This window comes from Pseudomonas lurida (genome assembly GCF_013522705.1).
In the GTDB taxonomy this organism is placed as follows: domain Bacteria; phylum Pseudomonadota; class Gammaproteobacteria; order Pseudomonadales; family Pseudomonadaceae; genus Aquipseudomonas; species Aquipseudomonas quebecensis.
Genome location: NZ_JAAMRE010000005.1, coordinates 56,542 through 111,107 on the forward strand (window position 1 = coordinate 56,542; position 54,566 = coordinate 111,107).

General features: G+C 59.4%; 59 protein-coding genes and 1 pseudogene (2 of these 60 only partly in view). 34 read left to right on the forward strand and 26 right to left on the reverse strand.

The annotated features are described in order from the left end of the window. Positions 1 to 174 carry the beginning of an oligopeptidase A gene (gene prlC / locus G7025_RS06165; RefSeq protein ID WP_267165232.1) on the reverse strand. Its footprint begins 1,878 nt before the window's first position, so only the first 174 of its 2,052 coding nucleotides appear in the window; its start codon is at positions 172 to 174; its stop codon lies off the left edge, out of view. Positions 175 to 276: 102 nt separating this feature from the next. Here prlC and G7025_RS06170 point away from each other — a divergent pair, with 102 nt between their 5' ends. Both G7025_RS06170 and G7025_RS06175 read left to right on the forward strand, forming a co-directional pair. Continuing rightward, complete coding sequence (locus G7025_RS06170; protein WP_181077452.1) at positions 277 to 819, forward strand: gamma carbonic anhydrase family protein; 543 nt, start codon at positions 277 to 279, stop codon at positions 817 to 819. Next, positions 816 to 1,475 (forward strand): HAD family hydrolase, encoded by a 660-nt coding sequence (locus G7025_RS06175; protein ID WP_181077453.1) that lies wholly within the window; start codon positions 816 to 818, stop codon positions 1,473 to 1,475. The genes G7025_RS06170 and G7025_RS06175 overlap by 4 nt, the downstream gene beginning before the upstream one ends. Positions 1,476 to 1,541: 66 nt before the next feature. Here G7025_RS06175 and G7025_RS06180 read toward each other — a convergent pair whose 3' ends face one another. Continuing rightward, positions 1,542 to 2,585, reverse strand: a complete 1,044-nt coding sequence (locus G7025_RS06180) for an aminopeptidase (protein ID WP_181077454.1) — start codon at positions 2,583 to 2,585, stop codon at positions 1,542 to 1,544. Between the two features lie 109 nt (positions 2,586 to 2,694). On the opposite strand from G7025_RS06180, the gene G7025_RS06185 reads away from it, so the two are divergent. Further along, positions 2,695 to 3,117, forward strand: coding sequence for a PA0061/PA0062 family lipoprotein (locus tag G7025_RS06185; protein WP_181077455.1), 423 nt, complete (start codon positions 2,695 to 2,697; stop codon positions 3,115 to 3,117). Here the strand turns inward: G7025_RS06185 and G7025_RS06190 are convergent, their stop codons facing one another. Both G7025_RS06190 and G7025_RS06195 read right to left on the reverse strand, forming a co-directional pair. Beyond that, the gene (locus tag G7025_RS06190) at positions 3,118 to 3,357 is read right to left on the reverse strand and encodes a DUF1161 domain-containing protein (protein WP_003233678.1); all 240 of its coding nucleotides are present in this window, start codon (positions 3,355 to 3,357) and stop codon (positions 3,118 to 3,120) included. Positions 3,358 to 3,502: 145 nt separating this feature from the next. Beyond that, positions 3,503 to 3,934, reverse strand: a complete 432-nt coding sequence (locus G7025_RS06195; RefSeq protein WP_181077456.1) for an OsmC family protein — start codon at positions 3,932 to 3,934, stop codon at positions 3,503 to 3,505. A 217-nt stretch (positions 3,935 to 4,151) separates the two neighbouring features. Here G7025_RS06195 and G7025_RS06200 point away from each other — a divergent pair, with 217 nt between their 5' ends. Further along, positions 4,152 to 5,153 (forward strand): LLM class flavin-dependent oxidoreductase, encoded by a 1,002-nt coding sequence (locus tag G7025_RS06200; protein WP_181077457.1) that lies wholly within the window; start codon positions 4,152 to 4,154, stop codon positions 5,151 to 5,153. A gap of 63 nt (positions 5,154 to 5,216) precedes the next feature. Here G7025_RS06200 and G7025_RS06205 read toward each other — a convergent pair whose 3' ends face one another. Together G7025_RS06205 and G7025_RS06210 are read right to left on the reverse strand one after the other, a co-directional pair. Next, complete coding sequence (locus tag G7025_RS06205) at positions 5,217 to 5,441, reverse strand: DUF1161 domain-containing protein (RefSeq protein WP_181077459.1); 225 nt, start codon at positions 5,439 to 5,441, stop codon at positions 5,217 to 5,219. A 113-nt stretch (positions 5,442 to 5,554) separates the two neighbouring features. Continuing rightward, positions 5,555 to 5,770 (reverse strand): dodecin, encoded by a 216-nt coding sequence (locus G7025_RS06210; RefSeq protein WP_076952195.1) that lies wholly within the window; start codon positions 5,768 to 5,770, stop codon positions 5,555 to 5,557. A 156-nt stretch (positions 5,771 to 5,926) separates the two neighbouring features. On the opposite strand from G7025_RS06210, the gene G7025_RS06215 reads away from it, so the two are divergent. Further along, on the forward strand, positions 5,927 to 6,253 hold the full coding sequence (locus G7025_RS06215; RefSeq protein WP_034101663.1) for a DUF883 family protein: 327 nt from the start codon (positions 5,927 to 5,929) through the stop codon (positions 6,251 to 6,253). Here the strand turns inward: G7025_RS06215 and G7025_RS06220 are convergent. After that, positions 6,226 to 7,146 carry a LysR family transcriptional regulator gene (locus G7025_RS06220; RefSeq protein ID WP_181077461.1) on the reverse strand — a complete coding sequence of 307 codons (921 nt, stop codon included), beginning with the start codon at positions 7,144 to 7,146 and terminating at the stop codon, positions 6,226 to 6,228. The two genes, G7025_RS06215 and G7025_RS06220, sit on opposite strands and share 28 nt — an antisense overlap. A 110-nt stretch (positions 7,147 to 7,256) precedes the next feature. Between G7025_RS06220 and trpB the strand changes: the two genes are divergently transcribed. The 3 genes from trpB to G7025_RS06235 all read left to right on the forward strand — a co-directional run bounded on the left by trpB (position 7,257) and on the right by G7025_RS06235 (position 11,127). Continuing rightward, the gene (gene trpB, locus G7025_RS06225; protein WP_181077462.1) at positions 7,257 to 8,483 is read left to right on the forward strand and encodes a tryptophan synthase subunit beta; all 1,227 of its coding nucleotides are present in this window, start codon (positions 7,257 to 7,259) and stop codon (positions 8,481 to 8,483) included. Then, complete coding sequence (gene trpA, locus G7025_RS06230; protein ID WP_181077464.1) at positions 8,484 to 9,293, forward strand: tryptophan synthase subunit alpha; 810 nt, start codon at positions 8,484 to 8,486, stop codon at positions 9,291 to 9,293. Positions 9,294 to 9,468: 175 nt separating this feature from the next. Further along, on the forward strand, positions 9,469 to 11,127 hold the full coding sequence (locus G7025_RS06235) for an FAD-dependent oxidoreductase (protein ID WP_181077465.1): 1,659 nt from the start codon (positions 9,469 to 9,471) through the stop codon (positions 11,125 to 11,127). A gap of 67 nt (positions 11,128 to 11,194) precedes the next feature. Here the strand turns inward: G7025_RS06235 and G7025_RS06240 are convergent, their stop codons facing one another. From G7025_RS06240 to G7025_RS06265, 6 genes are all read right to left on the reverse strand, one after another. Further along, positions 11,195 to 12,505, reverse strand: coding sequence for an MFS transporter (locus G7025_RS06240; protein WP_181077467.1), 1,311 nt, complete (start codon positions 12,503 to 12,505; stop codon positions 11,195 to 11,197). 113 nt (positions 12,506 to 12,618) lie between these two features. Beyond that, positions 12,619 to 13,767 carry a galactonate dehydratase gene (dgoD, locus tag G7025_RS06245; RefSeq protein ID WP_181077468.1) on the reverse strand — a complete coding sequence of 383 codons (1,149 nt, stop codon included), beginning with the start codon at positions 13,765 to 13,767 and terminating at the stop codon, positions 12,619 to 12,621. A gap of 47 nt (positions 13,768 to 13,814) precedes the next feature. Beyond that, positions 13,815 to 14,435, reverse strand: coding sequence for a 2-dehydro-3-deoxy-6-phosphogalactonate aldolase (locus G7025_RS06250; RefSeq protein WP_181077470.1), 621 nt, complete (start codon positions 14,433 to 14,435; stop codon positions 13,815 to 13,817). A 1-nt stretch (position 14,436) separates the two neighbouring features. Further along, positions 14,437 to 15,402: a 2-dehydro-3-deoxygalactonokinase gene (locus G7025_RS06255; protein ID WP_181077472.1), complete on the reverse strand. Its 966-nt coding sequence runs from the start codon at positions 15,400 to 15,402 to the stop codon at positions 14,437 to 14,439. 167 nt (positions 15,403 to 15,569) lie between these two features. Then, positions 15,570 to 15,896 (reverse strand): DOPA 4,5-dioxygenase family protein, encoded by a 327-nt coding sequence (locus G7025_RS06260; RefSeq protein ID WP_181077474.1) that lies wholly within the window; start codon positions 15,894 to 15,896, stop codon positions 15,570 to 15,572. 31 nt (positions 15,897 to 15,927) lie between these two features. Beyond that, positions 15,928 to 16,878 carry a choline sulfate utilization transcriptional regulator gene (locus G7025_RS06265; protein WP_181077475.1) on the reverse strand — a complete coding sequence of 317 codons (951 nt, stop codon included), beginning with the start codon at positions 16,876 to 16,878 and terminating at the stop codon, positions 15,928 to 15,930. Between the two features lie 103 nt (positions 16,879 to 16,981). On the opposite strand from G7025_RS06265, the gene betC reads away from it, so the two are divergent. The 3 genes from betC to G7025_RS06280 all read left to right on the forward strand — a co-directional run bounded on the left by betC (position 16,982) and on the right by G7025_RS06280 (position 21,080). Continuing rightward, positions 16,982 to 18,496 carry a choline-sulfatase gene (gene betC / locus G7025_RS06270; protein ID WP_181077477.1) on the forward strand — a complete coding sequence of 505 codons (1,515 nt, stop codon included), beginning with the start codon at positions 16,982 to 16,984 and terminating at the stop codon, positions 18,494 to 18,496. 16 nt (positions 18,497 to 18,512) lie between these two features. Continuing rightward, complete coding sequence (gene choX, locus G7025_RS06275; RefSeq protein WP_181077479.1) at positions 18,513 to 19,427, forward strand: choline ABC transporter substrate-binding protein; 915 nt, start codon at positions 18,513 to 18,515, stop codon at positions 19,425 to 19,427. 84 nt (positions 19,428 to 19,511) lie between these two features. Beyond that, on the forward strand, positions 19,512 to 21,080 hold the full coding sequence (locus tag G7025_RS06280) for a SulP family inorganic anion transporter (protein WP_181077480.1): 1,569 nt from the start codon (positions 19,512 to 19,514) through the stop codon (positions 21,078 to 21,080). Positions 21,081 to 21,088: 8 nt separating this feature from the next. Here G7025_RS06280 and aroE read toward each other — a convergent pair whose 3' ends face one another. Then, the gene (aroE, locus tag G7025_RS06285) at positions 21,089 to 21,907 is read right to left on the reverse strand and encodes a shikimate dehydrogenase (protein WP_181077482.1); all 819 of its coding nucleotides are present in this window, start codon (positions 21,905 to 21,907) and stop codon (positions 21,089 to 21,091) included. Continuing rightward, on the reverse strand, positions 21,907 to 22,839 hold the full coding sequence (gene hemF, locus G7025_RS06290; RefSeq protein ID WP_181077484.1) for an oxygen-dependent coproporphyrinogen oxidase: 933 nt from the start codon (positions 22,837 to 22,839) through the stop codon (positions 21,907 to 21,909). Before hemF ends, aroE begins: the two co-directional genes overlap by 1 nt. 176 nt (positions 22,840 to 23,015) lie before the next feature. On the opposite strand from hemF, the gene G7025_RS06295 reads away from it, so the two are divergent. Then, on the forward strand, positions 23,016 to 23,993 hold the full coding sequence (locus G7025_RS06295) for a quinone oxidoreductase family protein (RefSeq protein WP_181077635.1): 978 nt from the start codon (positions 23,016 to 23,018) through the stop codon (positions 23,991 to 23,993). Positions 23,994 to 24,071: 78 nt separating this feature from the next. Here the strand turns inward: G7025_RS06295 and G7025_RS06300 are convergent, their stop codons facing one another. From G7025_RS06300 to G7025_RS06310, 3 genes are all read right to left on the reverse strand, one after another. Next, complete coding sequence (locus G7025_RS06300; protein ID WP_027608149.1) at positions 24,072 to 24,629, reverse strand: L-threonylcarbamoyladenylate synthase; 558 nt, start codon at positions 24,627 to 24,629, stop codon at positions 24,072 to 24,074. Between the two features lie 70 nt (positions 24,630 to 24,699). Continuing rightward, the gene (dprA, locus tag G7025_RS06305; RefSeq protein WP_181077485.1) at positions 24,700 to 25,794 is read right to left on the reverse strand and encodes a DNA-processing protein DprA; all 1,095 of its coding nucleotides are present in this window, start codon (positions 25,792 to 25,794) and stop codon (positions 24,700 to 24,702) included. Between the two features lie 63 nt (positions 25,795 to 25,857). Continuing rightward, entirely contained in the window at positions 25,858 to 26,634 is a 777-nt protein-coding gene (locus G7025_RS06310; protein ID WP_181077487.1) for a peptidoglycan-binding protein, read from the reverse strand. Between the two features lie 135 nt (positions 26,635 to 26,769). On the opposite strand from G7025_RS06310, the gene def reads away from it, so the two are divergent. From def to G7025_RS06335, 5 genes are all read left to right on the forward strand, one after another. Then, complete coding sequence (gene def / locus G7025_RS06315; RefSeq protein WP_181077488.1) at positions 26,770 to 27,276, forward strand: peptide deformylase; 507 nt, start codon at positions 26,770 to 26,772, stop codon at positions 27,274 to 27,276. Between the two features lie 69 nt (positions 27,277 to 27,345). Continuing rightward, positions 27,346 to 28,299: a methionyl-tRNA formyltransferase gene (gene fmt, locus G7025_RS06320; RefSeq protein WP_181077490.1), complete on the forward strand. Its 954-nt coding sequence runs from the start codon at positions 27,346 to 27,348 to the stop codon at positions 28,297 to 28,299. Continuing rightward, on the forward strand, positions 28,296 to 29,606 hold the full coding sequence (gene rsmB / locus G7025_RS06325) for a 16S rRNA (cytosine(967)-C(5))-methyltransferase RsmB (protein WP_181077492.1): 1,311 nt from the start codon (positions 28,296 to 28,298) through the stop codon (positions 29,604 to 29,606). The genes fmt and rsmB overlap by 4 nt, the downstream gene beginning before the upstream one ends. A gap of 20 nt (positions 29,607 to 29,626) precedes the next feature. Next, positions 29,627 to 31,000 (forward strand): Trk system potassium transporter TrkA, encoded by a 1,374-nt coding sequence (gene trkA, locus G7025_RS06330; protein WP_181077493.1) that lies wholly within the window; start codon positions 29,627 to 29,629, stop codon positions 30,998 to 31,000. Between the two features lie 15 nt (positions 31,001 to 31,015). Further along, a complete protein-coding gene (locus G7025_RS06335; protein WP_181077495.1) occupies positions 31,016 to 31,327 on the forward strand; it encodes a tetratricopeptide repeat protein in 312 nt (103 codons plus the stop codon). A gap of 89 nt (positions 31,328 to 31,416) precedes the next feature. On the opposite strand, the gene G7025_RS06340 is transcribed toward G7025_RS06335, so the two are convergent. Both G7025_RS06340 and G7025_RS06345 read right to left on the reverse strand, forming a co-directional pair. Next, positions 31,417 to 32,304, reverse strand: coding sequence for a lysophospholipid acyltransferase (locus tag G7025_RS06340; protein WP_181077496.1), 888 nt, complete (start codon positions 32,302 to 32,304; stop codon positions 31,417 to 31,419). Between the two features lie 40 nt (positions 32,305 to 32,344). Then, complete coding sequence (locus tag G7025_RS06345; RefSeq protein WP_181077498.1) at positions 32,345 to 32,902, reverse strand: DNA-3-methyladenine glycosylase I; 558 nt, start codon at positions 32,900 to 32,902, stop codon at positions 32,345 to 32,347. An 81-nt stretch (positions 32,903 to 32,983) separates the two neighbouring features. Between G7025_RS06345 and glyQ the strand changes: the two genes are divergently transcribed. The 4 genes from glyQ to G7025_RS06365 all read left to right on the forward strand — a co-directional run bounded on the left by glyQ (position 32,984) and on the right by G7025_RS06365 (position 37,381). Then, positions 32,984 to 33,937, forward strand: a complete 954-nt coding sequence (gene glyQ / locus G7025_RS06350) for a glycine--tRNA ligase subunit alpha (protein WP_181077500.1) — start codon at positions 32,984 to 32,986, stop codon at positions 33,935 to 33,937. Then, a complete protein-coding gene (glyS, locus tag G7025_RS06355; RefSeq protein WP_181077501.1) occupies positions 33,934 to 35,988 on the forward strand; it encodes a glycine--tRNA ligase subunit beta in 2,055 nt (684 codons plus the stop codon). Before glyQ ends, glyS begins: the two co-directional genes overlap by 4 nt. 2 nt (positions 35,989 to 35,990) lie before the next feature. Next, positions 35,991 to 36,527 carry a D-glycero-beta-D-manno-heptose 1,7-bisphosphate 7-phosphatase gene (gene gmhB / locus G7025_RS06360; protein ID WP_181077503.1) on the forward strand — a complete coding sequence of 179 codons (537 nt, stop codon included), beginning with the start codon at positions 35,991 to 35,993 and terminating at the stop codon, positions 36,525 to 36,527. Between the two features lie 83 nt (positions 36,528 to 36,610). Then, positions 36,611 to 37,381, forward strand: coding sequence for a lysophospholipid acyltransferase family protein (locus tag G7025_RS06365; RefSeq protein WP_181077504.1), 771 nt, complete (start codon positions 36,611 to 36,613; stop codon positions 37,379 to 37,381). Positions 37,382 to 37,561: 180 nt separating this feature from the next. Here G7025_RS06365 and G7025_RS06370 read toward each other — a convergent pair whose 3' ends face one another. Then, positions 37,562 to 39,841: a CHASE2 domain-containing protein gene (locus tag G7025_RS06370; RefSeq protein ID WP_181077506.1), complete on the reverse strand. Its 2,280-nt coding sequence runs from the start codon at positions 39,839 to 39,841 to the stop codon at positions 37,562 to 37,564. Between the two features lie 417 nt (positions 39,842 to 40,258). On the opposite strand from G7025_RS06370, the gene G7025_RS06375 reads away from it, so the two are divergent. The 6 genes and pseudogenes from G7025_RS06375 (at position 40,259) to G7025_RS06400 (ending at position 46,269) form a co-directional block, all read left to right on the forward strand. After that, entirely contained in the window at positions 40,259 to 40,981 is a 723-nt protein-coding gene (locus G7025_RS06375) for a response regulator transcription factor (RefSeq protein ID WP_181077508.1), read from the forward strand. A gap of 487 nt (positions 40,982 to 41,468) precedes the next feature. Then, a complete protein-coding gene (locus G7025_RS06380; protein ID WP_181077509.1) occupies positions 41,469 to 41,813 on the forward strand; it encodes a hypothetical protein in 345 nt (114 codons plus the stop codon). Positions 41,814 to 43,204: 1,391 nt separating this feature from the next. After that, positions 43,205 to 43,324 (forward strand): annotated as a pseudogene (locus tag G7025_RS06385) (hypothetical protein); the annotation flags it as partial. A 921-nt stretch (positions 43,325 to 44,245) separates the two neighbouring features. Then, positions 44,246 to 44,674 carry a phage holin family protein gene (locus G7025_RS06390; protein ID WP_181077512.1) on the forward strand — a complete coding sequence of 143 codons (429 nt, stop codon included), beginning with the start codon at positions 44,246 to 44,248 and terminating at the stop codon, positions 44,672 to 44,674. After that, positions 44,671 to 45,492, forward strand: coding sequence for a DUF3618 domain-containing protein (locus tag G7025_RS06395; RefSeq protein ID WP_181077514.1), 822 nt, complete (start codon positions 44,671 to 44,673; stop codon positions 45,490 to 45,492). Before G7025_RS06390 ends, G7025_RS06395 begins: the two co-directional genes overlap by 4 nt. A 516-nt stretch (positions 45,493 to 46,008) precedes the next feature. Then, positions 46,009 to 46,269, forward strand: coding sequence for a DUF1652 domain-containing protein (locus G7025_RS06400; RefSeq protein ID WP_181077636.1), 261 nt, complete (start codon positions 46,009 to 46,011; stop codon positions 46,267 to 46,269). 52 nt (positions 46,270 to 46,321) lie between these two features. Here G7025_RS06400 and G7025_RS06405 read toward each other — a convergent pair whose 3' ends face one another. Next, entirely contained in the window at positions 46,322 to 46,762 is a 441-nt protein-coding gene (locus G7025_RS06405) for a low affinity iron permease family protein (protein WP_181077515.1), read from the reverse strand. Positions 46,763 to 47,098: 336 nt separating this feature from the next. Here G7025_RS06405 and G7025_RS06410 point away from each other — a divergent pair, with 336 nt between their 5' ends. From G7025_RS06410 to G7025_RS06430, 5 genes are all read left to right on the forward strand, one after another. After that, positions 47,099 to 47,983: a manganese catalase family protein gene (locus G7025_RS06410; RefSeq protein ID WP_181077517.1), complete on the forward strand. Its 885-nt coding sequence runs from the start codon at positions 47,099 to 47,101 to the stop codon at positions 47,981 to 47,983. Between the two features lie 230 nt (positions 47,984 to 48,213). Beyond that, positions 48,214 to 49,143 (forward strand): ZIP family metal transporter, encoded by a 930-nt coding sequence (locus G7025_RS06415; protein WP_181077518.1) that lies wholly within the window; start codon positions 48,214 to 48,216, stop codon positions 49,141 to 49,143. Between the two features lie 148 nt (positions 49,144 to 49,291). Then, positions 49,292 to 49,789 (forward strand): YciE/YciF ferroxidase family protein, encoded by a 498-nt coding sequence (locus G7025_RS06420; protein ID WP_181077520.1) that lies wholly within the window; start codon positions 49,292 to 49,294, stop codon positions 49,787 to 49,789. A gap of 137 nt (positions 49,790 to 49,926) precedes the next feature. Beyond that, the gene (locus G7025_RS06425; protein ID WP_181077521.1) at positions 49,927 to 50,148 is read left to right on the forward strand and encodes a PLDc N-terminal domain-containing protein; all 222 of its coding nucleotides are present in this window, start codon (positions 49,927 to 49,929) and stop codon (positions 50,146 to 50,148) included. A gap of 34 nt (positions 50,149 to 50,182) precedes the next feature. After that, positions 50,183 to 50,719, forward strand: coding sequence for a hypothetical protein (locus G7025_RS06430; RefSeq protein WP_181077638.1), 537 nt, complete (start codon positions 50,183 to 50,185; stop codon positions 50,717 to 50,719). A gap of 23 nt (positions 50,720 to 50,742) precedes the next feature. Here the strand turns inward: G7025_RS06430 and G7025_RS06435 are convergent, their stop codons facing one another. The 3 genes from G7025_RS06435 to G7025_RS06445 all read right to left on the reverse strand — a co-directional run bounded on the left by G7025_RS06435 (position 50,743) and on the right by G7025_RS06445 (position 52,442). Beyond that, the gene (locus G7025_RS06435; protein ID WP_181077523.1) at positions 50,743 to 50,991 is read right to left on the reverse strand and encodes a hypothetical protein; all 249 of its coding nucleotides are present in this window, start codon (positions 50,989 to 50,991) and stop codon (positions 50,743 to 50,745) included. Next, the gene (locus G7025_RS06440) at positions 50,988 to 51,245 is read right to left on the reverse strand and encodes a DUF6555 family protein (RefSeq protein ID WP_181077524.1); all 258 of its coding nucleotides are present in this window, start codon (positions 51,243 to 51,245) and stop codon (positions 50,988 to 50,990) included. Before G7025_RS06440 ends, G7025_RS06435 begins: the two co-directional genes overlap by 4 nt. Before the next feature lie 37 nt (positions 51,246 to 51,282). Further along, positions 51,283 to 52,442 (reverse strand): IS3 family transposase gene (locus tag G7025_RS06445; protein ID WP_181077526.1). Its coding sequence is split into 2 segments (ribosomal slippage): positions 51,283 to 52,187 and positions 52,187 to 52,442, totalling 1,161 coding nucleotides; the frame shifts between segments, so codons are not numbered across the junction. A gap of 133 nt (positions 52,443 to 52,575) precedes the next feature. On the opposite strand from G7025_RS06445, the gene G7025_RS26710 reads away from it, so the two are divergent. Beyond that, positions 52,576 to 52,704: a hypothetical protein gene (locus G7025_RS26710; RefSeq protein ID WP_258197643.1), complete on the forward strand. Its 129-nt coding sequence runs from the start codon at positions 52,576 to 52,578 to the stop codon at positions 52,702 to 52,704. A 258-nt stretch (positions 52,705 to 52,962) separates the two neighbouring features. Here G7025_RS26710 and G7025_RS06450 read toward each other — a convergent pair whose 3' ends face one another. Further along, complete coding sequence (locus tag G7025_RS06450; RefSeq protein WP_181077527.1) at positions 52,963 to 53,421, reverse strand: Hsp20 family protein; 459 nt, start codon at positions 53,419 to 53,421, stop codon at positions 52,963 to 52,965. Between the two features lie 231 nt (positions 53,422 to 53,652). On the opposite strand from G7025_RS06450, the gene G7025_RS06455 reads away from it, so the two are divergent. Beyond that, on the forward strand, positions 53,653 to 54,566 hold the 5' portion of the coding sequence (locus tag G7025_RS06455) for a beta family protein (RefSeq protein WP_181077529.1). Its footprint extends 115 nt past the window's final position; 914 of the gene's 1,029 nt are visible here — the first part of the coding sequence; its start codon is at positions 53,653 to 53,655; its stop codon lies off the right edge, out of view.

Consider the following 54,566-nt stretch of genomic DNA (forward strand, 5'->3'; position numbering starts at 1 on the left):
AGCCAGGACCAGGCCTGCCCATGTCGGATTTTTCCCTTGGCTTTGCAGGATGCCTTCGATGGCAACGCGGTTGTCGGCGAGGATCTGTTCGATGGCCGGCTGAACGTGCTCGGCACGGATCGCCGAGAACGGCGGCAGGTCGTAGGGCTGCAGAAGAGGGTTGTTCGCGCTCACGGTGGGCACCTTGGCTGGAGAAACATGTAAGAACAAAGATGGGGCCATCTTAATTACAATCAATGCCCACCGCAGCTATCAGCAGAAGAGAGAGAAGCTATCGTGACCCTTCGCACCTATCAGAACCACACGCCAACCCTGGGCGCCGGGGCTTTTGTCGATATGTCGGCGGTGGTGATCGGCGATGTCGAAATCGGCCCCGACAGCTCCGTATGGCCGCTGACGGTGATTCGCGGCGACATGCACCGCATCCGTATCGGCGCGCGCACCAGCATCCAGGATGGCTGCGTGCTGCACATCACCCACGCCGGGCCCTTCAACCCCGACGGTTTTCCGCTGCTGATCGGCGACGATGTGACCATCGCCCACAAGGTCATGCTGCATGGCTGTACGGTTGGCAGCCGTATTCTGATCGGCATGGGCAGCATCGTGATGGACGGCGCGGTGGTGGAAGATGACGTGATCATCGGCGCCGGCAGCCTGGTGCCGCCGGGCAAGACGCTGGAGAGCGGTTTTTTGTATGTCGGCAGCCCGGTCAAACAAGTCCGTGCGCTGACTGACAAGGAACGCGCCTTTTTCACCTACAGCGCGGCGAACTACGTGAAGCTCAAAGACCTGCACCTGGCTGAAGGATTCGACCGATGAGCCTGCATTACTCCACCGTGCTGTTCGACCTGGACGGCACCCTCACCGACCCGCGCGAAGGCATCACCCGTTCGATCCAGTACGCCCTCGCCAAGTTGGGTATCGATGAACCGGACCTGACCCGGCTGGAACATTTCATCGGTCCGCCGTTACTGCAAGCCTTTATGCAGTTCTATGACTTCGATGAAGCCAGAGCCTGGGACGCGGTGAATTACTATCGCGAACGCTTCAAGGTTACCGGGCTGTATGAAAACCGCGTATTTGACGGCGTGATGCCATTGCTGGAGGCACTCAACCAGCAAGGGCGTCAGTTGTACATCGCCACCTCCAAGCCGTGGGAATTTGCCCGGGAAATTGCCCGTCATTTCGACTTTGCCAAGCATTTCAAGGTGATTTACGGCAGCGAACTGGACGGCACGCGCACCGATAAAGTCGAGCTGCTTGCGCACCTGATGAAAGAAGAGGGCCTGGACCCGGCCAGCACCTTGATGATCGGCGATCGCAAGCACGACCTGATCGGCGCCCGCAGCAATGGGCTGGATTCGGCGGCGGTGGGGTATGGTTTTGGCAGCTTTGAAGAATTGAATGCCGAAGCGCCGACCTGGCATTTCGAGACATTGGCCGCGATGCACCGGGCGTTTTTGCAGCGGCCTTAAAAATCGTCATCGGGGGCAAGCTGTGCAGCCTAAAAAGGTGGGACGGGGCTTGCCCCCGATGAGGCCCTACAGACCCACACCCTCCAACTGCCTCAACGCAGCCTTACGCTGCACCACCGGCAACTCGCCCAACTTTTCCACCGCGGCGTAGAACTTCACCCAATCCCCCTGTTGCTGCGCAAACAACGCCGCAAACGCCGGCACCCATTGGTCATACAGCCCGAACGGCAACAGCCTTGCGTTGTTCATAGGTTGGTTGACCCAGGCGTCATAGCGTTTGTCACCGGCCCATTGGGTGTCGCGCAGTTGCCGGTAGTCGCGGCGCAATTGCTCGAACTGCGCCGCTTTGGCCTGACGCATCACGTCCGGGGCCAGAGGCTGCGCGTAGAGTTTTTCCAGGCGGTGACGGGTGTCCAGGATCAAGCGGATAAACTGGTCACGTTGCTGCGCCTGTGCATCGCTGAGCGGTGCCAGGCTGCGCGCAGCCCGCCACTGGCGGGTGCCTTCCTGCTCGACAAAGGTGGCAAACGACTCGTTGAACTCAGTGTCGTCTTTCACATAGAAACGCTGGTGAGCGAGCTCATGAAAAATCAACGTGGCCAGCCGCTCGTCGCCCCAGTTCATCATCGAATTCATGATCGGGTCATCGAACCATCCTAAAGTGGAATACGCCTCCACGCCGCCGATTGCCACGTCCATGCCCTGTAACTTCAACACCGCCGCCTCGCCACGCGCCGCGCCCTGGTTGTAATAGCCGCGATAGGCCACACAGCCGGCGATGGGAAAGCAATGGTTTTGAGGCGTCAGAGAAAATTCCTGCGTGGCGAAGACATTCCAGACCACATAGGGACGGCCGATGTCTGCGTACAACCGGTAACTCAGGTTGTCAGGCAGGTGCAGGTGTTCGCTGGCGAAGGTGCGCGCTTTTTGTGCTTGCACCAGGTGGTCGCGCAGTACCTGCGGGCGCGTCGGGTCACTGATTACCTGAGCCACCGGCTCGCGGGCACGTAATAACTGCCATTGGCCGCTCGCCAATTGGCTGTAGTAACTGACGCTGGAGCACCCGCCGAGCAGCACGGCCAACCCACCTGTAAGTAAACGCCTGATCATGTTCCGACTGCTCCTGGATACCCTGTGCGCCAGACTGGCGTGCCGCGCGGGAATTTTCCACGTCCAGAGGTGTTTATACTCAAACGTCCCCCTGCATTGAGACTTTGCCATGCGCCTGTTCTTAGTTGCCGTTGTTGCCTTGCTCTCGAGTGCCTGCACAACGACACCGGTACCGCCCGCCGACCCGCATCAGGCATGGGTCGATTTCATCACCCCCACACCAGGCGCCAAACTGTTGATGGCACAGCGTCTGGACGGCAAGAATCTCGAAGACGGACGCTACTTCCAGATACCAACCGGCGCCCACGAGCTGATGGTGCGCTTTGACTTTGAGGTACCGGCGGGTGGCGGGCTGGGAGGGCTCAGCCAGATGCAATATCGAACCTGCTTCATGACGTTGCAGTACGACCACTTCCAGGCTGGCCAACGCTATGTGCTGGAAGGCCGCTCGCTGGCCTTTACGCCCAACATCCGACTGTATGACTCCGCCCGCCAGTTGCTGGCAGAGGAACGCAGTGTGAACTGCCTCTGATCAGTCGTTGTTCTTCTGGTAGATGATGCGCTTGGTGCCGTTTTCGCACGAGCCAACAATCATGGCACTGTCGTGGTTCTTGGCTTCTTCGGCGGTGATGATTTCCAGGGTGTAGGACGGAATCGCCTTGGCCTGGATATTCACTTCGATCTCTTTCCTGAGCTCTTCACAATCTTTTGGAGCGGCCACGGCCGATGTGGCCAACACACCGCAGATGATCGCCAAGGCAAAACGTTTCATGGTTGAAGCTCCCTGAATGCATTGCGCACGAGTGTGCGCCTAGGCTGCATAGGGTATAGGACCACAGGTGCGAAACGGGAGTTCTTATTTAACGCAGCACAAAGTGGGGGAGCAGGCTTGCCCCTCCCACCTTGGACCTGTTGTGTCAGTTAACCAGCGTGCCATCCAGAGTGATGGTTGCATTCAGAACCTTGGACACCGGGCACCCTTCCTTGGCCTTTTTGCTCAATTCATCGAATTGCGCCTGGCTGGCGCCTGGGATCTTGGCTTTGAGCGTCAGGTGTACGGCGGTGATCGCAAAACCCCCTTCGACCTGATCCAGCGTCACGTCGGCCTGGGTGTCGATGCTGTCGGCCTTGAGGCCCGCATCGCCCAGAATCATGGAAAACGCCATGGAGAAACAGCCCGCATGGGCCGCACCGATCAGCTCTTCCGGGTTGGTGCCCTTGCCGCCCTCGAAACGGGCCTTGAAGCCGTAGGGCGCTTCGCGCAGCACACCGGTTTCGGTGGAGATGGAGCCCACACCAGTCTTCAGATCACCTTCCCAATGCGCGGATGCCTTTTTAACAATACTCATAGCTTTCTCCTCGAACGGTGGTTTTGCTTCAGTAAGGTTCTGAGGATAGATGCTCGGGCAAAGTTCATCTTGTAAGAGAAACCCAGCAGTTTAGTAGGAAATTTCAGGCCAGCTATTGAATCTCGGGTATATGCCCTCATTGCATGGAGGATGCACATGAAGCGGCAGGTTTTGGTTCGTCTTAAAAGCCTGCGCCCTCAATTGGAGAAGCAGGCTTATGAAATCGCTGTCCGACGTTAAGTTTTCCGCCCTCGACCTGGTGCCCGTACGCGCCAATGGTAGCCCGGCACAATCGCTGCGCAATTCCCTGGACCTGGCTCAGCATGTGGAAAAGTTCGGCTACAACCGTTTCTGGGTAGCCGAACACCACAATATGGACGGCATCGCCAGCTCGGCCACTTCGGTGTTGCTGGGGTATCTGGCCGGTGGCACCTCGACGATTCGTGTCGGTTCCGGCGGTGTGATGCTGCCCAATCACGCGCCGCTGGTAATCGCCGAGCAATTCGGCACCCTCGAAAGCCTGTACCCGGGCCGCATTGACCTGGGCCTGGGTCGCGCCCCCGGTTCCGACCAGATGACCGCCCGCGCCCTGCGCCGTGAGCGCTCCGGCAGCGCTGACGATTTCCCCGAGGACGTGGCCGAACTGATGGCCTACCTGGGCCCGCGCACCCCCGACCAACGGGTTATCGCCGTCCCCGGCACCGGTACCAACGTGCCTGTCTGGCTGCTGGGTTCGAGCCTGTTCAGCGCGCAACTGGCCGGCGAGCGTGGTTTGCCCTACGCCTTCGCCTCCCATTTCGCACCCCGTTTAATGCACGAAGCGATTCGCGTGTACCGCAATCACTTCAAGCCTTCGGCTGTGTTGGACAAACCCTACGTGATGCTGGGCATTCCGCTGGTGGCGGCCGATACCGACGAACAGGCCGATTACCTGGCGACCTCCGTCTACCAGCGCATTCTCGCGCTGATGCGCGGCCAAAGTCTGGTGCAGCGCCCACCGGTGAAAAGCATGGATGGCCTATGGCTGCCCCATGAAAAGGACGCGGTCGGCAGCTTCCTCGGCCTGGCCATGGTCGGCAGCCCGGCGAAGATTCGCGCCAAGCTCGAGGTGCTGATCGAACAGACCGGCGCGGATGAGTTGATCTTCACCTGCGACCTGTACGAGCACGCGGACCGGATTCATTCCTACGAGTTGCTGGCGCAGCTGATGAAGGGCTGACCTAACCCCAGTCGAAAAAAAACCGACGCACCCGCGTCGGTTTTTCATGTCTGCAACACGGGGTTAACCGCGTTTGTAGACGATTTCCTTGGTGCCGCCCTCGCAAGTGCCGACCACTTTGGCGTCGGTAGAAGCGCCTTTGTCGACGACTTCCAGCGAATAGCCCGAAGCCCCTTTGGCGTCGATTTTCGCCGCAATTTCACTTTTGAGGTCTTCACACGACTTGCCCGCCGCCAGGGCGGTACCTGCCAGGCTCAACAAACCTACGGCTAACAGAAGCTTCTTCATCCGTTACTTCCTTGCGCTGATCCAATAGAACGTGCCGACGCATTGGCATCGGCACCCGAACGTTGTAGCGCAGGTTATGGCAATCGGCCAGTCAGCAAGTTCAACTCACAGGATCAACTGCTGGCAATTCGGAATCCCACCTTCAGAGTGACCTGATAGTGGGCGACCTTGCCATCTTCGATATGACCGCGCGTTTCAGTCACTTCAAACCATTCCAGGTGCTTGAGGCTTTTGCTGGCCTCGGCCAATGCGTTCTGGATCGCATCCTCGATAGTGGTGGTGGACGAACCTACCAGTTCAACTTTTTTGTAAGTGTGGTGATCGGTCATGGGGTTTCTCCTGAGGGATGTTTAAGAAGCCTAGCAGTCAATATCCGTACTGCTTCAGGCGACCGTTCCTACCTGAAAGTTCAGATTTACTGCACTTTCTGAAAACCCAGCAGTCGGTATCTACACACGCCACTCAATCACTTCAGGAGAATCCACATGGCTAACACTTCTTTACGCAAAGCGTCGCTGGAAAGCATGGAAGCCGAGATTTCGAGCCTGCTCAAGTCCCTTGAAAGCCTCAAGGACGATGCGTCGGATGAGTCGCGCAAAACCTTGAAGGCCCTGAAAAGCAATGCCGAGAATGCGCTCAAGCACTCCCGTCATCTGATCACCGATGCCTATGAAGAAAGCAAAGTGAAATTGCGCGAAACCGGCGTGGCAACTCGCGATTACGCGCAAGAGCACCCTTGGACCACTGCCGGCGTTGCCGTTGGCGCGCTGGGTCTGCTGGCGGCTTACTTGCTGTGCAAGCGCGGTGACTGAATCGGTTGGCGCGACAGCTCTGTCTTGAGCCATTGCGCCAGCTGCCGGGCGCGCCCATCCGCGGCGCGCTTGGGTAGCCACAATGCCAGGTGCGCCGGGGTTTCGCTGAACCCCCAAGGCGCCACCAGGCGACCGGCCAGCAGATCTTGCGCCACCAGCGGCTGCGGCGCGATCGCCACCCCCAGCCCGGCCACAGCCGCCTCCAGCAAATAATACAAATGCTCGAACCCTTGCCCGTGCTTCAACGCATTCGGTGCGATGCCGTATTGCTGCGCCCAACTGGGCCACGCCTGGGGCCGTGACGTGGTGTGCAGCAGCGCTTCACCGCACAACGCCGACGCAGGCGCCTGACGCAGACGCTCATAACCGCTGAATCGCGGGCTCATGACCGGGCCGATACGCTCACTGGCCAACTCGTATACCTGCATATCGGCCGGCCACGGCGGTTCGGCGAACACCAGCAACGCATCCAACCCCGGACGACGCGGGTCCAGATCACCATCACCCGCCGACAAGTGCAGGCGCAGGTCCGGCAAGTCAGCGTTCAGGCGGCCAAGGCGCGGAATCAACCAGCGTGCCAGTAAACTGCCCGAACAGCCGAGTACGAAGGGGGCGTCGGCGCCGGTCTGGGTGAGTTCCGCACACACGTCTCTCAAACGCTCGAACGCTTCGCCGCTGGCATCGCGCAGCCGCACGCCCGCATCTGTGAGTTTAAGGCCACGCCCCTCCTTGACGAACAGGCTGACGCCCAAGTGTTCTTCGAGCACCTTCAATTGGCGACTGACTGCCCCGTGGGTCACATGCAGCTGTTCAGCGGCCTGGCTGACGCTGTTGAGGCGCGCGGTGGCTTCAAACGCGCGCAGGGCGTTGAGGGGAGGAAGGTCTCGGCTCATCTGTGAGTTTTCCTGACAGGTCGCAGCGATCTTATCGGTTTTCAGCCGCGAATGTGAGGGGTAGAGTGGCCCACATTGCTTCCCACACGAATTCTTTCCTGGAGCGTCCCATGACTCAGTCCCAGACCGATCTACGCAACGGCCCAGACGCCAGCGGCCTGTTTGGCGCGTTCGGCGGCCGCTACGTCGCTGAAACCCTGATGCCGTTGATCCTCGACCTGGCCCGCGAATACGAAGCGGCCAAGATTGATCCGGCGTTCAACGAGGAATTGGCCTACTTCCAGCGCGACTACGTTGGTCGCCCAAGCCCGCTGTATTTTGCCGAACGTCTGACCGAATACTGCGGCGGCGCCAAGATCTACCTCAAGCGCGAAGAGCTGAACCACACCGGCGCGCACAAAATCAATAACTGCATCGGTCAGATCCTGCTGGCGCGACGCATGGGCAAAAAACGCATCATCGCCGAGACCGGCGCCGGCATGCACGGCGTGGCCACCGCCACGGTAGCCGCGCGTTTCGGCCTGCAATGCGTGATTTACATGGGCACCACCGACATCGAGCGCCAGCAGGCCAACGTGTTCCGCATGAAGCTATTGGGCGCCGAAGTGATTCCGGTGGTTGCCGGCACCGGCACCCTCAAAGACGCCATGAACGAAGCCCTGCGCGACTGGGTCACCAACGTCGACAGCACTTTCTACCTGATCGGCACCGTAGCGGGTCCACACCCATACCCTGCAATGGTCCGCGACTTCCAGGCCGTGATCGGCAAGGAGACGCGCACGCAACTGCAAGCCCAGGAAGGCCGACTGCCGGACAGCCTGGTGGCGTGCATCGGCGGCGGCTCCAACGCCATGGGCCTGTTCCACCCGTTCCTGGACGACAAGAGCGTGGACATCATCGGCGTCGAAGCGGCCGGCCACGGCATCGAGACCGGCAAGCACGCCGCCAGCCTCAACGGCGGCGTACCCGGCGTACTTCACGGCAACCGCACCTTCCTGTTGCAGGACGACGATGGCCAGATCATCGACGCCCACTCGATTTCCGCCGGCCTGGACTACCCCGGCATCGGCCCGGAACACGCCTGGTTGCATGACATCGGCCGCGTCCAATACACCTCGGTGACCGACGACGAAGCCCTCGACGCCTTCCACAAATGCTGCCGCCTGGAAGGGATTATTCCTGCACTGGAAAGCGCCCATGCCTTGGCCGAAGTGTTCAAACGCGCACCGACCTTGCCGAAAGATCACCTGATGGTGGTTAACCTGTCCGGCCGTGGCGATAAAGACATGCAGACCGTGATGCATCACATGGAACAGTCCCAGCAGGAGAAACACTGAATGAGCCGCCTGCAAACCCGCTTTGCGCAACTCAAGGAACAAAACCGCGCCGCCCTGGTGACCTTCGTCACTGCCGGCGACCCGGGTTATGACACCTCGCTGGCGATCCTCAAAGGGTTGCCCGGCGCCGGCGCCGATGTGATCGAACTGGGCATGCCCTTCACCGACCCGATGGCGGACGGGCCGGCCATTCAGCTGGCCAACATCCGCGCGCTGGAGGCCAAGCAGAACCTGGCGAAAACCCTGCAGATGGTGCGTGAGTTCCGCAAGGACAACGACGAAACACCGTTGGTATTGATGGGCTATTTCAACCCGATCCACAAATACGGCGTGCCTGCGTTCATCGCCGATGCCAAGAACGCCGGGGTAGACGGCCTGATTGTGGTAGACATGCCACCTGAGCATAACCGCGAGCTGTGCGACCCGGCGCAGGCCGCAGGCATCGACTTCATCCGCCTGACCACACCGACCACCGATGACGTACGCCTGCCGACCGTGCTCAACGGCAGCTCCGGTTTTGTGTATTACGTGTCGGTGGCCGGCGTGACCGGCGCCGGCGCCGCCACCCTGGAACATGTCGAAGAAGCCGTGACACGCCTGCGCCGCCATACCGACCTGCCGATCAGCATCGGTTTCGGCATTCGCACACCGGAACAGGCCGCCGCCATCGCCCGGTTGGCGGACGGTGTGGTGGTGGGCTCGGCGTTGATCGATCACATCGCCACCGCCGGCAGCGACCGGCAGGCGATCGATGGTGTGCTCAGCCACTGCGCAGCGTTGTCGGAAGGTGTACGTAACGCTCGTAAGTAAAGGCCTCAGGCTCCCGACTGATCTAGGCTAGGCTGAAGGTGGGCATTGCGCCCCACCTTCAACGCACTTCGTGCCTATTGCTGTCTAACCACCTCTGCAAGCCCCGCCGTTCTTGCGCTGTCGGTCGTTAAGTTAGTTGCATCAGAAGTCATTATCGTCTCCCACGGAGCACATCATGGCATTTGATCTCGTCCCGCCTTCAGACCCCCGTCATGCCGCCTTGCAGAAGGGTTTCAACCTGCGCTGGCCGCTGGGCAACGTCCAGGGCCAATCCTCGCCCAATGGCGCCAACCTTATCTACCTGTGCCACAACCCGCAGGACATCATCGACGCCGCCGCGCAAGCCTTGGCCATGCCCAATGGCCGCATCACGGTGCGAAGTGGCGGTCATTGTTATGAAGGGTTTGTCGCTAACGTGATGCCCGGAGTGCCGCACGAGAGCCTGTCGATCCTGGATATCGGGCAAATGAACCAAGTCGCCTACGACCCGTCCGGACAGATAGGGTCAATGCTGGTGCCGGGCTCACCTCGTCGCTACAGCGTCCGCCTGGAACCCGGTTGCCAGAACTGGGACACCACCGTCGCACTTTATAAGAGGGCAAATAAAACCCTGCCAAGCGGCTCCTGCTATTCGGTGGGGCTTGGCGGGCATATCTGCGGCGGCGGTTATGGGTTGCTGTCGCGCAAACACGGGCTGGTCTGCGACTGGCTGGACGGCGTTGACCTGTTGGTGGCCAACGTCGGTGGAACGGGCCTTGTGCCTGTGCATGTGTCCCGGGACAGCACCGATAGCGCTGAGCTGGACCTGTTCGCCGCTTGCTGCGGTGCCGGAGGTGGGCAGTTCGGCATTATTACCAGTTATTACTTCAAGGCCCTGCCACCGGCGCCCACGCAGGTGCTTTGGCTGGCATTGGAATGGGATTGGGCGCAACTGACCCGTCCGGCTTTGGAGCGCCTGCTGCGGGCCTATCAAAAATGGTTCGCGGACAATCAGGCAAACCCCAATACCTGGGGCCTGTCGACCAAGCTGGAGATGCGCCACCTCAATACCGGCAACGTGACGTTGGGTATTCACTATGTCGACAAGAACGGTCAACTCGATGACCGGGCGCCCTTCGACGACTTCGTGCTCAGCCTACTGACCGCCGTGGGCGTGAGCCCGAGGCAGTCGCTGGTGCCGTTCCACGTGGTGCATCAACCGCGCGATGGGCAAAGGGGGCGCCGCATTACTTCTCTGCAGGATGCCCGAAAAGCGGCGCGGCAACTGGACTGGCTGTACGCCACCCAATCGCTCAACGGCTCCGGTGACAATCAACGCGGTCGCTATAAATCGGCGTATCAGAAAGGCGAATTCACCCAGCGCGTGCTGGATGCGATCTGGGCCACGCTGAACTGGCCGGACCCTGAGCAGCAGTTGACCCAGAGCCTGATCCAGATCCAATCGTTCGGCGGGCGCATCAACGAGATGGAAGGCCCGATCCTGGCGCAGACATCCGCCGCTCAGCGCTCCTCGTACCTCAAGTGGCAGCCGCAATGTTACTGGCACACGGCGGACGACGGGGCGGACCAGGCCCACGCCGACTGGATCCGTGGGCTTTTCAACGCGGCATTCACCAACGGCGTGCCGGACGATCCGGAGTTCGAGGGCTGCTACATCAACTACCCGGATCTGGACATGACCTATCTCGGCGGCGATCCGGCGAATGGCAAGAACCCCTCGTGGTATGGGATCTTCTTCCCCAACACCATCATCGAGAGCCGCCTGCGCCGAACCAAGCAGCGATGGGACCCGTTGAATGTGTTCCGCAATGAAATGTCGGTGCCGCCCGCGTAACAACGGGCGAGTCTGACGACTGTGACTGTGGCGAGGGAGTTGCTCCCTCGCCACTGCGATGACTGGCCTACAGCTCGATGCGCTCGACCTTTCCCACCAGCAGCACGTAGGACAACGCCCCCAACAACGCCAGCACTGCGATGTAAGTGATCGCCGGCGCAAACGAATCACCGCTGGCGAGGAAGCCGATAACGATTGGCGTGGTAATCGCCGCCAGGTTGCCGATGAAGTTGAACACCCCACCGGTCAGGCCCAGCAACCGCGCCGGGGCGAGGGTGGAGACCAGCGACCAGGTGATCGAAGCCAGCCCATTGCCGAAGAACGCCACAGCCAGGAAGGCGATGACCAGCGGGGTCGATTCGACGAAGTTGGCGCCGATGATCGCCGTGGAGATCAGCAGCCCGCTGATGATCGGCAACTTGCGCGCAAAGCCCACGCTTGCGCCGCGACGGATCAGCCAGTCGGAAAACAGCCCGGAACACAGTACTCCGACGAATGCCGCGAGAAACGGCAGCGACGCGAGCATGCCGGACTTGATGAAGTCCATGCCGCGGTACTTCACCAGATACGTCGGGAACCAGGTCAGGAAGAACCACAGCGTGGAGTTCAGGCAGAACTGCCCCAGGTAAATCCCCCACAATTTGCGTTTGCTCAGGACAATCCCCAGGTCGACCCAGCTGAACGGCGCCTTGGTCTTGGCCGCTTGGGTGCTGAGGTCCACCAGCCCGCCGCCGTCGCGGATCAGGTCGATTTCGGCCTGGTTGATGCCTTTGAAATCACGTGGTTCGCGGTACACCGCGTACCAGATCGCCGCCCACAGGATGCCGACGCCACCGGTGACCACAAACACCATGTGCCAGCCATAGTGGTGCTGCAGCCAGGCCAGCACCGGCGTCAGAAACGCCAGCCCGACGAATTGACCGGAGGTGTAGAAGCCGATCGCGGTGGCGCGTTCACGCTCGGGAAACCAGCTGGTGACCACGCGACTGTTGATCGGGTAGGCCGGCGCTTCCAGCGCACCGACCGCCATGCGCAGGACAAACAGGGCGATGAAGCTGGCGGCAAAGCCGAGCATGACGGTTGCAATGGACCACAGCAGCAGGGCCACGGTATAGAGGATGCGCGGCGGCACCCGATCCACCAGCCAGCCGCCGGGGATCTGCATGGCGGCGTAGGTCCAGCCGAACGCCGAGAAAATCAGGCCGACATGCACCGGGTCAATGCCCAGGTCACTGGTCAGGGCGGGGGCCGCAATCGACAGGTTGCTGCGGTCCAGGTAATTGATCACCACGGTGATAAACAGCAGCACCATGATGAAGTAGCGCTTTCGGCTGGGCGTGACTAAAGGAGCCTGCCCGGTCAAGGATTCAGGTTGCATGGGGGAAGTCTCTTCTTATGTTTATTGAGGACAAGTCTTACTGAAGAAATCGATTTGATATGGGAGGGGCTTGCCCCCTCCCAGATTTTTTACCGGGTGTCTTCAGATGAGCATCACCACTCGGCGAAACTGCCGTCGGCGTGGCGCCAGATCGGGTTGCGCCAGCGGTGGCCGATGGCAGCGCGTTCGATCACGTACTCTTCGTTGATCTCAATGCCCAGGCCCGGCCCGTTGGGGATCTTGACGAAGCCCTGGTCATAGTCGAACACGCCGGGGTCGCGCACGTAGTCGAGCAGGTCGTTGCTCTCGTTGTAATGGATGCCCAGGCTCTGCTCCTGGATAAACGCGTTGTAGCAAACCGCATCCAGCTGCAGGCACGCCGCCAGCGCGATCGGGCCCAGCGGGCAGTGCAGGGCCAGGGCCACGTCATAGGCTTCGGCCATGTTGGCGATCTTGCGCGTTTCGGTGATGCCGCCCGCGTGGGACGCGTCGGGCTGGATGATGTCGACATAGCCTTCGCTCAGCACACGCTTGAAGTCCCAACGCGAGAACAGGCGCTCGCCCAGGGCGATCGGGGTGCTGGTCAGCGGCGCCAGTTCCTTGAGCGCTTCGTAGTTTTCGCTGAGCACCGGCTCTTCGATGAACATCAGCTTGTACGGGTCCAGCTCCTTCATCAGCACCTTGGCCATTGGCTTGTGCACGCGGCCATGGAAGTCGACGCCAATGCCGACGTTGGGGCCGACCGCATCACGCACGGCGGCGACGTTGGCCAGGGCCAGGTCGACCTTTTCAAAGCTGTCGAGGAATTGCAGTTCTTCGGTGCCGTTCATTTTTACCGCAGTGAAGCCGCGGGCCACGGCGTCTTTGGCGGCGCGGGCGGTGTCGGCGGGGCGGTCGCCGCCGATCCACGAGTACACGCGGATCTTGTCGCGCACCTGGCCTCCCAGCAAGTCGCTGACGGACACGCCGAGGGCCTTGCCCTTGATGTCCCACAGGGCCTGGTCGATACCGGCCAGCGCACTCATGTGCACCGCGCCGCCACGATAGAAGCCGCCGCGATAGAGCACAGTCCAGATATCTTCGATGTTGCGCGGGTCTTTGCCGATCAGGTAGTCGGACAATTCTTCGACGGCGGCGGCCACGGTATGGGCGCGGCCTTCGACCACGGGTTCACCCCAGCCGGTCACGCCCTGGTCGGTTTCGATTTTCAGGAAGCACCAGCGAGGCGGGACGATAAAGGTCGTCAGTTTGGTGATTTTCATCTGTTATCTCTCTTGTAGATGCAGCGCCAGGGGCGCGGAACTTGAACTCAGCTCAGGGCTTTCCAGGCGGCGACATAAGCCTGGGCGCGGCTCGCTACCTGATCCACGGTCATACCCGGTTTGAACAACCCGGAACCCAGCCCGAACCCTTTGGCGCCGGCGTCGGTGAACACCTGCATGTTGTCCGGGGTAATACCGCCCACCGGCAGCAGCAACGTGCCCGCCGGCAATACCGCCAGCCACGCCTTGATCACCGCCGGGCTCATTTGCTCGGCCGGGAACAGCTTCAAGACGTCGGCGCCTTCGCCCAGTGCGGCAAAGGCTTCGGTGGGCGTGGCCACGCCCGGCGACAGGTACAGGCCAGCCGCCTTGGCAGCGCGCAAGACCTTGGCATCGCTGTGGGGCATGACGATCACCTGGCCACCGGCGGCCTTTACCTGCTCCACCTGCTCGGGCGTCAGCACGGTGCCGGCGCCGATCAGGCAATCGGCGGGCAGGCTGTCGCGCAGGGTGCGGATGCTGGTGTAGGGGTCCGGTGAATTGAGCGGAACTTCGATCACGCGAAAACCGGCGTCGTACAGCACCTGGCCGACCGCCTGGGCTTCGTCCGGGCGCAGGCCGCGCAGAATTGCGATCAGACCGTTTTGTGCGAGTGCTTGCTTGAGCATGTCAGGCCTCCGATACAGGTTGAGTGAGCCCGGCTGCCACGGCCAGTTGCCACAGGCCGTGCTCGGTGGCTTCTTCGGCCAAGCTGACATGGGCAAAACCGCAGAGGGCGAGGGCGCGTTGGTAGCGCGCGCATAAAGCGCCGGCGCCGACCAGAATGATCGGGGTATGCCGGGCGCGGTCGGGCAGGCCGGCCAGCTCATGACCGATCATCAGGCCGGAGAGGTAGTCCGGTTGCTGATCGGCCGCAAGTTCGCCGGTCAGGCCCAGGGTGCGGGCGCTGAACAGGGTCGACAGCAGACCGCGCTGGCCGTCCTGGGAGCGCGCCACTTGCACACCGCGATCAAAGGCGTCGGCCTGGAAGCGTTCGGGTGTCTGCTGCGTGCGGCCGAGGAGGCTGTGCTTGCCGAGAATCGCGAACACCTCGCCGGTCATGAAGGTATCGAAGTGGGTGATGCAACCACCGACCACCTCGACCCACTTGGAGTGGCTGCCGGGCAGGCCGATCAACACTTCACCGCCGGTCGGCAGGCTGCGCAGCACGCCCAGCACCTGGGTTTCTTCGCCGCGCATCACGTTGGGCAAGCCGCCTTGCTCGATCACGCCGGGTACGATGTGAACCGTCACGCCACGCAGGCTGCGTACGGCGTGCAGGGCTTTGCCCAGGCTGGCAACGTCCACCGGCGTATTACGATACGCCGCTTCACTCCAGCCCTGGGCGCTGCCAACCATGCCGCACGCAATCACCGGCAAGTGTGGCTCGGCGTCGAGCCAGTCACCACACGCCGTATCGAAGGCCAACTCAAACCCGTCGGCGCAGCGCACGCCGGCAATTTCCCGGGCTTCTGTGGGCAAATGCATGATGCCCGACGCCAGCGAGCGTTGTTCCAGCACCACGCCTGCGGGGCCGAGTTTGTAAGCACGAAGGGAGCTGGTTCCCCAATCGAGCGCGATCAATTGCGCCTGCATCGCTTCACCTGAAAATGAGTGGGTGCTGAAAAAAGCAGATGGGCGACTATAAACCTATGCCGTGAAATATCTCAATATATAAATATGACTCCCATATAGTGGGAAATTGACGAGCAAATTCCTACAAACTCTCGGGAATGTCAGCACTTGCATCCTTCAAGAAGAGGTTAGAAAACCGACAGATCCAACTCGCGCATCGCGCCCATCCAGATCGCGTAGTCGGTGTGGTCCTTCAAGTCATCGCCGGTATTGGGATGCAGGAACACCACCAGCCCATTTCGATGCAGCGCCAGCCACGGCAGCATCACGCCGATGTATTCGGCGTCAAAGGCCAGTTGGCAGCTCCAGTCGGGGTGAGGGCCAACGGGGCGTTCATGCACGCGGCCCATGCGCAGCGGGAAGAGCTTGGCCGCGTCCTCGCACAAGGCGCGCGCCTGCTCGAGCGTGTTGGCATCAAAGTAGATATGAGCGTGATAACCCTTGATTCGGTGCATGACCGGCTCCGATGACGACGTGCGCCAGATGCTAGACCGCAATCGAGGGCAGGGCCAGTCCGGTCAGCGATTGCGCGCTGCTGGCTTGCTCGGCCAGCAGCCAATCGACGAAGCGCTCCACCAGTTGCCCCCGGCGTTTGCGTTGCGGTTGCACCACGTAATAGCCAAAGCGCGAAATGACGGTGTCGCTGAACGGCCGGCACAGCCAGCTCTGTTCCAGCAGGTTATCCACCAAGTGACGCCAACCAATGGCCACGCCCTGGCCGGCGATCGCCGCCTGGATCAGCAGCGTGTAGTTGTCGAAGCGCAACTGACCTGGCGTGGGCGCGGCGCTGAGGCCCAGCTCGCGGAACACGCCGCTCCAGTCGAACCACTGGCTGTTGTTTTCCTGGCGCAGGTGCAGCAGGGGGCAGTCGGGCAGGTCCTGCACGCTTATTCGCGTAGCCTGAGCCTTGAGCCACTGCGGGCTGCACACCGGGAAGACTTCCTCGTTGAACAACCACAGGCTGTCACCCTGCTTGAAGCGGCCATCGCCGAACAGCACCGCCACGTCGATATCGCTGCGCAACGTGGCGTGGTTGCGTTCGCTGGTCACCAGGCTCACATCCACCTGCGGGTTGGCCTGGTGGAAGCGGTGCAGGCGCGGCATCAGCCAGTAGGCGGCGAAGGCGAAGTCAGTGGCCACTTGCAGCACTTCGTGCTGGCTATGCTGGGTGATAACACCCAAGCCTTGGTTGATCGCCTGCAAGCCGCCCTGAACGTGCTCGAACAACAGCGCGCCGGCGTCGGTCAGTTCGATGCCACGGTAGATGCGGTCGAACAGGCGGATCGCCAATTGTTCTTCCAGGCGCTTGATCTGCTGGCTGATCGCCGGCTGGGTGGTGCCCAATTCCATCGCCGCGGCGGTAAAACTGCGGTGGCGCGCAGCGGCTTCGAATGCGCGCAGCAAATCGAGAGACAAATCACCCAACGCTTCATACATAAGCTGTGCTTATCCTAGACATTGCAATTCATGGGCTTTACCCCGTTTTACGTGGGCCGCATGCTCATTGGCATAAACACCGCCTATGGAATGCCGATAACCCATGAAGCGCAAGAACATTCTTTTCATCATGGCCGACCAAATGGCCGCGCCGCTGCTGCCTTTCTACGGCGCCTCGCCGATCAAGTTGCCCAACCTCAGCCGTCTCGCCGCCCAGGGTGTGGTGTTCGACGCCGCGTATTGCAACAGCCCGCTGTGCGCGCCCTCGCGTTTCACCCTGGTCAGCGGCCAGTTGCCGAGCAAGATCGGCGCCTACGACAACGCGGCCGATTTTCCCGCCGATGTACCGACCTATGCCCACTACCTACGCCGCCTCGGCTACCGCACCGCGCTGTCGGGCAAGATGCACTTCTGCGGCCCCGACCAATTGCACGGCTACGAAGAACGCCTGACCAGCGACATCTACCCCGCCGACTATGGCTGGGCGGTGAACTGGGACGAGCCGCACGTACGCCCCAGCTGGTACCACAACATGTCCTCGGTGCTGCAGGCCGGCCCATGCGTGCGTACCAACCAGTTGGATTTCGACGAAGAGGTGGTGTTCAAGGCCCAGCAGTACCTGTTCGACCATATCCGCGAAGACGGCAATCAGCCGTTCTGCCTCACCGTATCGATGACCCACCCCCACGACCCGTACACGATTCCCAAGCCGTTCTGGGATTTGTACGACGACGCCGATATCCCATTGCCTGCTACACCGGCCCAAGGCGATCTCGACCCGCATTCCCAGCGTCTGCTCAAGGTCTATGACCTGTGGAACAAGCCGCTGCCTGTGGATAAGATCCGCGACGCCCGCCGCGCCTACTTCGGTGCGTGCAGTTACATCGACAGCAATGTCGGCAAACTTCTGCAAACCCTGGCAGACACCGGTCTGGCCGACGACACCCTGATCGTGTTCTCCGGCGACCACGGCGACATGCTCGGCGAGCGCGGCCTCTGGTACAAAATGCACTGGTTCGAAATGGCCGCCCGCGTGCCGCTGCTGGTGTACGCGCCGGGGCAATTCGCGGCGGGCCGGGTCAGCGCCGCGGTGTCCACCGCCGACCTGTTGCCGACCCTGGTGGAACTGGCCGGTGGCGAACTGGACCCACGCCTGCCGCTGGACGGCCGCTCACTGGTTCCGCATCTGCAAGGGCAGGGCGGCCATGACGAAGTATTCGGCGAGTACATGGCCGAAGGCACCATCAGCCCGCTGATGATGATCCGCCGGGGTGCCTACAAATTCATCTACAGCGAGGACGACCCTTGTCTGCTGTTCGATGTACACAACGACCCGCACGAGCGGGAAAACCTCAGTCAGTCACCGGAACACCGAACACTGTTCGAGGCGTTTTTGAGTGAAGCGCGGGCTAAATGGGACATCCCGGCGATCCACCAGCAGGTGCTCGCCAGCCAACGCCGTCGGCGCCTGGTGTTCGAGGCGCTGACCCACGGCAAGCTGAAGAGCTGGGACCACCAGCCACTGGTCGACGCCAGTCAGCAATACATGCGCAACCATATCGACCTCGACGACCTGGAGCGCAAGGCACGTTATCCACAACCCTGCCAAGACCAATAACGACAGAGGGAAGGCCATGCAAAAATTAACAGTAGTACTGGGCATCCTGGCGCTGAGCAGTGCCAACGTGTACGCAGACACCCGTTGCGAAACGGTGAAGATGGCCGACCCAGGCTGGAGCGACATCGCCGCGGCCAATGCCATCACCGGTTTTCTGCTGACGGGCATGGGCTACAAACCCAAGGTCGATACCTTGGCGGTGCCGATCACGTTCGGCGGGCTCAAGGACGGTCAGGTGGATGTGTTCATGGGCAACTGGATGCCCGCGCAGCAAGGCTTCTATGACAAGTTCGTGGCCAACGGCGACGTGGTGCAACTGGCGAAAAACCTCGACGGCACCGAGTTCACCCTCGCCGTGCCGGATTATGTATGGGACGCCGGCGTGCATGATTTTGCCGACTTGAATAAATTCGCCGACAAGTTCGACAAGAAGATCTACGGCATCGGCTCCGGCGCACCGGCCAATATCTCGCTGCAGGAGATCATCAAGAAGAATGACTTCGACCTCGGCCAGTGGAAACTGATCGAGTCCAGCGAACAGGCGATGTTGGCAGAGGTGTCGCGGGCGGTGAAAAGACAGCGCTTCGTCACGTTCCTCGGCTGGACCCCGCACCCGATGAACGTGCAACTGAAAATGCACTACCTCAAGGGCGGCGAGAAGTACTTCGGTGACACCGGCAGCGTCTACACCCTGACACGCAAAGGTTATGCACAGGCCTGCCCGAACGTAGGAAAACTGCTGACCAACTTGAGTTTTACCCAAGAGATGGAGAACAGCATTATGGCCGAGGTCGCCAACAACAAAGTCAGCAATGCCGATGCGGTGAAGGCGTGGATCAAGGCGAACCCGGCGGTGCTGGACAAGTGGCTCGACGGCGTAAAAACCCTGGACGGTCAGGAGGCGTTGCCGGCGGTAAAAGCCAAACTCTAAAGGCTGACATTGTGGGAGGGTCCCCTCCCACACATTTCAGTGTGTACTGATACCCTGATTCAAACCTTTTCAACCGAGTTATAAATGCCCCGGCTCAACCGCCACACACTCTTTCCCTTCCTCAGCTGGCTGACGCAGCAGACCCGGGCCAGCGTCGGCCGCGATGCGATGGTCGGGCTCAGTGGCGCGGTGCTGGCATTGCCGCAGTCGATTGCCTACGCGCTGATCGCAGGCCTCCCACCGGAATACGGGCTGTACGCCGCGATCATCCCGGTACTGATCGCCTGCCTCTGGGGTTCGTCGTGGCACCTGATCTGCGGCCCGACCGCTGCGATTTCCATCGTGCTCTATGCCAGTGTCAGTCCTCTGGCCGTGCCGGGATCGCAGGACTACGTCACCCTGATCCTGTTGCTTACATTTATAGCCGGCGTTTTCCAGTGGCTGCTGGGCATGCTGCGCTTTGGCGCGCTGGTCAATTTCGTCTCCCACTCCGTAGTGCTGGGGTTCACTTTGGGCGCCGCTGTGGTGATCGCGCTGGGGCAACTGCCCAACTTGCTGGGGCTGGATTTACCCAGCCAGGCCACGGCGATCAACAGCCTGCTGGCGCTGATCGAGCACAGCGGCGACTGGGACCACGCCTCCCTCGCCCTGGGCCTCGGCACATTGCTGACGGGGGCACTGCTCAAATACTGGAAACCGCGCTGGCCGACGCTGTTGATCGCCCTGGCCCTGAGCAGTGTGGTGGCCTGGTTGTGGCCGGCGATGTTCGCCCAGGTGGCGCGGGTCAGTTCATTCGTGGGCAAATTACCGCCGTTCAGCCCGTTGCCGATGGACCTGGACACGATCCTGCGTCTGCTGCCGAGCGCCGTGGCCGTGGGCATGCTGGGGCTGGTGACGAGCCTGTCGATTGCGCGCTCGCTGTCAGCTCGCTCGCAACAGTTGCTCGATGCAAATCAGGAAGTTCGCGCGCAGGGCTTATCCAACATCATCGGCGGATTTTTCTCCGGGTACCTGTCAGCCGGTTCGTTTACCCGCTCCGGCCTCAGCTATGAAGCCGGCGCCTGCTCACCGCTGGCCGGGGTGTTTTCCGCGCTGTGGGTGGCGCTGTTCGCATTGTTTGGCGCGGCATTGATCTCACATATCCCGATCCCCAGCATGGCCGCCAGCATCCTGCTGATCAGCTGGGGCCTGGTGGACCATCGCGGTATTCGCGCATTGTTCCGCGTCAGCCGCGCCGAATTTGCAGTGATGGGCCTGACCTGCGTCGCCACCTTGCTGCTGGAACTGCAAACGGCGATTTACGCCGGCGTGCTGGCCTCGCTGTTTTTCTACCTCAAGCGCACCTCGCAGCCGCGGGTCCAGCATTGGCGGGAGGGTGACGAGGATGTGCTGCGCGTCGGCGGCTCGATCTTTTTCGGCGCCAGTCACTACCTGCAGGTGCGCCTGCAGCGGTTGCAGGGCCAGCGTGTGGTGATCGAGGCACAGCAGATCAACTTTATCGACTATTCCGGGGTGGAAATGCTGCACCAGGAAGCGCGGCGCCTGCGCAGGTTGGGGCGCAGCCTGACATTGCGTCGGGCCAGACCGCAGGTGGTCGAGGAACTGAAGAAGCTGGAGGGGGCGGATCACTGCCCCATCCAGTTCGAAGACTGAGGCGAATGTCAGGCCAACTGTCGACGCAATTCAGCCAACACCGGCGCCGATGCCGGGCGCACACCCCGCCACAGGAAGAACGCTTCGGCGGCCTGCTCCACCAGCATGCCCAGGCCGTCCATCGAGACGGCGGCACCGTGCTGCGTGGCCCAGTGGCAGAAGGGGGTGGATTCCCTGGCGTACATCATGTCGTAGCAAAAGGTCCTGCCAGGTTCGATCAGGCTGCTCGCAATCGGCGGTAAATCGCCTGACAGGCTCGCGGAGGTGGCGTTGATGATCACGTCCACCGGCTCACGCAGCCAGTCGAAACCACTGGCGGACACCGGGCCCAGGTCGTCGAATGACTCGGCGAGCAATTCGGCTTTTTCCACGGTGCGGTTAGCGATGATCAACGATGAAGGTCGCTCGGCCAGCAACGGCTCCAGCGCCCCGCGCACCGCGCCGCCGGCGCCCAGCAGCAGAATGCGTTTACCGTTGAGGCTCAACCCCGCGTTGACCGTCAGGTCGCGCACCAGGCCAGCGCCGTCGGTGTTGTCACCCAGCAGGGTGCCATCGGCGAGTTTGCTCAAGGTGTTCACCGCACCGGCGCGCTTGGCGCGCTCGGTGAGGGTGTCAGCCAGGCGATAGGCGTCTTCCTTGAATGGCACGGTGACGTTGGCGCCACGACCTTGGTGAAAAAACTCACGGGCGCAGCCGGTAAAATCCTCCAGCGGCGCGAGCATCGTGCTGTAGTCCAGCAGTTCGCCGGTCTGCTCGGCAAACATGCGGTGAATCAGCGGCGATTTGCTGTGGCCGATGGGGTTGCCAAAGACGACATAGCGATCCATCAGTTCGCCGCCTTGGGCGCCGCGATGCCGAGCCAGTCGCGGTCCTGCAGGAAGTAATCGGTCAGAAGCGCTTCTTCGCTGCCGGGCTCGGCTTTCCAGTCATAGCTCCAGCGCACCTGCGGCGGCAGCGACATCAGGATCGATTCGGTACGCCCGCCCGACTGCAGGCCAAACAAGGTGCCACGGTCGTAGACCAGGTTGAACTCGACGTAGCGGCCACGACGGAACTCCTGGAACTCGCGTTGTTGCTCGGTATAAGCCATGGCCTTGCGGCGCTGCACGATTGGCAGGTAGGCGTCGATGTAGGCGTCGCCGATGGCACGGATGAAGGCAAAGCAGGTGTCGAAGCCCCACTCGTTCAAGTCATCGAAAAACAAGCCGCCAATGCCACGCGGTTCGTTGCGGTGCTTGATATGGAAGTAGCTGTCGCACCAGGCCTTGTAACGCGCGTAGACGTCGGGGCCAAACGGCGCACACGCTCGTTCGGCCACGCGGTGCCAGTGGACGCAGTCTTCTTCGTTGCCGTAGTAGGGGGTGAGGTCGAAGCCGCCGCCGAACCACCACACCGCTTCTTCACCTTCTTTTTCCGCGATGAAAAAGCGCACATTGGCGTGGGACGTTGGCACATGAGGATTGTGCGGGTGAATCACCAGCGACACACCGAGCGCTTCAAACCCGCGACCGGCCAACTCAGGGCGATGGGCGCTGGCTGATGGTGGGAGGCCGCTGCCGAAAACGTGGGAAAAGTTGACGCCGCCTTTTTCAATCACCGTGCCGTTCGCGATTACGCGGGTGCGACCGCCACCGCCGGCAGGCCGGGTCCAGGCGTCTTCGATAAAGCGAGTGTCCGTCTCGAAGGTTTCCAGGGCGCTGCAAATGCGGTCTTGCAGGTCAAGCAGGTAGGCCTTTACAGCCTCGGTGCGGGTAGTCATGGCATCACCTTGAATCGGGCAAAGCTACGCGAGGCCATCAGGCGTCGGCGGCAAATGGGCGCACAGGATACCACCGCGCTTAATGAGCACTGCACTTAGGTGCGCGGCAGTTGACGAAGATCAAGCTTAGGAGTCCGATAGGAGCCTTCGTGAAAACGACCCAAGGAGAAGTGCAGATGGCCAAGCGTATCCAGTTCAGTGCCCATGGCGGCCCCGAGGTACTTGAATATGTGGACTACACCCCGGCGGAACCCGGCCCACAACAGGTTCGCGTGCGTAATGAGGCGATTGGTCTGAACTTCATCGACACCTATTTCCGCAGCGGCCTCTACGCGCCACCCTCCCTGCCATCGGGGTTGGGCGCGGAAGGGGCCGGCGTGGTGGATGCGGTGGGCAGCGAAGTCACCCAGTTCAAAGTCGGCGACCGCGTGGCCTACGGCAGCGGCCCGCTGGGCGCCTATAGCCAACTTCACGTGCTGCCCGCCGCCAACCTGGTGCACCTGCCTGATGGCATCAGCTTCGAACAGGCTGCTGGCGCCATGCTCAAAGGCCTGACGGTGCAGTACCTGCTGCGCCAGACCTATGAGTTGAAGGGTGGCGAGACCATCCTGTTCCATGCCGCCGCCGGTGGCGTGGGCTCGCTGGCCTGCCAATGGGCCAAGGCCCTGGGCGTTAAGTTGATCGGTACTGTGAGTTCGCCTGAAAAAGCGGCGGTGGCCAAATCCCTCGGCGCGTGGGAAACCATCGACTACAGCAAAGAAGATGTCGCACAGCGCGTGCTGGAATTGACCGACGGCAAAAAAGTGCCGGTGGTGTATGACGGCGTCGGCAAGGACACCTGGCTGACCTCACTGGACAGCGTGGCACCGCGTGGGCTGGTGGTGAGCTTCGGCAATGCGTCGGGCGCGGTGGATGGGGTCAACCTGGGGATTCTGGCGGCGAAAGGTTCGCTCTATGTAACCCGGCCGACCCTGGCGACCTATGCCAGCAACCCGCAAAATTTGCAGGCAATGGCCGACGATCTGTTTGCGATGATCCACAGCGGCAAGGTACGCATTGATATCAACCAGCGGTATTCGCTGGCTGATGCGGCCAAGGCACAGGCAGAGCTGTCTGGGCGCAGAACCACTGGGTCGACCATCCTGTTGCCTTGACGCACGGCGTTGCCTGGGTTGGGCCTGCTTCGCGGGCCAGCATGGGCAAACGCCCTCGCCACAAGCCGGGTGCGGGGGTCAAGACGGGCGAACCACCTCGCCCGTTGCCAGGTCGCGAATCAGGCTGGGGTTCTTGCGCCCGCCCAGGGCGCCACCCAGCACCAGGTCCACCTGGCCACGGAAGTACTGCTCCACGCGAATCCGCGTACGCGCGGCCGGACGGCCCTGCGGGTTGGCGGATGTTGAGATCAGTGGCCCCACCAGCGCGCACAAATCCCGCACCAGCGGGTGATCACTGACCCGCAACGCCACCGTGTCATGCACGCCGGTGACCCATTCCGGCAACAGATCCTGATGTGGCACCAGCCAGGTATTAGGCCCCGGCCAAGTGCTGGCCATGCGCTCGATCCAGGTATCCGGGAAGTCTTCGAACAGAAAATCGAACTGGCGGATATTGTCCGCTACCAGGATCAGGCCTTTGTCCACCGAGCGATTCTTGATCGCCAGCAGCCGATCTACCGCCTCTTCATTCCAGGGATCGCAGCCCAGGCCCCAGACCGCCTCGGTTGGATAGGCAATCACCGCGCCTGCGCGAATTTCTCGTGCGGCTTCCAGCACACGCCACCTGTTGACCATGGTTTTACTCTCCGACTAAAGCTCTGCGCAGTTTACCGATCTTCTTTGCAAAACCCAGCAGCACAAACGCTCAGCGGCGCGCGAACCAGCGCCCGTTTTCACAGATCACCTGGCCTTCAAGCTCCAACTCGGTCAGGGCCGCCAGCAACTGGGCCAAAGGGCGCCCGCTGGCAATCGCCAAGGCTTCGCTGGTGTGCGGCGCGGCGCGCAGCAGGGCCACCAGGGGATGGGCTACCGCAATCGGCGCCGGGCACGATAAGGCCTGCCAGCCGCGCAAGGCCTCAAGGATATGTTCGATGGTTTCCACCAGTACCGCGCCGTCACGGATCAACTGGTGGCAGCCCTTGGCGCCAGGGTGATGAATGGACCCCGGGATCGCGTACACCTCACGACCCTGTTCGGCCGCCAGTTTCGCCGTGATCAGCGAGCCGCTGGCCATACTGGCCTCCACTACCAGCACGCCGAGGGACAGGCCGCTGATGATCCGATTGCGCCGTGGAAAGTTGGCGGCCTGGGGCGCGGCGTCCAGCGGGAATTCTGAAACCACCGCGCTGCCTTGGGCGATCATCGCCGCGGCAAGGCGACGATGGCGTTGTGGATAAAAATTTTCCAGGCCCGTGCCGAGTACGCCGATTGTCTGGCCGCCCACGTCGAGCGCGGCTTGATGCGCCGCGCCGTCGATACCCAACGCAAGGCCGCTGGTGATGACAAAACCGGCGCCTGCCAGGCTGCGCGCAAACGCAGCGGCGGTGTCCATCCCCGGGCGCGATGCACGTCGACTGCCAACCATCGCCAGTTGCGGTTTCTCCAGGATTGCAGGGTCGCCGGCGATGAATAACAGCGGCGGCGCGTCATAGATCTGGGCGAGCAAGGCAGGGTAATCCGGCTGGTCCCACATCAGCAAATGCTGGTCCGGGCGCTCAAGCCAGGCCAGTGCCTGGCTGGCCCCATCGCGTATTTCATGACTGCGCCGGGCATCGGCGCTGATGGGCGGCAAGCCCAGGGATCGCCAGGCACCGGCGGGCGCGCTGATGGCTTTAGAGGCGCTGCCAAAGGCTTCTATCAGCAGGCGAAAACGCTTCGGGCCGACGTCAGGCAGCCTGTGCAGGCGCAGGCGAGCTTCCAGCTCTGACGGGGAAATGGCATAGCTGTTTATCGGATTCATTTGATCGTCCTTGACCGGAACAAGCTGTGGATAACTCTGTTGGTAACTTATTTAGCAACCTACTTATTGCGCAGCATGGACAGCCTCGAAACGGTCCATGACCGCCAACGACTGGGAGGCACTGAGTACCAAAGCGAAGCTGAGCTTTTCATAGGTGCTAAACACCAGCAGCGTACCGGCGGGTGTGTCGGGAAGGGCTACGGACGAACCGCTGAATGGATCCCGGACGCGGGCACCGGCCTTGATCACCGTCAGCAACTGGCCTTCCACCAAGCCATCGCGGCGCCCTTTGTTCAGGGTCACGGCGTCGAGCACGCCGATTTGAGTGACACCTCGGGGGATATCAATGATGTGCCCTTCAACGGACGCCGCAGACGCCGGTGTCACCAGGCGTGCCGGGTCGACAGCCGGCTGGAGTCGCAGCAAGCGATCACCGGGGCGTATCTCTTGTGTCACCCGTTGCACCACAAGCGTGCTCAGATCGCTCGCGCTGACAAAGCGCGCGGTGCCGATATCGTCGGCGTTCACGCCTAGCAGCTCGCGCGTGCGCGGGTCGGTATAGGTCCTGCCGCGTCGCACAATGGCATAGCCGGGTTGGGCCGGATCCAGCACGCCGCGCGCATGCACGCGTTCACCATCAGCCCCTAGGACACGCCCGTTATCGGCGGCAATTACATAGGGCGCGGTGTCCAGGTCCTCGGGCGTATCCAGAATGCGGTTGTGCAATAAAAAACGCTGGATGGCCTGTTGTGTCGAAGGGTCGAGCGCCCGGCCTGGCGGCGGGATCAGCGCCATGGCAAACGGGGCCCACAGCAGCAAGACGAGTAGCGATTTCCTCATGGGGTCAATCTCCTTTATTATGTGCGTTCGCGTGAAATGCCTTGGCCATCGCGGCTTTCGAACGTTTCACACCGGCCGTGTGGGTCCATCCCACCGCCGATTTGCCTTTACCTCACATGTGCAGCAATTACGCTTATGGCTATTTTGAACATCCTCGAATTCCCCGACTCGCGCCTGCGCACGATCGCCAAACCGGTGGCCGTAGTGGACGACAAGGTTCGTCAGTTGGTCGATGACATGTTTGAAACAATGTATGAAGCTCCTGGCATCGGGCTCGCCGCGACGCAGGTCAATGTGCATCAGCGTGTCGTGGTCATGGACCTGTCGGAAGATCGCAGCGAACCGCGGGTGTTCATCAACCCCGAATTCGAACCGCTGACCGATGAGATGGGGGAATACCAGGAAGGCTGCCTGTCGGTGCCTGAGTTCTACGAGAACGTCGAACGCCCGCTGCGTGTGAAGATCAAGGCGCTGGACCGTGATGGCCAACCGTATGAACTGATCGCCGACGGCCTGCTGGCGGTATGCATCCAGCACGAATGCGATCACCTCAACGGCAAACTGTTTGTCGATTACCTGTCCACGCTCAAGCGTGACCGGATCAAGAAGAAGCTGGAAAAAAAGCATCGCCAGCAAGCTTGATGCCCTTCTTCCAAAGGCTTGCTGCGGCAAGCCTTTTTCTTTTGTGACTGTTTTTAACCGAGAACGCCCATGACCGAGCCACTGCGCATTGTTTTTGCCGGTACACCTGAATTTGCCGCCGAACACCTCAAGGCGCTGCTTGCCAGCCCTTATGACATCGTCGCGGTGTACACCCAGCCGGACCGCCCGGCAGGGCGTGGGCAAAAACTGATGCCGAGCCCGGTCAAACAGCTGGCGCTGGAGCACAACATTCCCGTGCTGCAGCCGCCGACCCTGCGCAACGCCGAGGCCCAGGCCGAACTGGCGGCGTTGCGACCGGACCTGATGGTGGTAGTGGCGTACGGCCTGATCCTGCCTCAGGCAGTACTGGATATACCGCGCCTGGGTTGCATCAACAGCCACGCCTCGTTATTGCCGCGTTGGCGCGGCGCGGCGCCGATCCAGCGCGCCGTGGAAGCCGGAGACAGCGAAAGCGGCGTGACCGTGATGCGCATGGAAGCGGGCCTGGACACCGGTCCGATGCTACTGAAAGTCAGCACCCCGATCACCGCCGAGGACACCGGCGGCAGCCTGCACGAACGCCTCGCCGAGCTGGGCCCCCCGGCTGTGATCCAGGCCATCACCGGCCTCGCCGCCGGTACGCTGCACGGCGAAGTGCAAGACGACAGCCTGGCCACTTACGCACACAAATTGAACAAAGACGAAGCACGCCTTGACTGGGGCCGTCCGGCCGTGGAGCTGGAGCGCCTGGTACGTGCCTTCAACCCTTGGCCGATCTGCCACAGCAGCCTCAATGGCGAAGCTTTGAAAGTGCTGGCCGCCACTTTGGCCGACGGCAAAGGTGCCCACGGTGAAATCATCGCCGCCAGCAAGGAGGGTCTGCTGGTGGCCTGCGGCGAACAGGCGCTGTGCCTGACCCGTCTGCAATTGCCCGGCGGAAAAGCGCTGAATTTCAGTGATTTGTTCAACAGCCGGCGTGAGAAATTTTCCCTGGGTAGCGTGCTCGGGACGGTCACCCAATGAACCCGCGTCTGGCCGCCGCCAAAGCCCTCGCCGCCGTTCTTAATGGCAAGGCATCGCTGAACAGTTCGCTGCCCACGCAGTTGGATAAGGTCGAGGATCGCGATCGCGGTTTCACCCAGGACCTGGCCTTCGGCACCGCGCGCTGGCAACCACGGTTGTCGGCGCTGGCCGCCAAACTGCTGCAGAAACCCTTCAAGGCGGCGGACGCGGATGTCGAGGCGCTGCTGCTGGTGGGTCTCTATCAACTGCTTTACACCCGCGTGCCGGCACATGCCGCCATCGGTGAGACCGTCGGCTGCGCCGACAAGCTGAAAAAACCCTGGGCCAAGGCCTTGCTCAACGCTGTGCTGCGCCGCGCCCAGCGCGAAAGCGAAGGGCTGCTGGCCGAGTTGGAGCATGACCCCGTGGTTCGCACTGCTCACCCGCGCTGGCTGCAGAAATCGCTGAAAGCTTTTTGGCCACAGGAGTGGGAAGCCATTTGCGCGGCCAACAATGCGCACCCGCCGATGATCCTGCGGGTCAACCGTCGCCATCACCGCCGTGACGCATATCTGCAATTGCTGACCGACGCCGGGATAAACGCCGCGCCGTGCGTGTACAGCACCGACGGCATCGTGCTTGAGGCGGCTACCGATGTGCGCAGCCTGCCAGGCTTTGCCGAAGGCTGGATCAGCGTGCAGGACGAAGCTGCGCAATTGGCCGCCGACCTGCTCGACCTGGCACCCGGCCAACGCGTGCTGGACGCCTGCTGCGCGCCGGGCGGTAAGACGTGTCACATCCTGGAAGTGGAAAAAGACCTGGCCCACGTGGTCGCCGTCGATCTGGAGGCCAAGCGTCTGGTACGCGTGCGGGAAAACCTTGCACGCCTGGGCCTGAGCGCAGAACTGATTGCCGCCGACGGCCGCGACACAGCCGCATGGTGGGACGGGCAGCCGTTCCAGCGCATCCTGCTCGACGCACCGTGCTCCGCCACCGGTGTAATCCGCCGCCACCCGGACATCAAGCTCACCCGCCAAGCCGACGACATCGTCGCGCTGGCCGCACTGCAAGGCGAGCTGCTCGACGCACTGTGGCCGACCCTGGAAGTCGGCGGCATCCTGCTCTACGCCACATGCTCCACCTTGCCCACCGAAAACACCGAGGTCATCGAAGCCTTCCTCGCCCGCACCAGCGGCGCGCGGGAACTGGACCTCGCCACCGCGGCCGGTATCAAGCAGCCCCATGGCCGACAACTGCTCGCGCAGGAAGGCGGGCACGATGGCTTCTACTACGCCAAACTGATCAAGATCGCCGCCGCGCGCGGCTGACGGTTTAAGGGAGTGACCGGATGAAAATCATCATCCTTGGGGCAGGGCAGGTTGGCGGTACGTTGGCCGAACATCTGGCCAGCGAAGCCAATGACATCACCGTGGTCGACACCGACGCCGAGCGCCTGCGCAACCTGGGTGACCGCCTGGACATCCGCACCGTACAAGGACGCGCGTCGTTTCCCACGGTGCTGCGTCAAGCGGGCGCCGACGATGCGGACATGCTCGTCGCCGTAACCAACAGCGACGAAACCAACATGGTCGCCTGCCAGGTCGCTCACACGTTGTTTCACACGCCGACCAAAATCGCCCGGGTGCGCGAAGCGGCCTACCTGACCCGTGCCGGGTTGTTCGACAACGACGCGATTCCGGTGGATGTGCTGATCAGCCCGGAACAAGTGGTGACTCACTACATCAAGCGCCTGATCGAAATTCCCGGCGCCCTGCAGGTGATCGACTTCGCCGGCGGCAAGGCCCAGTTGGTGGCGGTAAAGGCCTACTACGGTGGGCCGCTGGTGGGTCAGCAACTGCGCCAACTGCGCGAACACATGCCCAATGTGGAAACCCGTGTCGCAGCCATTTTCCGCCGTGACCGGCCGATCCTGCCCCAGGGCGACACCGTGATCGAAGCCGATGACGAAGTATTCTTCATCGCCGCCAAAGCGAATATTCGCGCAGTCATGAGCGAAATGCGTCGGCTGGACGAGACCTACAAGCGCATCGTCATTGCTGGTGGCGGGCAAATCGGCGAGCGGCTGGCGGAGGCCATCGAAAGCCGCTACCAGGTCAAGATTATCGAGATGAGCCCGTCGCGCTGTCGGCATCTGTCCGACACCCTGGACAGCACGGTCGTGCTGCAAGGCAGTGCCTCGGACCGCGACCTGCTGATGGAAGAGAACATTGCCGACGCGGATATCTTCCTGGCGCTGACCAACGATGACGAAGCCAACATCATGTCCTCACTGCTGGCCAAGCGGCTGGGGGCAAAAAAAGTCATGACCATCATCAACAATCCGGCCTATGTGGACCTGATCCAGGGCGGCGATATCGACATCGCCATCAGCCCGCAACTGGCGACCATCGGCACCTTGCTGGCCCACGTGCGCCGTGGCGATATCGTCAGCGTGCACTCCCTGCGCCGGGGCGCGGCGGAGGCCATCGAGGCGATTGCCCATGGCGACTCAAAGTCCAGCAAGGTCATCGGCAAGGCCATCCGCGACATCGGCCTGCCGCCGGGCACCACCATCGGCGCAATCATTCGCGATGAAGAGGTGCTGATCGCCCATGACGATACGTTGATTGCTGCCGGGGACCACGTCATCCTTTTCCTTGTGGATAAGAAACATATCCGCGATGTTGAAAAGCTGTTCCACGTGGGTTTGAGCTTTTTCTGATCAAGGAGTGAACCGATGCTGGAGTCTCTGGAAAAGATGCTCGCAAAGGGCGTGGACAACTCGCTGCTGCGCTTTGGCTTGGGCAAGGGTTATCTGGATTTGAAGGACAATGCGAAGGCGGCGGAGCATCTGCACAAATGCGTCGAGTTCGACCCGAAATATTCGGCGGCGTGGAAGTTGTTGGGCAAGGCGCAGTTGGGGCAGGGTGATAACGCCGCAGCGCGACAGGCGTGGGAGAAGGGTATCGAAGCGGCCCAGGCCCATGGCGACAAGCAGGCCGAGAAAGAGATGGCGGTGTTCCTGAAGAAACTCGAGCGACAAACCTGAGCAGATCGAAAATGTGGGAGGGGCGGTGCGACGATTCGACTTACCCCTTCCCACATTGGGTTTGGCGTTGTTTTTCGATCAGCAGTGGGTCAGTACCACCGCGCTTCACCCGGCGGGCGTTTCTTGAAGCGCTTCATGCTCCACATGTACTGGCTCGGGTAGGCGCCGACATAGCGCTCCACTACCTTGCTCATCGCTGCGCAGGACGTGGCGGTGTCGGTGCTGTACATGTCTTCCGGCGCCGCTTCCAGAATCACCTTATAGCCCGAACCGTCAGGCAGGCGCAGGGCGTGCAGGAACACCCCCACAGCCTTGTGGCCGGCGAGCATGTTGGGCACGAATTTGCTGGTGAGCGCCTGAGTGGCGAAGAACGGTACAAAGATCCCCGCGGATTCCGCCGGCTCCGGGTCGGCGGGAATACCCACCTGGCCACCTTTGCGCACTTCCTTGATCACGCTCAGGATGCCTTCCTTGGTCGACGCAGCTACGCGGTTGCCCAGTTGCACGCGCTGCTTGCGCAGTAATTCGTCCACCGCTTTGAGTTTGGGCGGGCGGTAGAAAATGATCGGTTTGCACTGGCTGCAATAGAAGTGGTTCAACACTTCCCAGTTGCCCAGGTGGCTGGTGATGCCCACCACGCCTTTGCCCGAAGCCAGCGCCTCGTGCAGGACTTCCAGGCCTTCGACTTCACGCACCAGGTCAATGGAGCGTTGGGCCGGCCAGATCCACGCGCAGGCGCTTTCGGTCAGGGACTTGCCGATGTCCATCAGGCTGCGGCCGACCAGGCGCTCACGCTCGGCGGGGTCCATGTCCGGGAAACACTTGGAAAGGTTGATCCGCACCGTGTCGCGTGAGCGGTTGGGGGTTTTCCACATGATCCAGCCGATGGCCGTGCCGACCGCCTGGACAGCGCGCCAGGGCAGCAGGGCAAACAACCGGAGAGCGCCTACCAGCAAGGCGCCTTTAAACTTTTCCACAGGTCACTCCTGATCGTGTGTGGTGCGCAAAGCGCGCATTCTAACCGGCGTTGGCCAACTGCGCGTAACGGTCGCAGTCCTGAGTGTGATCCATCACCATGCCTGAAGCCTGCATGAACGCGTAACAAATGGTCGGACCAACAAAGGTGAAACCGGCTTTTTTCAAGGCTTTGCTCATCGCCTCGGCCTCGGGGGTGATCGCCGGAACTTCACTGCGGTCCTTGAAGTGATTGATCCTGGGCACGCCGCCGACGAATGACCACAACCACCCCACCGGATCTTCGAGCGCCAGCCAGGCCGCGGCGTTGCGCCGGGTGGCGTTGAGCTTCAGACGGTTGCGCACGATACCGGGGTCGAGCATCAGCGCGTCGATCTCGGCGTCGCTCAGGCGCGCCAGACGCTGGGCATCGAAGCCGAACAGCACCTTTCGATAATGCTCGCGTTTGCGTAAAACGGTGATCCAGGACAGGCCCGCCTGGAACCCTTCGAGCAATAACAACTCGAACAAACCCTGCGCATCGCGCAGCGGCGTTCCCCACTCCTGATCGTGATAAGCCATGTACAGCGGATCTTCAGAACACCAAAAGCAGCGTGGCATAAGGCTCCAGGGGATGGTGGCGCGGCCGAATCGGGTATACTCCCGCTCTTTAAATCGCAGCCCAAGTAACAGGTGAATTTCGTGAGCCAGCCTACGCCAGCCGTGCGTACCTTCCAAGACTTGATCCTCGCCCTCCAGCAATACTGGGCCGAGCAAGGTTGTGTGGTACTTCAGCCCTACGATATGGAAGTAGGCGCCGGCACTTTCCACACCGCTACCTTCCTGCGGGCCATCGGCCCGGAAACCTGGAACGCCGCTTATGTGCAGCCCAGTCGTCGCCCGACTGACGGCCGCTACGGCGAAAACCCGAACCGTCTGCAGCACTACTACCAGTTCCAGGTGGTATTGAAGCCCAACCCGGATAACTTCCAGGAACTCTATCTGGGCTCGCTGAAACACGTCGGCCTCGACCCCTTGGTACACGACATCCGTTTCGTCGAAGACAACTGGGAATCGCCGACCCTGGGCGCCTGGGGCCTGGGCTGGGAGGTCTGGCTCAATGGTATGGAAGTGACGCAATTCACTTACTTCCAACAAGCGGGCGGCATCGAGTGCTACCCGGTAACCGGCGAAATCACCTACGGCCTTGAGCGCCTGGCCATGTACCTGCAGGGCGTGGATTCGGTCTACGACCTGGTATGGGCTGATGGCCCGTTCGGCAAAGTGACCTATGGCGACGTGTTCCACCAGAACGAAGTGGAGCAGTCGACCTATAACTTTGAACACGCCAACGTCGACAAGCTGTTCGATCTGTTCGATTTCTATGAAAGCGAAGCCAAGCGCCTGATCGAACTCGATCAGCCGCTGCCGTTGCCGAGCTACGAAATGGTGTTGAAGGCGTCCCATACCTTCAACCTGCTGGACGCCCGCCGTGCCATCTCGGTGACCGCGCGCCAGCAATACATCCTGCGTGTACGCACCCTGGCGCGTTCCGTCGCTCAAGCCTACCTGCTGGCACGCGCCAAGCTCGGCTTCCCGATGGCTACCGAGGATTTGCGTGATGAAGTGTTGGCTAAGTTGGAGGCTGCACAATGAGTGCTCAAGATTTCCTGGTTGAACTGGGCACCGAAGAGCTGCCACCCAAGGCGCTCAATACGCTGGCCGACGCCTTCCTGGCCGGTATCGAAAAAGGCCTGCAGACCGCCGGCCTGAAGTTTGAAGCGAAAAAAGTCTACGCCGCACCGCGTCGCCTGGCGGTACTGCTGACCGCGCTGGAAACCCAGCAGCCGGACCGCAGCATCAACCTCGATGGCCCGCCACGCCAGGCCGCCTTCGACGCCGAAGGCAACCCGACCCAGGCCGCCCTGGGCTTCGCCAAGAAGTGCGGCGTGGAGCTGAGCGATGTCGACCAGAGCGGTCCGAAACTGCGCTTCAGCCAGGTCATTACCGGCAAGCCGACCGCCAGCCTGCTGCCAACCATCGTCGAAGATTCCCTTAACGACCTGCCGATCCCCAAGCGCATGCGTTGGGGTGCGCGCAAGGAAGAGTTCGTGCGTCCGACCCAGTGGCTGGTGATGCTGCTGGGTGACCAGGTCATCGACTGCACTATTCTCGCCCAGAAGGCCGGTCGCGATTCCCGTGGCCACCGCTTCCACCACCCGCAAAGCGTGCGTATTACTTCGCCGGCCAACTACCTCAACGACCTGCGTGGCGCCTACGTATTGGCCGATGCCAACGAGCGTCGTGAGCTGATCAGCAAGCGCACCGAAGAGCTGGCCCGCCTGCAGGAAGGCACTGCCATCGTGCCGCCAAGCCTGCTCGACGAAGTGACCGCGCTGGTGGAGTGGCCGGTGCCGTTGGTGTGTTCGTTCGAGGAGCGTTTCCTCGATGTGCCGCAGGAAGCCCTGATCACGACCATGCAGGACAACCAGAAGTACTTCTGCCTGCTGGATGCGGACGGCAAGTTGCTGCCGCGCTTTATCACCGTGGCCAACATCGAGAGCAAGGACCCGCAGCAGATCATCGCCGGTAACGAGAAAGTCGTTCGCCCGCGCCTGACCGACGCCGAGTTCTTCTTCAAGCAGGACAAGAAGCAGAAGCTGGAAGACTTCAACCTGCGCCTGCAGAACGTGGTGTTCCAGGAGAAACTCGGCAGCGTCTACGACAAAGCCGTACGTGTTTCCAAGCTGGCGGCCTACATTGCACCACGCATTGGTGGTGACGCAGCCTGGGCCGCGCGTGCCGGCTTGCTGTCCAAGTGCGACCTGGCCACCGAGATGGTCGGCGAATTCCCCGAGATGCAAGGCGTTGCCGGCTACTACTACGCCCTCAACGATGGCGAGCCGAACGATGTGGCCCTGGCGCTGAACGAGCAGTACATGCCGCGCGGTGCCGGTGCCGAGTTGCCGTCCACCCTCACGGGTGCGGCCGTGGCGATCGCCGACAAGCTGGACACCCTGGTCGGCATCTTCGGCATCGGCATGCTGCCCACCGGTAGCAAAGACCCGTACGCCCTGCGCCGTGCGGCCCTGGGGGTGCTGCGCATCCTGATCGACAAGAAGCTCGACCTCGACCTGACCCAGGCCGTGGTCTTCGCGGTCGGCCAATTCGGTGCCAAGGTCAAGCAGGCCGGCCTGGCCGAGCAAGTGCTGGAGTTCGTGTTCGACCGCCTGCGTGCGCGCTACGAGGACGAAGGCGTGGATGTTTCCGTCTACCTGTCGGTTCGTGCCCTGCAACCGGGTTCGGCATTGGACTTCGATCAGCGCGTACAAGCCGTGCAGGCGTTCCGCAAGTTGCCTGAGGCCGATGCGTTGGCTGCCGTGAACAAGCGCGTGTCGAACCTGCTGGGCAAGGCCGAAGGCATGAGCAACGTTGATGTCGATCCGGGCCTGTTTGCCGATGCCAAGGAGTTCTCGCTGAACTCGGCCATCGTCAAGGCAGAGAACGCCGTGAAACCGCTGATCGCCGAGCGCAACTACGCCGAAGCGCTGGCGCGCCTGGCGACCTTGCGTGAGCCGGTGGATGCGTTCTTCGAAGCGGTGATGATCAATGCCGAAGACGCAGGTGTGCGAAAAAACCGCTACGCCATGCTGGCGCGCCTGCGTGGTCTGTTCGTCAATATCGCCGACATTTCGACCCTGAGCTGACCATGCTGAAGCTGCTGATTCTCGATCGGGACGGTGTAATCAACTACGACTCCGACGCCTACATCAAATCGGTCGAGGAATGGATTCCACTGCCAGGCTCGATCGAGGCCATCGCGCAGTTGAGCAAAGCCGGCTGGACAGTGGCCATCGCCACCAACCAGTCCGGCATTGCCCGTGGCTACTATGACCTCGCCACCCTGGACGCCATGCATGCGCGCTTGCGCGCGTTGGTGGCTGAGCAGGGCGGCGAGGTGGGCTTGGTTGTGTACTGCCCCCACGGGCCGGACGAGGGCTGCGATTGCCGCAAACCCAAGCCGGGCATGTTGAAAATCATTGCAGAACATTACAACGTGCCGTTGGCTGGGATATGGTTCGTCGGGGACAGCCTCGGTGACTTGGAGGCGGCCAAGGCCGTCGACTCTCAGCCAGTTTTGGTAAAGACCGGGAAAGGCGAAAAGACCCAGGCGAAAAACCTGCCGGTAGGCACATTGATTTTTGACGATCTGGCGGCAGTTGCCGCAGAACTTATCAACAACTAGCCGCCCTCGACTTCCTGACCAAGGATTGTTCGGGAGTGCGCTGTTCAACAGGCGGGCCGTGTCCCGCAACGGTAAATGCCGCCATGTCGATCTTGCAGGCCATCAGAACCTTTTTCTTTTACCTGCTGCTGGGCACCAGTTCGTTTCTCTGGTGCACCCTGAGCTTTTTTATTGCGCCGTTCCTGCCGTTCAAGGCGCGCTATCGCTTTATCAACGTTTACTGGTGCCGCTGTGCGTTGTGGTTGGCCAAGGTATTCCTGAATATTCGCTTCGAGGTCAAGGGCGCGGAAAACGTCCCTGAGCAGCCCTGCGTGATTCTGTCGAACCACCAGAGCACATGGGAGACGTTCTTTCTCTCGGCTTACTTCTCGCCCTTGAGCCAGGTGCTCAAGCGCGAGTTGCTGTACGTGCCATTTTTCGGCTGGGCGATGGCCATGTTGCGTCCCATCGCCATTGACCGTGACAACCCCAAGGCCGCGCTCAAGCATGTGGCCAAGAAGGGCGACGAGCTGCTCAAAGACGGCGTGTGGGTGCTGATCTTCCCGGAGGGCACTCGCGTACCCTACGGCACCGTGGGCAAGTTCTCGCGAGGTGGGACTGCTTTGGCGGTCAACGCCAATCTGCCGGTACTGCCGATTGCGCATAACGCCGGCAAGTTCTGGCCGAAAACCGGCTGGGCCAAACGCGAAGGCACGATTACCGTGGTCATTGGCGAACCGATGTATGCCGAAGGCGAAGGCCCTCGCGCCATTGCGGCACTGAATGATCGCGCCGCGGCCTGGAACGAAGCGCAGCAACGCGCCATGGGTTCACTGCCACCGGAGCCGATCGTTGTGGATACACCCGTCGTATGATGTTCTGTGGATAACCTGTGCACGGTTTGTTGGCGAATGGCTTCTTTTTTACGTTAAAGAGCTGATTTTATTAGATATTTAAAAAAGGGATAAAATCCCGAAAAAGGTGCATAAGTTTTTCCAGCTATAAAAAAACCGGTCTTGATGACCGGTTTTTTGTGTTCGCCCCAAATGCCTCGCTTACTCCTCCAGCAAGGGCAACCGAAGGTTGAATACGGTGCCTTTACCCAATGTGCTTTCACAACTGATAACGCCCCTGTGACGCTCCACCACCGCCTTGACCATCGTCAGGCCCAGCCCCAGTCCTTCGCTGCCTTGGGCTGAATCAAAGCGCCGGTACTGGCTGAACAGTTCGGGCAAATCGTCTGGCGCTATGCCAGGGCCCTGATCGCTGATGCGGCATCCAAGCCAGCCGTCAACAGCGGCATGACTCAACCTGACGGTGGTACCGGAAGGTGAGTACTTGACCGCATTCTCAAGCACATTGAATAACGCTCGAGTGAGCAGCGACTGATCGGCCAACACCATGCCTTCATCCGCCTCATCCAGGTCGTGGACCAAGTGGATGCCTTTGAGCTGAGCAATTACTGCCACTTGGTCGAAGGCATCCATCACCAACATGGCAAACAGCGTCGGCTGGAAGTGATAGCCATCGGCCTCGGCTTTGGCCAACTGCACGAATGACTCGGTGAGGCTCAACGCGCGTCGTACCTGCTGTTCGATCTGGGCAAATATCGGCGACTCGCTGCTGTGCACATCCAGCAATGCAAGGATCGCTGAGTGTGGGGCGCGCAAGTCGTGGGAAAGAAAGCGCAACATGGTTTCCCGATGCTGCTGGGCGTCACGCTCCTTACTCAGATCGGTAAGGCTTAATAGCCAGCCCAGGGCAAAATCGCCTTCGGCCGGTAGCAGGGGCGCAAGCTCCATGCGCAGGCTGCGCTGGTGGATATCGCGGAACTCGACCAGTTCCAGTTGCGCGAGGGCAGGGCGGACGCCATCGTGCAGCGGTGGATAACCCAGGTCGGCCAGTTGCTCCAGGAGATTTTCAGCGACCAGGTCATTGCCGAACACATTCCGGGCGATACGATTGGCCAGCAGAATATTGCCTTGCGGATCGGTGATCAGCGTCGCCACCGGCAGGCACTCCAGGCCATCGGCCATAAAGCGCCGGGTATCTCGTGTGCGGCTGACCGCTTGCTCCAGCGCGAAGATGCGCGACTGCAACACGTCGCCTCGGCTGGCAGGCGCACGGCGGCGTTCAGGCAGGACCTTGGGCTCGTCGTCCAGGCGCGCCAACTCCCAGCCGAAATAGGCGAGAATTACACTCAGTCGGCGCCAATTCCAGATCAGGTAGCTGAGCAACAAACCGATCAGGCAAGCGGCCGGCGACCACCAGTGCCCCATGCGTAACAACGTCCAGGCGCCGACCAACGCGATGAACATGCAGCCCAGCGTCATCCAGAGCGCATAGCGTGGCCGGTAGAGCAGCAACGCCAACAACAGCGCCACCAGTGAGGTCGCTATCAACGCCGCAAGCCATCCTGGAACATCTTCAATACTGCGACCTTGTAATAATCCATTGAGTACGTTGGCCTGAATGTCCAGCCCTGCGGTAGTACCAGCCGTGGAAAAGAGGGGTGTAACAAAACGATCCCCCATTGCAGACGCGTTTGCCCCCACCAGAATCAAACGGTCACGCAGTTGTGCCGGTGGCACCTCACCGTGCAATACGCTGACATAGGACACGCTGGGGAAGTGGCTATGAACAGGGATGGAGGGGATGCGGATCGCATGATCTCGGTGCCAGCGTTGCGGTGTCGATACCAGCGGCCCGCCGGGCATTTGTCGTGGTTCAACGGCCATTTGGTAAGCCAGCCAGGCAAGCTGCGGGACCATCACATCAGCTGGTCCTTCACGCAGATACACGCTGCGCACCACGCCGTCGCTGTCGGCTTCAACATTGATATGACCCAAGCCCCTGGCACATTTGAGTAATGGCAGCCTGTGCGCTTCGGCCTGGCCGTCGCCTGTGGAGTCGTCCTGCACCAAAGGCAGCACCACGTTGCCGGCGTTGCATAGCGCATCCGCCAGACGCTTATCGCCAGCGGGTTCTTCGGGCTCACTGAAGATCACGTCGAACAGAATCCCGGCCGGCTGCGCAGCGCTGAGGCGATCAATCAGATCAGCATGCAGGGTACGAGGCCAAGGCCATTGCCCGAGTTTCTTGAGGCTGGGCTCGTCGATGGTCACCAGCAAAATACGCGGATCTACCGGCAACGGCGTCAAGCGCAGCAGGCTGTCATACAGCGGGTTACTCAAGGCCAGCCCAGGACTCACCGACAGGTAGGCAGTTATAGGCAGCAGCAGCAAACCGATCCACAGCCATTCACGCACCAACCCGCGGAACAAGCGCTGGGCATGGGTCGGTTGCCGCTTCTCGGCCTTACCCCAGAGCATCATAGGTCACCGCGCCGGTGTTGGAGGAGGGTACTAAACATTGTCGTGGTTTCACTTCTGCTCGCGGGAAGCCCATTCTCGCCCAATCGGAAAAGTTTTCCTGCACGATGTTCATTGAGGCTCCGCCGTGGCGACTTGAAAGCGGTGAGGTGAGGGCGGCTCCGCTATGTGCACCGAGGAGTCTACGACGGCACATGTGTCGGCTGAGCCTTTTCCTTGCTATCGAGAGTCGGTATCTTTCCTGCCTGGGTAGAAACGTTTTCCAATGAGTTAAGCACTCTTGGAAATGAGCCTACCGAGAGATCCAGGGGGGCGTTGGTTCTGAGCACAATTCTTCAGATTCAACGACCGGCATCTGCGCAGTACGTGCCTTGATGAGGACGACGGCTGCCGTACTCTTCAAGACGAAAGGACCCACCCATGCGTGTCGCAATACTGGATGACGAACCCGCGGAATTACGCCGGGTGGAACAGACACTGCGACAAATCCCAGGTACTGCGGAACAGCCTTGGGCCCTGCATTGTTTCGAGCGTGGGGAAGACCTGCTGCGTCAACTGCGACGGGAAACCTTCGATCTGTTGATCCTGGACTGGCAACTGCCGGACATCACTGGTATCGCATTGCTGCGCTGGACGCGCGAACACATGGAATCGCCGCCTGCTGTGATCATGCTGACCAGCCGCGATGCCGAAAGCGATATCGTCACCGCGTTGAACAGCGGCGCTGACGACTATCTCAGCAAACCCTTTCGCCCTAATGAACTGAAAGCCCGCGTCAACGCAGTGCTCCGCCGTCACGGCCTGCAGAAATCCGCCACACAGGAAGTACAGAGTTTCAACGATCTGACCTTCGACGATGCAGAACTGACGGTTACACGCGCAGGTAAGCCGATCAACCTCACCGAACGAGAGTACCGCCTGGCCAGCTGTCTGTTCGCCAACCTGGCGAGGCCGTTGTCCCGCGAATACCTGTACGAACGCTTCTGGACCCATGAAGAAATGGTCTCATCCCGCCCGCTGGATACCCATATCTACCGGTTAAGAAACAAGCTCGGTCTGACGGCGGATCGGGGTTGGCAACTGCTGACCATCTACGGTTATGGCTATCGTTTGGAGAGTGTGCCGGCCCCTTCCTCCAGCTAGGAATGACGATGTTCCACGTGGAGCAATTGAAAAACCAGATTCAGCTGGTGAAAAAAAAAGGCCAACGCTAAGAAGCGCTGGCCTTTTTACTTCGACGAGGGGTAAACCGGATGTAGGTTCACAAAATAGTCGCTTCAAGACCTCCAGCAAACGCTGGTAGACAATCATTTATCTAGTGAGTCCGCTGGCCGGAATTCACTGAATAAATGAGAAAAGCACACATGTTTCACACAATAGTTGGTTCCACGGCGAACAGGGCGCGGCAAGTGATGCTGCGAGAGGCGCCTGGCGCCTGCTAGGCTGTTCTGTCAATCAGAGTTGTGCGCAATGGCTGGGCCAACCTCCAAATCCCAGTGGCTACCGTCGCTCCATTCCCTCCCTTTTTCTTTCTGTAGGTAACCTACAGAAAGTTATTGCGGTTTGTGCAGAGGCCGGTTATAAATGCCTCTCCTTAGGTAACCTACCTACACACAGAGAGTGCAGCGAGATGAACACCCACTACGATCCAAAAGCAGTTGGCGATGCCATCGATAACATCACCTCAGGTTTAGAGCGCGTGATGACCGGATTTGCCAACCTGAAAACGCTCTTGGCGCCTGTCCCCGATGCTTCCGATATCCCTGAGCTCGATCCTCGCGATCCTGCCAATAAGTTCGAGAGCGGCAAGCTGACCGATCGGGGCATTGAGGTGTGCTACCGGCTTTTTGATGCTGGAAAAAGTCGGTATGCCGTTGGTGCGGAAATGGAGATCAGCTTCGGCGCAGCAACCCATCGCTTTGAAGCGTGGAAGAAGGCAGGTGGCCTCGATCGCGAGAAGCTTCCACTGAACTGAGTAATGACGAAATGACCAGCGCTGCCTCCCAGGGCCAACTGGTCATTGTTTCCAGAGAGGTTAGATGCGATGCCAGTCCAGAGGACTCACCTGCCTTCAAGGAGCGCTGTTGAGCGAGTTCACACAATAAAGGCCCTTCAGTAAAAGCCTTCGGACGCCATCCTATTTTCTAAAAACGCGAATCTCGCCGAAAAAGTACTGGGTAGGAGGGCAGAGTTCATGGAGCTCAGTCACCCCGCCCCACTTCCGGCACGACCTCCGCTCCTACAGCAGGCGCGTCACGCCAAAGCACGATTTCAGGTGATTCAGGTAAATCGAAATCACATTGCTTCAGCAGATCAACCAACTTGTATCGCTTGTGAACCGAAGACCTAGTGGAGGTTACCTGCCCTGAGTGCTGATCGTGATTTTGGTCCCGAGCCATTCGCTACTCCTATCGCTGAGCGGTGAGCGTATCACTGGTTCAGGTAGCTTCCTGCTCCGCTCATCGCATTCTGATGGGCTAGCCGCAAGCGGTAAGCGTCATACGACTGATCGCGACTAGGAGCCGAGGAATTCAATCATTAGTAGGGAAAGGGGGAATATTCATTTTCCCACGGTCGTCGAGAGAGGGGATTGTTAGAAGCCGTTGGGGAGAACAGCATAGACACACGATACCGGCACGCCCGACTCACCACGCATGGCCTTAGACGCCGTTCATGATTGACTGCCCTCGGCCTCAGAGCTACTAGCCCCACTTGGACATCAGTAGTGATTAAGCCTCTGTGAGAGGGTGAGTTCTTAAGGTGTAAGTTACAGGTGAGCGAGTCAGCATGGCGGTCTGTCGGTTGTGTTCCTTGGATGCGCGGGTCTGGCTGCCCTTTGGCTGGTCTTTGCTGATACGATGCGCTCTCAGTCTCAGGCAAAACATAACTGAGCAAATTTTGTAGCTTGGCTTTATCGCCAGGCACAAAAAACCCCGTCCCGCGAGGGACAGGGTCTGGCGTTGTTGTAGGGGGAATACTTGGCGGTAAGAGCCCTGCAACGACTAAACCGATGCCTTAGGCAGAGGTCGTGAGCGAAGTGTGGGCTATTGGGTATAGTTATACAATACCGTAATAGCTGTTGGCAGATGGCTGGCACTCGTTCTCGACTCTCTTGCTTTGGCGTTCTTTTAAAGGAATCAGCCATGAGAGAGACCAAAAATCGCCGTGTTCGGCGTCGCACACCACAGCACCTCAGGACAGTCCACGTAAGCGCCTATAGCCGCAATCGCTACGGGCACCGGGAGAGTGTATGTGAGCACTATCGTAGCCCCCCCCTGGACTCAGCTGATATTTGAGTTCTAGGTGGTAGAGGGGTAGGAAACTACCCCTTCCCCGGTTTGTCAGCTTGAAGTTCGTTGAGTTGAGTGTTGCGTGAGTCCGGGCATCGCTGGGGTTTCGCACAATATTCATGTGCGCTCGATCATCGGCTGCGTCCTTAAGCCCACGCGACTGTTTTGCTCCCACTATGGCGGCGGCGAACAGATGAGCTACGTCTTGTATCGATTTCAACAGCCGCTTATCAAGCGGGCCTCCCTTGAGCGGCCGGAGTAGCGCCTCTTTAAAAATCCTTGGTTACCCTCGGATCGACGTTTGAGAACATGTAATCCCTTCAAAGTTGTCGAACAGCCGTCTTCCTCTCGCTCGTCACACGGATTGAACTCTCGTCAGCGCGACTTCGTCCTCTGCTCTGAGGGGCTCAGTGCAATCCTGCCGCGTAGTCCCATCACGCGTTTTCACACAGAAAGCGAGGGACGATATGAATACTTCAGATAGTAGGGAAGGTTCTCAAACAGACGCACCAGCAGACGGGAAGCCCGAGCCAGATTTACAACACCTGAAGGAGGATGTTACTGAGGTGCTCGGTGGTGCCCGACAATAGGCTGATGCGCAATTCGGCCAATACCGCGATACGGCTGCCGATCAGATAGAGGCGCTGGCACAAGGAGCGAAAAGCTTCGTTTCCGAGCTGGAAGATAAGGACGCGCTGGGCATGTCCGATTATCTAACCGACATAGCTGAGTCCATGAATGGATTGGCGGGAAATCTTCGAGGGAAAAGTGCAGAGGAATTGCTTCACGACGCAGCCGACCTGGCTCGAAGCAATCCCGGTTTGTTCATCGCCGGCAGCATCGCCTTAGGCTTCGGCCTTTCGCGATTTCTAAAGGCAGGCAGTTCTGCCGCAGCGACAGTCACCGCGAGTCACGATCCGGCCGCGAGCACCTCGACACCGCCCGCCGGAGGGTTTGGTGCACACCGACCTTACGAGACGTCCCCTCCATCGCCGTCCGATCCGCAACCTGGTTTGGCTACCGGCATCACACCGACTTCGCCGAGTGAATCCGACCATCCCACGGATTTTACCGGAGCAACAACGTCGGCTTCGCCAAGTACGAAAGGAGCACTGTGATGAACAGAGACGATTCAGAACTGCCGGCGTCAAGACCGCTGGTCCAACCTGAAGACGCGTCGGTGGTTGGCCTGTTGCGACAATTATCTCGAGAAGTCCCCGCGTTGTTCACCAAGGAATTGGCGCTTGCCAAAGTAGAGCTTCAGTCCAGCCTCAACACGCTGAAGGCCGGCATCGCTGCGGTGGCGGGTGGAGCGATTGTGTTCTTGGCGGGCTTCATCATCCTGTTGATGTCGGCAGTCTACGGCTTGAGCCTGTTCATGGCACCGTGGCTAGCTGCTCTCATAGTCGGTGTTGTCGTGATGATCATTGGCTTCGCCATGCTGCAATCAGGAAAAAAACAATTCGAACCGTCCCACCTCAAGCCAGACCGTACCCTGGACGCTTTGAATAAAGATCAGGAAGCACTGCGGAGGAAAGTCTCATGAACAGTGAAATGGATATCGAATCCGAAAAAAGCCCTGAGCAGATCGAGCGGGAAATCGATGCGCAACGTGCCAGCATCGGCAATATAGTCGACAAGCTCGAAAGCAAGTTCACCCCAGGCCAGATGATTGATCAGGCGTGGGGCATGATGCAGAACAATGGCTCAATGTTCTTGAGTAACTTCGGCACAAGCGTGCGAAACAACCCAGTACCCGCAGTGCTGACCTCGGTGGGTTTGCTATGGCTGATGATGAGCCAAAACCGGCCGCCAGTGCCGCAGCCAACCTACCGAACGGGGCCGGATCAGGACAGGACAGGGGAATGGGCGGACGGCTTGGCAGAAGGCATCGGCAACGCCAAGGATCATCTGCATCAGACCGCCGATTCGCTAAAAGAGGGTTACCATTCGCTTAAGGGTAAGGCTGGCCATTTGAGCGACAACGTTGGCGAAGCGACCGATAATCTAAGTCACGCCATGCATGACGTCACCGACCGGCTCACGCGCAATACTCAGGTTCTCGGGCAACAGTTCAATCAATTGCTGCGGGAGCAGCCATTGGTGGTGGCTGCTGCGGGTATCGCCTTGGGCGCAATTATCGGTGCCGCCTTGCCGACCACTACGACCGAACAACGTTACATGGGTAGAACCAGTGCGGGCTTGGTCGATAAAGTGAAGAAACAGGCCCAAGAGGGGTACGAAGCGGTTCGCGATACTGTGACAAAAACCACCGGTCACGTAGATGCTCGTGGCCCGAGTTCGACTCCCAATACCGCGACTAACACATCAGCGGATCTCTCAAGTGGTTTAGGTACGTCATAAGCGGCGCTTCACCCGGGGAGGTCAGCAACTGGCCTCCTTTTTATTCAAATGCGAGCAGGGAAATATCCTCTCCTAAGTCGCAAAGCATTCGGCAACGCCGGCGCGCCATTGACCTGCTGTTTTCCTTGACCAGGGAATCTTTGCGCATGAAGGCGAGAATCCTCCCCGTACCTGTTGCTCGGCGCCTGCACAGACCTAGTGTCCCGTCGTCGGCTCCAAAACTCTGGTATGTCATCGCCCACGGCTTTCTTTTGTTTGATCTAAAATCCTTGATAGCGGATGACTTCACCTACGGCCTATGTAAGTCGCTTTAGCCCATCGGAGGTGGCGTCTTACCAAGACCACCCAAATTTTGAAAAAAATGTGAACCAGTCAAATGTTCAGGCCTTGAAAGCGATTTTTTTGTCGCCAGAAATGTATCGTCTTGAACGTAGTGGTCTGAAGAGGATCCTATCTTCGCCACAGTTAAAACATTCGCGTGTCTTGCTCTCGGGAGACTACACAGGAGGACTTAAGATGATTTCAACCCTGGAGCTACGCCGGATCATAGAGGAGAGTTTTCGACCACTGGAGTGCCAATGCACTTTGATGCCTGGAAATTCGCTTCAGGTACGTGTGACTGATCCAGCGACTGGTAGTGTGGACCTGCTTGTCACTGGCATCTCGACGCATACATTGGTCAGCCCGCGAGCCATCTCAGAGTTGATTGCTGAGCTTCGGTACGACCTCGACACAAACAAGCAAAAAAGCCTGGTAGGTATTTCTGCCGCCTGGTGAGGCTCAGATAGTGCTGAGGGCTTGAGCCATTTTGAAGCCCTCAACACGCCCTCTAGGACATCCGCGCACCAGTTGGCTGTGCCGCAGGCTCTTCGACATCCATCCCTGCGACGGTCCCTGTGTCCGTACCGTGCAATTGCACCTCCTCGTTATCCCCCATCTTGCTGTAACGCTTGCGTAACTCGCGCAGCTCCTTGGTATCCAGATGATCCAATGAAAGGAAGGCGTTTTGCGCGTCGTTTGTTGCCCGGATCAGCTCATCGAGTTTGAGGTGCAAGATGTCGTTGTCCCTGTTCTGTGTGTTCTGAATGAGGAACACCATCAGGAAGGTGATGATTGTGGTCGACGTATTGATGATCAGTTGCCAGGTGTCGTTGTAGTGAAAGTACGGTCCGGTTAACGCCCAAGCGACAATCAGCAAAATAGCTGTCAGGAAGGTTTTCGAGCTGCCGGCCCAGTTAGAGAGTGCTTGGCAAAACTTTGCGAATTTCATGACCATGAGTCCTAGTGGTAGATGACAGTTCGACCACGTACGCTCTCTGAAATTCTATGTTACATCTCCCAGCAGGGCTTCGATTTTTGCTCCCCGAAGACGTCCCGATCACTGATAGCAGTTGAGCCAACGAGCAGCGCAAAAGTTTGCGATGTCCGCACTCGGCGCCGACGACTGGCGGCAATTTTTTCCAAAAATCCAATACAGAGCCGTTTGTCGCGGTGACTGAAAACAAATTGCAATTACTGCATCAGCTTACGCTTCAGATGTCTGTGGGCTCGCACCCGATCTTTCTCGGATGAGTATCGAGCCTCGCCTGACCTGAGGAGATTTGTCATGTTTCTACATAACAAGCGACTTCAATATACCGTGCGTGTCGCCGAGCCAAATCCGGGCTTGGCCAATCTGTTACTGGAGCAATTCGGCGGAGCACAAGGGGAGCTTGCAGCAGCATCGCGTTACTTTACCCAAGCGCTAGCCGAGGATGATCCTGGTCGAAAAGATCTGCTGATGGACATTGCGACCGAGGAGCTGAGCCACCTGGAAATTGTCGGCTCCATCATCGTCATGTTGAACAAGGGTGCCAAAGGCCGAATGGCCGAGGGCGTCGAAGAAGAGGGTGAGTTGTATCGGGCCATCAATGGCGCCGGTAACGACTCTCACATCACCAGTCTGCTGTACGGGGCAGGAGCACCGCTGATCAACTCGGCGGGCGTGCCATGGTCGGCAGCCTATGTCGATACGATCGGAGAGCCCACAGCTGATTTCCGCTCAAACATTGCCGCTGAGGCCCGCGCAAAAATCGTCTACGAGCGGCTGATGAATGTTACAGACGATCCTGGCGTTAAAGAGGCGCTCGGGTTTCTCATGACCCGTGAAATCGCCCACCAACTTTCCTTCGAAAAGGCACTGCACGCGATCCAGCCAAACTTCCCGCAAGGCAAGCTTCCCGGCATGCCGGAGTTCACCAACGTGTACTTCAATATGTCCCACGGGGAAGGCAGCACCCGTGGTCCGTGGAACCAGGGAGACGACTGGGAGTTCGTGGAAAACCCTGAGCCAGCGGTAGATGGCGGTGACGGTACCGCCAGTGTCCAGCTCAGCGCTGAGGAAGATGCGCTGCTGCTGGATATGAAGGCTCGAACCATGTCCGACCCGGACAGTAACCCTATCACTGGCGCCGATCTAGGTGCGGGTGTTCAAGGCCAACCAGAAGCTTGATCAGAACCGCACGTCGCAACAGCGTGCGGTTTTTTATCCATGCAATCAGAGGTACACAACATGAATTCGAATCCCGGCGTTTTAAACAATGACCTAGCGCAGTCCTTGTCCGATCGATTCAACGCTACCGCCACATCCTTTAACCGGACCGCTACGCGAATCGCTAAAACCTTGCGTCAGTCGACAGTCAGTTCTAATGGGAAGCGTTCAACCGGACGGTAGGAGGCGACATGTCTTTCTCCTCATCGTCCGCGAGAACTCCATTGCGCACTTGGTGGGGCATGGCGTCCAGTGGGGGTTGGCCAGGAGTCATATTCTGGGGGACGCTCTTGCTCGTAACGGGTCTGCTGTTGATCAGCGGTTACTCCGCGATGGTAGGAGCTGAAAAGGAAAATCTGCGCCTGGCCGCACTGGGTGGCCTGTCAGGATTTGGGGCGACCGCTTTGGGTGCTTTGGTGGCCATCGTCCTTCGCGATATCGCCTCGCGCACCCAAGACATCATGCTGGGATTCGCCGCCGGCATGATGCTGGCGGCCAGTTCCTTCTCACTGATCCTGCCGGGTATCGAGGCCGCTCAGGCGCTGTGTGGCAACCAGCTACTGGCCGCTTGTGTCGTTGTGTTTGGATTGGCCTTAGGCGTTGCGCTGATGGTTGGCCTAGATCGGTTTGTGCCACACGAACACCAAGAAAGCGGCAGGCGCGGACCGGACTCTAAACGCATCAATCGCGTCTGGCTGTTCGTATTGGCCATCACCCTGCACAACCTGCCAGAGGGAATGGCAATCGGCGTCAGCTTCGCCAATGGCGACATGAAAGTGGGCCTGCCGCTGACAACTGCCATTGCCATCCAAGACATTCCGGAAGGGCTCGCCGTTGCACTGGCTTTACGTGTCACCGGCGTCTCTGCTTGGCGGGCGGCGTTGATCGCCATCGGTTCCGGTTTGATGGAGCCCTTGGGCGCAGTGGTAGGACTGGGTGTATCGAGCGGCTTCGCCCTTGGCTATCCAATAGCCTTGGGCCTAGCAGCCGGCGCGATGATCTTCGTGGTGTCGCACGAGGTCATTCCTGAAACACACCGCAACGGCCACGAGACGCCAGCGACCTTAGGGCTGATGCTTGGATTCGGGGTGATGATGTTCCTCGACACTGCGTTGGGATAGCGGCATGAACACTTCATCCGCGAATCGAAAAAATCTTGGAACGCCTCTTAAAAATATTGAGTCAGTTTTCATGATCGCCACGATGGCGGGCGAGTAAACCAAGCGCCACGCCTCGGGTAAACATCCAACGACCAGAAGGAAGTTAGAAATGGCTAGAAAAACTGTTGAAGACTTGTTCATCCATGAACTCTCCGATGTTTACAGCGCCGAGAAGCAGATTACCAAAGCGTTGCCGCGCTTGGCGCGGGCCGCGACCAACCCACTGCTCGCCGAAGCCTTCACCTCGCACCTTGAAGAGACCCAAGGCCAAATCGAACGCATCGATCAGCTAGTCGAACTCACTGGCCTGAAGCTCAAACGCATGAAGTGTGTTGCGATGGAGGGCTTAGTCGAAGAGTCCAAAGAGTTGCTCGACGAAATAGATAAAGGCGCGGTGCTGGATGCGGCGCTGATCGGTGCGGCGCAGAAGGTCGAACATTACGAAATCGCCAGTTACGGCACGCTGATCGCGATGGCTAAGCACCTGAAACTCGACGATGCGGCTGCACTGTTGCAAGCCACCCTCGCTGAGGAGAAAGGCGCCGACGAGAAGCTGTCGAAGATTGCCGAGCAAGGTGGTAACCAGGCGGCGACCCTCGAAAAATAGAGACCTTTGAACTAGGTCGAATGCACGCCACGGCGCATACGGTAGCCGTGGCGTTTTTAGACTAAGCCGATTGTCGTGTTGTATGAACCTTACCCATTGCCTGTTCGCCCAACGTATACGAATGACGGAGGTGCATCATGCAAACCGAATATCTTTGGATCGCCTGCGCAGGGATTCTTCTCCTGTTGGATCTGTGGGCACTGAACAGTGTCATCAGGAGCGATAAGCCTTCCGGAACCAAAGCAGGTTGGACAGCGTTGATCTTTCTGGCGCCCCTGATCGGGGTCGTAATCTGGGGTGTCGCAGGGCCGCGAGGCATCACCAAAGGGCCATCTTCGCCGGAACATAGCAAAGGATGAACTCACAGGGATGGACACACCTGAGGTTAACGCTTTGCCAAGAATCCTGACTTCACAAACCAGCGAAGCCGAGCTAACCGCACACAACGCCCAGATGTTCGGGTCGCCCAAGGAGCGGCTGGAGTTTTATCGTCGTGAGATTCATTACGAAACGTCGATCTTGGCCAATCGGACTGATGCGTACTTGGCAGCGCAATCCTTTTTGGTGATCGCATTCGCGTCCTGTATGGGAAACCTCAACCCCGAGTGGGGCAAGCTGTTCACGCTGATCGTGCCTGCTTTTCTTGCACTGCTGGGATTACTCAGCACGCTTAACGCTTGGCCCGGCATTCGGGCAGCCTACGACATCATTGATCATTGGTACTACAAGCAGAGTGAGCTCTTGAGGAGCGAACCGGTGATGGGCATGGCCTATGATGAGTCTCCGCTGTTCTGCGAGCGAGAATCTACCCACAAGGGCTATCGCAAGGCACTGTTATTTTCTGTGCGCACACCTTGGATCTTCGCAACGTTTTGGATCGTGCTCGGATTCTGGTCAGTGCTCATCCAGCTCACAAAACCGTTCGGTTAGCTAACCACTCACCGTGTGATTGTTCAGGGTAAAGGGGAGTTTATAAGTTGCCCGCGAATGCGCAGCAGATCCTGCTGCGCTTCGGTACGGTTAGCATCGGCCAGCGCTTTAGCTTCAGTAAAATGCTCCCAGGAAACGGCACTCGTCGAATCGCCCTCAAGAAGACTGTAGGCATATGCCTCCAGCCGATCCGCTTCGAAAAAGAAAGCAGCATTACGAGCGAGTTCATCATCGCCCTGCGAAACCACAGGCGGCGTCGTATCCTGATTCATGTTGTAACGGCCTCCGTCCAATCAACTTTGGTGGTTTCCCGCCATCTCACATCTGTCACGCCGAACCTTTCAGCCATAGGCTTGCTGAACACCTTGAGCGGTGCCTTCCCGGGTTTGGGAATAGGCGCCAAGTCCGCATCGCAACATGCCCAATGCCAGGCATCGGCGTTCCGCATTTTTGGCGAACGAATAACGAACGATTTCGGCTTCCCATGAAGCCGGTATTCAATGACGTACAGATCAGTGCGATTCATGAAACCCTCCTTTTGTTCATATGCAAAGGTGTAGTGGTCAACTAATCCCGGACACGACGTTAAGTTTTTCCTCGGCCCGCGCTGGTGCCAACCCATCGTTGAATTGATGAGGCCGAATCCAGTTGTACCGATGCATCAAAAAATGGCTGATATCGCGCTGTGCTTCCTGCGCAGTTCGATAGCCCACGGTCGGTATCCATTCTGTTTTCAAGCTGCGAAATACGCGCTCCATCGGTGCGATATCCCAGCAGTTTCCTCGTCGACTCATGCTTTGGCGCATGCGGTATCGCCATAACCGCTGGCGAAAGAGTCGGCTTGCATATTGCGATCCCTGGTCAGAGTGGAATAGCAGATCCGAAGGCCTGCCACGCTGCTCGTAAGCCATATCCAGCGCTCTGAACACCAGTTCAGCGTCTGGCTTTTCCGACAGCGCCCAGCCCACGATCCGACGCGTACAAAGATCCAGGACGACAGCTAGGTAATGCCACTTTCCTTGCGCCCAAATGTAGGTGATATCGCCGCACCAGACTTGATTGGGCGGCACGCCGAACTCGCGGTTCAATGTGTTCGGGATATCCAGTCTTTCTACTGTTGCTCGTTTGTAGGCATGGGAGCCGGGTTGTTTGCTGACTAAATCAAGCTCGCGCATCAAGCTACGCACTTTGAATCGACCGAGTTGCTCACCGTCTTCACGCATCAGTGACAGGATGCTGCGACTGCCCGCAGAGCTGCGACTTTGCGAGAACAGCTCACTGACGCGACTCCGCAATCGAAGCCGTTCAACATCCGGCGTGCGGCGCCGCAGGCGCTGGGCGTAGTAACACGAGCGAGTGACGTCAAACACCTTGCACAGCCAATCAACCGGCTCATGTGCCCTCAACTGGTCAATCAGCGCGAACGCTCGTGATCTTCCGACATCAAGAGCGCGGTAGCCTTTTTTAGTATTGATTTCTCTCGCTCAAGCCGAGCAATCCGGGCTTCCAGCTCCTGAATTTTTTGCTGTTCCGGAGTCAGTGCCTTGCTCTGCGGGGTGACGCCTTTATGTTCTTTCTGAATCTGGTCAACCCAGCGACGCAATGCCGACTCACCAATGCCGAGCGAACGGCTGGCTTCGATGTAGCTGTAGTTTTGTTTGAGCACAAGGTCGGCAGCCTCGCGCTTGAATTCAGGAGTAAAGGAGCGGCGTTGTTTGGTCATCTGACACCTCGATCTGGCGAGCATTCTCGCCTAAATGGGTGTCCGGTTTCATTAGACCACTACAAGTTTCTATAGTTCACTGTCTCGAACTTCCCCAAAAATGGGGGGCGGCGAACAAAACTTGGATGACAACATGGCTGAATTGGAAGCCTTTTTTCATGATGAAATTCGTGTTAAAGAGGGAGAAGCTCGCCTGAGACAAGCGATGGAGTATAGTCAAGAATTACTGAAGGAGATGGCATCAAAGATGGGGGCAAAGTGATTTGCTTCTGTTTTTGACAAGGGTGTTAACCTATTTTTTACGCTGTTATCCACAGTGATTAACGGAGAATCAATTTAGGTTACAGCCCTCAATGCAACTGCGGCCTTGAGCCACCTAGGGCCGCATTTTGATCACCCTGCTTCGGATCATGCTCGGATCGATGTGGCAAAGCTCGCTCGATGGTAAAACCTTCGATTTACATTCAGCCAATAACGATAAAGGCGCTCCGAGGAGCGCCTTTATTGTTGGTGAGGCTATTTACTGTACGCTGACTGGCCTCGAATTCGCTTGAACAGACTCACCGATCGCGATGCGCTTAGGCTTCGCCTCTTCCGGTACAACCCTAAGCAAATCGATACTCAGCAACCCGTTAGAAAGCTTTGCTCCCTGCACTTCGATATGGTCCATCAAGCGAAACGACAGACGGAAAGCACGCTGAGCAATACCTTGATGGAGATAGGTGACTTCAGCGTTATTTTCTCGCTTATCGCCGGCGACCATTAGAACGCCTTTTTCCACCTGGATTTCCAGATCTTCCTCCGCCAAACCGGCGACTGCGATGACAATTCGGTACTGGTCATCACCATGCTTTTCTACGTTATGGGGGGGATATGACGTACCGGCCTCACTACGAAGCGCCGACTCGAAAAGGTCGTTGAAACGATCAAAGCCAACCGAGTGACGGAACAGAGGTGCCAACGAAAGGGTAGTTGCCATGGCTAAATCTCCTGAGTTTTCTCCAAGTGATTTGAGTCGCGACCCGCTTTCGGCATCGCGCAAAACCCTAGGTAGGTTCCGGAGATAAAATTTCAAGACCCACTTAAAACAAATTTTTTGCCCGCGATTGTGTACCTGCCGGTCAACAGATTGCCCACAAAGACGGTGACTTGAGCAGTAACAAGTAAGATGATGGCATCATAGAATCAAAAACAATCCTAAGGAGAGGAAATGCCGTTTCAACACCCCGAGTATCCGCCCTACATTCCGGTCATCAAATGGCAAAAGGCTGAGCAAAAGGCATTGGCAGCCATCGATGAACAGCTCGTTGATCACGTCTGGCCATGCATTGAAGTCAGAGGCGTCACGCATCATCAGTTATTGATGTCCGAGGTGTATCACTATTGGAAAGGTACAGCGCTCGTCGACTATGCGGATCCGAGCGGCCGATTGGGTGGCCGTCGAATGGAGGTGTTTGAGTCATTTCTTTCGGTCGCCGGGGCCAAGAATTACCCCATCATTCCGGTGTTGGACTCTCGCGACGCTGTCGAAATCGGCGACAGGATGAAACAGCTCCTGATGACCTTTGACTCGGTCGTTGTCCGCCTGCGAATCGACGGCGTTTACCTCTCCACCGACCACTTCAAACAGGCCCAGGACGCATGCAGGATCCTGAGCGGACTGAACATTTCGCCACGGTTGATGATCGACATGGGTGAATGCCCTGCGCAATGGACCGCTCCTGATTTGAAGTCCTTTTCCGCAGTGCTGCGAGACATGAAAGGTTGCGGCTACAGCACGGTGCACCTGACGTCAGGAGCTTACCCAGCGAGCCTCACAGATGTGTCGGCAATGGCTACTTACGATCGGGACGACTGGCGGCTCTGGGGAGAGCTGAAGACGATCGCTTCAGATTTACAGGTGGGGTATTCCGACTACGGGATACTCTCGCCCAAATGGACGGAAGAAGTCCTCAAGAAAATCGCCAAAAAAGTCGCACTGCGGTATACCCGCGATGATAGCTGGCTCATCCTGAAAGCCGCCGGCAAGACCAAACAGGACTCGATCGACCTTTCGGTCATTTTGATCACGACCTACGCCAGTGACTTCAAGGGCGCGACTTATTCTCTGGGGGATCGATTGAT

What these genes read in the sequence shown, in the direction of transcription:
- G7025_RS06215 (WP_034101663.1), top strand. Translation starts at nt 5,927, where the DNA reads ATGGCTAACACTTCTTTACGCAAAGCGTCGCTGGAAAGCATGGAAGCC.
- G7025_RS06185 (WP_181077455.1), top strand. Translation starts at nt 2,695, where the DNA reads ATGCGCCTGTTCTTAGTTGCCGTTGTTGCCTTGCTCTCGAGTGCCTGC.
- G7025_RS06210 (WP_076952195.1), bottom strand. Translation starts at nt 5,770, where the DNA reads ATGACCGATCACCACACTTACAAAAAAGTTGAACTGGTAGGTTCGTCC.
- G7025_RS06400 (WP_181077636.1), top strand. Translation starts at nt 46,009, where the DNA reads ATGATTTCAACCCTGGAGCTACGCCGGATCATAGAGGAGAGTTTTCGA.
- trpB (WP_181077462.1), top strand. Translation starts at nt 7,257, where the DNA reads ATGACTCAGTCCCAGACCGATCTACGCAACGGCCCAGACGCCAGCGGC.
- G7025_RS06280 (WP_181077480.1), top strand. Translation starts at nt 19,512, where the DNA reads ATGCCCCGGCTCAACCGCCACACACTCTTTCCCTTCCTCAGCTGGCTG.
- G7025_RS06295 (WP_181077635.1), top strand. Translation starts at nt 23,016, where the DNA reads ATGGCCAAGCGTATCCAGTTCAGTGCCCATGGCGGCCCCGAGGTACTT.
- trpA (WP_181077464.1), top strand. Translation starts at nt 8,484, where the DNA reads ATGAGCCGCCTGCAAACCCGCTTTGCGCAACTCAAGGAACAAAACCGC.
- G7025_RS06370 (WP_181077506.1), bottom strand. Translation starts at nt 39,841, where the DNA reads ATGATGCTCTGGGGTAAGGCCGAGAAGCGGCAACCGACCCATGCCCAG.
- G7025_RS06380 (WP_181077509.1), top strand. Translation starts at nt 41,469, where the DNA reads ATGAACACCCACTACGATCCAAAAGCAGTTGGCGATGCCATCGATAAC.
- G7025_RS06180 (WP_181077454.1), bottom strand. Translation starts at nt 2,585, where the DNA reads ATGATCAGGCGTTTACTTACAGGTGGGTTGGCCGTGCTGCTCGGCGGG.
- G7025_RS06440 (WP_181077524.1), bottom strand. Translation starts at nt 51,245, where the DNA reads ATGAATCGCACTGATCTGTACGTCATTGAATACCGGCTTCATGGGAAG.
- G7025_RS06220 (WP_181077461.1), bottom strand. Translation starts at nt 7,146, where the DNA reads ATGAGCCGAGACCTTCCTCCCCTCAACGCCCTGCGCGCGTTTGAAGCC.
- G7025_RS06250 (WP_181077470.1), bottom strand. Translation starts at nt 14,435, where the DNA reads ATGCTCAAGCAAGCACTCGCACAAAACGGTCTGATCGCAATTCTGCGC.
- dprA (WP_181077485.1), bottom strand. Translation starts at nt 25,794, where the DNA reads ATGAATCCGATAAACAGCTATGCCATTTCCCCGTCAGAGCTGGAAGCT.
- trkA (WP_181077493.1), top strand. Translation starts at nt 29,627, where the DNA reads ATGAAAATCATCATCCTTGGGGCAGGGCAGGTTGGCGGTACGTTGGCC.
- G7025_RS06310 (WP_181077487.1), bottom strand. Translation starts at nt 26,634, where the DNA reads ATGAGGAAATCGCTACTCGTCTTGCTGCTGTGGGCCCCGTTTGCCATG.
- glyS (WP_181077501.1), top strand. Translation starts at nt 33,934, where the DNA reads ATGAGTGCTCAAGATTTCCTGGTTGAACTGGGCACCGAAGAGCTGCCA.
- fmt (WP_181077490.1), top strand. Translation starts at nt 27,346, where the DNA reads ATGACCGAGCCACTGCGCATTGTTTTTGCCGGTACACCTGAATTTGCC.
- hemF (WP_181077484.1), bottom strand. Translation starts at nt 22,839, where the DNA reads ATGACTACCCGCACCGAGGCTGTAAAGGCCTACCTGCTTGACCTGCAA.
- G7025_RS06345 (WP_181077498.1), bottom strand. Translation starts at nt 32,902, where the DNA reads ATGCCACGCTGCTTTTGGTGTTCTGAAGATCCGCTGTACATGGCTTAT.
- G7025_RS06200 (WP_181077457.1), top strand. Translation starts at nt 4,152, where the DNA reads ATGAAATCGCTGTCCGACGTTAAGTTTTCCGCCCTCGACCTGGTGCCC.
- G7025_RS26710 (WP_258197643.1), top strand. Translation starts at nt 52,576, where the DNA reads ATGGCTGAATTGGAAGCCTTTTTTCATGATGAAATTCGTGTTAAAGAG.
- G7025_RS06415 (WP_181077518.1), top strand. Translation starts at nt 48,214, where the DNA reads ATGTCTTTCTCCTCATCGTCCGCGAGAACTCCATTGCGCACTTGGTGG.
- G7025_RS06175 (WP_181077453.1), top strand. Translation starts at nt 816, where the DNA reads ATGAGCCTGCATTACTCCACCGTGCTGTTCGACCTGGACGGCACCCTC.
- G7025_RS06410 (WP_181077517.1), top strand. Translation starts at nt 47,099, where the DNA reads ATGTTTCTACATAACAAGCGACTTCAATATACCGTGCGTGTCGCCGAG.
- G7025_RS06255 (WP_181077472.1), bottom strand. Translation starts at nt 15,402, where the DNA reads ATGCAGGCGCAATTGATCGCGCTCGATTGGGGAACCAGCTCCCTTCGT.
- G7025_RS06235 (WP_181077465.1), top strand. Translation starts at nt 9,469, where the DNA reads ATGGCATTTGATCTCGTCCCGCCTTCAGACCCCCGTCATGCCGCCTTG.
- G7025_RS06260 (WP_181077474.1), bottom strand. Translation starts at nt 15,896, where the DNA reads ATGCACCGAATCAAGGGTTATCACGCTCATATCTACTTTGATGCCAAC.
- choX (WP_181077479.1), top strand. Translation starts at nt 18,513, where the DNA reads ATGCAAAAATTAACAGTAGTACTGGGCATCCTGGCGCTGAGCAGTGCC.
- G7025_RS06240 (WP_181077467.1), bottom strand. Translation starts at nt 12,505, where the DNA reads ATGCAACCTGAATCCTTGACCGGGCAGGCTCCTTTAGTCACGCCCAGC.
- G7025_RS06435 (WP_181077523.1), bottom strand. Translation starts at nt 50,991, where the DNA reads ATGAATCAGGATACGACGCCGCCTGTGGTTTCGCAGGGCGATGATGAA.
- G7025_RS06190 (WP_003233678.1), bottom strand. Translation starts at nt 3,357, where the DNA reads ATGAAACGTTTTGCCTTGGCGATCATCTGCGGTGTGTTGGCCACATCG.
- G7025_RS06300 (WP_027608149.1), bottom strand. Translation starts at nt 24,629, where the DNA reads ATGGTCAACAGGTGGCGTGTGCTGGAAGCCGCACGAGAAATTCGCGCA.
- G7025_RS06405 (WP_181077515.1), bottom strand. Translation starts at nt 46,762, where the DNA reads ATGAAATTCGCAAAGTTTTGCCAAGCACTCTCTAACTGGGCCGGCAGC.
- G7025_RS06420 (WP_181077520.1), top strand. Translation starts at nt 49,292, where the DNA reads ATGGCTAGAAAAACTGTTGAAGACTTGTTCATCCATGAACTCTCCGAT.
- G7025_RS06425 (WP_181077521.1), top strand. Translation starts at nt 49,927, where the DNA reads ATGCAAACCGAATATCTTTGGATCGCCTGCGCAGGGATTCTTCTCCTG.
- G7025_RS06450 (WP_181077527.1), bottom strand. Translation starts at nt 53,421, where the DNA reads ATGGCAACTACCCTTTCGTTGGCACCTCTGTTCCGTCACTCGGTTGGC.
- G7025_RS06395 (WP_181077514.1), top strand. Translation starts at nt 44,671, where the DNA reads ATGAACAGTGAAATGGATATCGAATCCGAAAAAAGCCCTGAGCAGATC.
- def (WP_181077488.1), top strand. Translation starts at nt 26,770, where the DNA reads ATGGCTATTTTGAACATCCTCGAATTCCCCGACTCGCGCCTGCGCACG.
- gmhB (WP_181077503.1), top strand. Translation starts at nt 35,991, where the DNA reads ATGCTGAAGCTGCTGATTCTCGATCGGGACGGTGTAATCAACTACGAC.
- G7025_RS06205 (WP_181077459.1), bottom strand. Translation starts at nt 5,441, where the DNA reads ATGAAGAAGCTTCTGTTAGCCGTAGGTTTGTTGAGCCTGGCAGGTACC.
- G7025_RS06265 (WP_181077475.1), bottom strand. Translation starts at nt 16,878, where the DNA reads ATGTATGAAGCGTTGGGTGATTTGTCTCTCGATTTGCTGCGCGCATTC.
- aroE (WP_181077482.1), bottom strand. Translation starts at nt 21,907, where the DNA reads ATGGATCGCTATGTCGTCTTTGGCAACCCCATCGGCCACAGCAAATCG.
- betC (WP_181077477.1), top strand. Translation starts at nt 16,982, where the DNA reads ATGAAGCGCAAGAACATTCTTTTCATCATGGCCGACCAAATGGCCGCG.
- dgoD (WP_181077468.1), bottom strand. Translation starts at nt 13,767, where the DNA reads ATGAAAATCACCAAACTGACGACCTTTATCGTCCCGCCTCGCTGGTGC.
- G7025_RS06195 (WP_181077456.1), bottom strand. Translation starts at nt 3,934, where the DNA reads ATGAGTATTGTTAAAAAGGCATCCGCGCATTGGGAAGGTGATCTGAAG.
- G7025_RS06335 (WP_181077495.1), top strand. Translation starts at nt 31,016, where the DNA reads ATGCTGGAGTCTCTGGAAAAGATGCTCGCAAAGGGCGTGGACAACTCG.
- G7025_RS06365 (WP_181077504.1), top strand. Translation starts at nt 36,611, where the DNA reads ATGTCGATCTTGCAGGCCATCAGAACCTTTTTCTTTTACCTGCTGCTG.
- G7025_RS06390 (WP_181077512.1), top strand. Translation starts at nt 44,246, where the DNA reads ATGAACAGAGACGATTCAGAACTGCCGGCGTCAAGACCGCTGGTCCAA.
- rsmB (WP_181077492.1), top strand. Translation starts at nt 28,296, where the DNA reads ATGAACCCGCGTCTGGCCGCCGCCAAAGCCCTCGCCGCCGTTCTTAAT.
- G7025_RS06375 (WP_181077508.1), top strand. Translation starts at nt 40,259, where the DNA reads ATGCGTGTCGCAATACTGGATGACGAACCCGCGGAATTACGCCGGGTG.